Source organism: Bacillus sp. G1(2015b), from assembly GCF_001482475.1.
Taxonomy (GTDB): Bacteria; Bacillota; Bacilli; order Bacillales; family Bacillaceae; genus Bacillus; species Bacillus safensis.
The window spans coordinates 115,343-173,013 of sequence record NZ_LKIC01000004.1 but is presented as its reverse complement, the minus strand read 5'-3'; the positions used below and the strand labels follow the sequence as shown (position 1 = coordinate 173,013).

Below are 57,671 nucleotides of genomic sequence, written 5' to 3'. Positions count from 1 at the left end.
GAGATGTCATTGATTCAAACATTTTCGTATTAAGCAGAAGGGGAAAGCTTCTTGGTTACTCCATTAATCAACAGATCGAAAATGCACGTATGAAAAAAATGCTTGAAGATCGCCAGTTCCCTGAAGAATATACAAAGAGTCTATTCAATGTCCCAGAAACGTCTTCAAACCTTGATATTAACAGTGAATATACAGCTTTCCCGATTGAGAACCGTGACTTATTCCAATCAGGTTTAACAACAATTGTTCCAATTATCGGCGGAGGAGATCGTTTAGGTACGTTAATCCTGTCCCGCTTACAAGATACATTCACAGATGATGATTTAATTCTTGCTGAATACGGGGCAACAGTTGTTGGAATGGAGATTCTTCGCGAGAAAGCAGAGGAAATCGAAGAAGAAGCAAGAAGTAAAGCAGTTGTCCAAATGGCGATTAGCTCTCTATCATACAGTGAGCTTGAAGCGATTGAGCACATTTTTGAAGAGCTTGATGGAAACGAAGGTCTACTTGTCGCAAGTAAAATTGCAGACCGTGTAGGGATCACTCGTTCAGTGATCGTAAACGCCTTACGTAAGTTAGAAAGTGCAGGCGTAATCGAATCTCGTTCTCTTGGAATGAAGGGAACGTACATCAAAGTGTTAAACAACAAATTTTTAATTGAACTCGAAAATTTAAAATCTCATTAATCAAAAACCCTTTTTGGCCGAAATAAATGCTGAAAAGGGTTTTTTTATGTGAAAAAATGAGGATTTGTCCGAAAAATGTCACTCTTTTTTCCAAGAAACCCCTTACAAATCTGTAGTGCTTTGAATCTAGGTCTTTATACCTATTCGTAAAATAGATATATATTACGAGTTTTTTTTACATATACATCATAGACTTTAATCCTATTATTTCTTACAATGAACATATGGTTTTACAAATCTCGACATGATTAAATGGAATGAAATACATATGATTGGAGGTATATGGTTTTGGATATATTTTCTGGAACGATAAGCAACCTTGAGAATGCCTTGGGCAGAGCGAATGTTAAGCAAAAAGTCATAAGCAATAATATCGCGAATATAGACACACCGAACTACAAGTCGAAAAACGTCGCATTCCATGACATGCTAAATGATGCATCGAACAAATTAGATGCTAAAAAAACATACCAAGGTCACATTGATTTTTCAAAAACAGGGTCTAATTATTCAGTTGTTTCTAGCAACCGTACTTCATATCAAGAAAACGGAAATAATGTCGATATTGATCAAGAGATGAGTGAACTCGCTAAAAACCAAATTCAGTATAATGCTTTGGTGGAAAGAATGAGCGGGAAATTTAATTCTCTTAAAACAGTTTTGACAGGAGGTAAGTGATGTCGATTTTTTCAGGAGTGAACGCTTCGGCCTCAGCATTAACGGCACAGAGGCTCAGAATGGACGTTGTATCCTCAAACCTTGCAAATATGGATACAACAAGAGCTAAACAGGTTGATGGCAACTGGGAGCCTTATAGACGTAAACTTGTCACATTACAGCCGTCAGGTGAATCATTTTCATCTATATTGAACTCAAGTATGAATTCGAGCGGCAAATTAGGAAACGGCGTCAAAGTAACAAAGATTACAGAAGACGAAACTCCATTCAACCTTCAATATGATCCTACAAATCCCGATGCCAATGAAAATGGATATGTTCAAACACCAAATGTCGATCCATTAAAAGAAATGGTCGACCTCATCAGCAGCTCAAGATCATATGAAGCAAACGTGACTGCTCTAAATGCGAACAAAAGCATGCTGATGAAAGCTTTAGAAATAGGAAAGTAAGGTGAAAAGAATTGGTTAATGCAATATCTCCTTTCCAGCTTCAAACCGCTCAGCAAGCAAGTGAATTGACGAATGCATCGTCCTTGCAGGCGGCTGCACCTAAAAGTCAAACGAATTTCTCTGATGTGCTGAAAAATTCCATTGAGGCTTTAAATCAATCACAGCTGAAATCAGACCAGTATACAAATGCGCTTGCACAAGGAAAAGATGTCAATCTCGATGAAGTCATGATTGCCTCGCAGAAAGCGAGTGTCACACTCACAGCTGCGACAGAGTTTCGAAATAAAGCAGTCGAAGCGTACCAAGAGATTATGAGAATGCAGATGTAGGAGGTGCTGGTGGACAAAAAAAGACTGAATGGAATGACCGGGGGTTAAGATGAATCGTACTTTAATGCAATTAAGAACAAAAACAGTTGAGTTTTGGCGAAATCGATCAAAATTACAAAAAATACTCATGATTGGCGGCGTTGCTGCCCTAGCAATCATTATTACGGTTGTTAGCATCTTTGCTTCTTCTGAAAAAATGGTTCCGCTCTTTAGAGACTTGTCTGAGGCAGAAGCTGGACAAATCAAACAGGAACTAGATGGCAAAAACGTTAAATCGGAACTTGCAAACAATGGAACAACGATTCTCGTTCCAGAAAAGCAAGCAGACTCTTTAAAAGTAACACTCGCATCTGAAGGGCTTCCTAAGACAGGCAACATTGATTATTCCTTCTTTGCAAACAATTCAGGCTTCGGTTTAACAGATAATGAATTTGATGTTCTGAAAGTAGACGCAACTCAGACAGAACTATCCAATCTGATCAACACAATTGATGGGATTAAAGATTCAAAAGTGATGATTAACCTGCCAAAAGATTCCGTTTTTGTTGGAGAAGAGCAAAGTAATGCATCAGCATCCATTGTGCTGCAAGTTGAGCCTGGCTACACGCTTACGCCGCAGCAAGTAAAAGGCCTTTATCATCTTATTTCAAAAAGTGTGCCGAATTTAAAAACAGAAAACATTGTCATTATGGACCAAGATTCCAACTACTACGACTTAAACACCAGTTCCGATTCTTATGCAAGTGGAATGGATGCACAGCAGCAGAAAAAAGAAGAAATCGAAAAGAATCTTCAAAGAAAAATTCAGCAGCTGCTCGGAACAATGATGGGTCAAGATAAAGTGGCTGTATCGGTCACAACAGACATTGATTTTACTGAAGAAAAAAGAAAAGAAGACCTTGTAGAACCTGTTGATAAAGAAAACATGCAGGGGATTGCTGTCAGCGCTGAAAAGATTGCTGAAACATATTCAGGCAATGGAGCAGCAGCTGGAGGCACCGCTGGAACAGGTGACGATGATGTCACAAATTATCAAGGTGCCGATGGAGCGAATGGAAGCGGAGATTACGAAAAGAGTGAAGATCGTATCAATTATGAAGTCAACCGCATTCATAAAGATATCAAAGAAAGCCCTTATAAAATTAGAGATGTTGGCATTCAAGCGTTGGTCGAACCACCAACTGCAAACGATGCAAACTCTTTAACAGCTGAAAGACAAGATGATATCAAAAAGATTCTTTCAACGATCATTAGCACATCGATTGATAAAGAATACACAAATGGTCAAGCGCTCACTCAAGCAGACTTAGATAACAAAATCGTTTTATCAGTATCAAAATTAGACGGTAAACAGCAAACTGCGGCAGATAACCCTTCAAACAATATTCCAATCTGGGTTTATATTGTAGGCGGTGTGCTCCTACTTGCAATTATCGCTCTTATCATTCTTCTTGTACGTAAGCGTAGAAGAGATGAGGAAGAAGAGTTTGAGTTTGATGAACGTACACCAATCGATGTTCCTGATATCGACACTGAACCAGAAACAGAAGAAATGGTGAGAAAAAATCAGCTTGAAAAAATGGCAAAAGAAAAACCAGAAGACTTTGCTAAATTGCTACGCAGCTGGCTGTCCGAGGATTAGGAGGAATACACATGTCGAGAAAAGATCCAAATCGACTAACAGGCAGACAAAAAGCAGCAATCCTAATGATTTCCTTAGGGCTAGACGTGTCAGCATCTGTATACAAACATCTGTCTGAAGACGAAATAGAAAAATTAACATTAGAAATTTCCAATGTACGAAGTGTAGATACTGCTAAAAAAGATGAAATCATCGAAGAGTTTCACAGCATTGCCATCGCGCAGGACTACATATCGCAGGGCGGTCTTTTGTACGCAAGACAAGTGCTTGAAAAAGCGCTTGGTGAGGACAAAGCGGACAGTATCTTAAACCGGTTAACCTCCTCTCTTCAAGTAAAACCATTTGATTTTGCTCGAAAGGCTGAACCAGAACAAATTTTAAACTTTATCCAGCATGAGCATCCACAAACGATTGCGCTCATCCTTTCCTACCTGGATCCAGTGCAGGCTGGGCAAATTTTATCTGAGTTAGGCGAGGAAGTACAAACTGAGGTTGCAAGACGTATTGCCTTAATGGACCGCACATCTCCAGAGATCATCAATGAGGTGGAACGCATTCTTGAACAAAAGCTGTCTTCAACCTTTACGCAAGACTACACGCAAACAGGCGGAGTCGAAGCGGTTGTGGAAGTGCTAAATGGTGTAGACCGTGCTACGGAGAAGACCATATTAGACACACTTGAAATTCAAGATCCTGAACTTGCTGATGAAATTAAGAAACGTATGTTTGTCTTTGAAGATATTGTCACTCTTGACAGCAGAGCGATTCAGCGTGTCATCAGAGATGTTGAAAATGATGACTTATTGCTCGCACTCAAAGTGGCAAGCGAAGAGGTCAAAGAAATTGTCTTCCGCAACATGTCACAGCGGATGGTCGAAACATTCAAGGAAGAAATGGAGTTTATGGGGCCTGTCCGGCTTAGAGATGTCGAGGAAGCACAAACCCGTATTGTCAGCATCGTAAGACGACTTGAGGAAGCTGGAGAAATCGTCATAGCTCGAGGCGGAGGAGACGATATCATTGTCTAGGATTATCAAACATGAAACATCTGTTATTCCTGAACAAGGACGGCAAACGATTCCTTTACAGCAAGTGGAGTTTAAAAGAGAACATCACGAAGAAGAGCTTGTCAATGAAACCGAAGCATCACAGCTTGTACTTAGTGATGCAGAAGATCAGGCGAGCCGCATATTAGAACAAGCAAACAGTGAGCTGGAAAAAACAATGGCTGAAATCAATCAGCGCAGAACTGATTTTGAAGAAGAAAGAATACAGCTCATTGAAGAAGCGAAACAAGCAGGTTATCAAGACGGCTTTCAAAAGGGCGAAGCAGATGCGAATTTGCAGTACCAAGCTATTCTTGATCAAGCAAATGACATCGCCGGTCTTGCAAGGCAGGACTACGAAGAAAAAATTGAAAGCTCTGCTGAGCAAATTGTGGAACTTGCTTTTGAACTCGCTAAACGCGTTTGGAATGCAGCTGAGGAGACGAAAGATCAATTTTTGGCTCTTGTGAAGCAGGTCATTTCAGAAGTGAAAGAATATAACGATATTTCCATCTATGTTGACCCTGAACATTACGAGCATGTGATGGAATATAAAGACGAATTGATTAGAATCCTTCAAAAGGATACACATCTTGCCATTTACTCGGATGAAAAAGCGCCAAAAGGAACTTGTTACGTAGAAACAAGTTTTGGAAAAGTGGAAGCGAGTGTTGATACCCAATTGAATCAGCTGAAAGAAAAATTATTAGAAGTCATTGATTCAGGTGATCACAAATGAAAATGGATGTGTTAAAAGAAACGATTGAAACCGCTGATCCTTATAAACGATTTGGAAAAGTCAACCGAGTGGTTGGGCTGATGATTGAATCTAAGGGGCCGGAGAGTTCGATCGGTGACGTGTGCCTCATTCATAAAAAAGGGAGCAAGCACCATCCGATAAAAGCAGAGGTCGTAGGGTTTAGAGATGAAAACATTCTGCTCATGCCTTATGTAGAAGCATCCAATATTTCACCAGGAAGTCTTGTGGAAGCGACGGGTGAGTCGCTGAAGGTCAAAGTAGGGACTGGATTAATTGGTGAAGTCGTTGATGCCTTCGGTGATCCGCTTGATGGCAGTATGCTTCCGAAAGGACTTGCACCTGTTTCGACAGATCAATCACCCCCAAATCCGATGGACAGACCGCCTATTCGAGAAAAGATGGGTGTCGGCGTTAGAGTCATTGATAGTCTGCTCACAGTTGGCACTGGTCAAAGGATCGGGATTTTTGCCGGAAGTGGTGTTGGAAAAAGTACCTTAATGGGGATGATTGCAAAGCAGACAGAAGCAGACCTCAATGTGATTGCCCTTGTTGGAGAGCGTGGCCGTGAAGTTCGTGAGTTTATTGAAAAGGATTTAGGTGCTGAAGGACTGAAGCGATCAATTGTTGTCGTCGCAACTTCTGACCAGCCTGCTCTGACGAGACTGAAAGCTGCCTATACTGCAACAGCCATTGCGGAATATTTCAGAGACAGAGGCAAAAATGTCATGTTCATGATGGATTCTGTTACGAGGGTTGCCATGGCGCAAAGGGAAATAGGTCTTGCAACTGGCGAGCCGCCAACAACAAAAGGATATACACCATCAGTGTTCGCTATACTGCCAAAATTGCTCGAACGAACTGGGACAAATCAGCTTGGTTCGATCACAGCGTTTTACACAGTTCTTGTTGATGGGGACGATATGAATGAACCGATCGCTGATACAGTGAGGGGGATCCTGGATGGCCACATTGTACTTGATCGTGCTTTAGCCAACAAAGGACAATTTCCCGCTGTTAATATTTTGAAAAGTATCAGCCGTGTCATGAGCAATATCGCAAGTCATGATCACAAGGAAGCGGCTAACCGGTTCCGCCAGCTTTTATCCACTTATCAAAACGCTGAAGACCTCATTAATATTGGAGCGTATAAAAAAGGCTCCTCCAAAGATATTGATGAGGCCATGCAGGCTTACCCTCATCTGATTTCATTTTTGAAGCAGGATGTAGATGAGGCTGTATCTATTGAAGACAGTGTGAGTTTATTGCTCAGTTTGATGAATAGAGAGGATTGACAAAAACAGTGAGATATCAATACAAATTTCAAAAGCTCTTAGAACTGAAAGAAAGTGAAAAAGACAAGTCACTTGCAGCGTACCAACAATCCGTTTCGGCATTTGAGCAAGTCGCTGAAAAACTCTATGAAAATATGAGTAAAAAAGAGCTAATGGAAAAAAGCAAAGAAGAAAAGCTGAAAAGTGGAATGAGTGTTCAAGAAATGCGTCATTACCAGCAATTTGTGACCAACTTAGATAACACCATTCAGCATTATCAGCAGCTTGTGATCATGAAACGTCATCAAATGAATGAAAAACAATCTGATTTAACTGAAAAAAACATTGAGTTTAAAAAGTTTGAAAAAATGAAAGAAAAGCAATTTGAAAAGTTTTCCCTTGAACATAAGGCAATTGAAATGAAAGAAATGGATGATATCTCTATCAGCCAATTCATGTTTCAAGGACATTAGGAGTCGAGATGAATGCCTAAGAAGGAAAAAACAAAGGAATCAGGCGGCGGGAAATTTCAATGGATCTTGTTTATTGTCATCATCCCATTGATTGTGCTTGTGATTGTCACTGGCACGATCCTTTATATGGCAGGTTTTGATCTAAAAAAACCGCTCCAAAACATTCCGGTGATCAGCAGCTTAGTTGGTTCAGATGACACCTCAAAAACGTCATCTTCACCTAATGATCAAAGTGATGCAGAGTTGAAAGAACTGAAAAAGACCATTAAAGAGCAAAAAAATGAGCTCGAAATTGCACAAAAAGATTTAAAAACAAGTGATGAAGAGATTAAAAGACTGAATCAAAAAATCAACTCACTTGAAAAAACATCTGAAAATGATGCAAAGAATACGCCAGCCAATGACAGTTCATCGAATAATAGCTCATCAAATAATACGTCAGGTAATAACTCGGCAGCGGAGTCCTCTGATGCAGCGGCATCCTCTAATCAGCAGACAAAAGGAAAGATCGCCAGCATTTATGAAAGCATGGACCCAGGGAAATCCGCCAAAATTTTATCAGAACTAAGTGATAAAGAGGCGTTAAAAATCCTTGAAGAGCTGAGCAAAAATAAACTGACAGACATTTTAGCAAAATTGACACCTCAGAAGGCAGCAACTTTTACAAAAGAGCTTGCCAAAAAAGAAGAACGTGAAAATGGGGGTGGACAATAAGTGAAGCTATTGGATATTGCAGCCTTACAGCAATCTTCTCAAGGTCTCTCGGGAACAAAGGGAGGCGGCGCGGCAACTGCCAGCGGTTTGTTTAAACAATTACTTAGCGGAGCAGGCGCCCAAAGCGGTCCTGTTCATGCTGAGACAGCCGCTGCTGCCTCTCTTTCTATCAATGATGCGATGCAGATCATTGAAAAATGGATGCAATCACCTGAAGAAGGAATGAGCGCAGACCTACTAAGTGCGCTTCAAACACTACAAGGTCAAACACTTGAAGCAACTGATCTCAAGTCACTTGAAGAATTATTTCAAAAAATGGAGTCTTCCATATACGGTGATCAAGCTGAAAAGCCAGGTTCTGAACATAGTGAACAACTCATACAAGTCCACTTTTTCATCTATCAATTGCTTAATCAACAGCCGCTCAGCTTTGATGCGAAACTTGTGCAGGATATTGAAGGAAAAGGTCAAGACTTCATCGACTTTCTTTCGAAAAACGGGGTAGATGAGAAACTCATTCAGCAAGTAAAAGAGCAGTTCTTCTCGCAGGGTTCAGCACCAAAGCTGAATTCGATGACTCAAAGTGAGCTAAAGCACTTTAATCAGTTAATCGATCATATGATGGCGAGTGCGAAAGGATCTGACAAAGAGTGGAAAATTTCATTAGGAGAGTTGAAGGAACTGGTCTCTCCAAAACAAGAATCTACTCTCGCTTCTCCGGCAAAAGGGAATGCATCTCTTGAGTGGCTCATCAAAAAAGAAGTCGTGAAAGGACAAAGCACTGCTGCGCCAGCTTCTGAAAAAATAATGACCCACTCGCTTCTGCCAGGTCATAAGCAGTTTTTCCATCTGCAGTCAGCGGCTCCTGTTCAGCAGACACAAACGACTGATGAAAAGCCAGGAACAGTTGATCAGCAAATTCTAAACACGTGGAAGCAAATGAAATTCACGCCGTTTGGCAATTCAAGCGGACGGTTTACCGTTCGATTAAATCCTGAAAATCTTGGATTTATTACCATTCAGCTAACGAAACAAAACGGTATGTATGCGAGTAAAATTACTGCCTCGACGCAAGCAGCAAAAGAGCTGTTAGAGCATCACCTTCCGCAGCTCAAGCAGGCGCTTCCGAATATGTCGGTTCAAGTGGACCGTTTCCATATACCGCTTCAATCAAATGAGCAGCCGTTATTTGGACAGTTTAGTGAAGAAAACAAGCAGCAGCAGCCAAAAGGACAAAATTTCCAGCAGACTGATGAACAGGAAGCAGAATTCCAAGATGTTCTGGATGCTCTTGTTGGGTCAGATGAAGAAGAGGAGGAGATTTAATGGCAACAGTTGATGCTACGAATAGAACAGCCGCACAAACAGACACTTCTTCAAAAGCAGAAAAGAAAACAGATACGCTCGGCAAAGATCAATTCTTGAAAATTTTGCTCACACAGCTTCAAAACCAAGATCCGACAAATCCGCTTGATGACCGTGAGTTTGTCACGCAGCTTGCCACTTTTTCATCTTTAGAACAGCAAACCAATATGAACGATTCGATCACTAAGCTGAATCAGCTCATGTCTACATTTGTTGCACACCAAGATCCGTTTACGACGTATGTAGGCTGGATTGGTAAAGAAGTATCGGGCAAGCTGGGTGATAAAGAGATATCGGGCACTGTGAAGTCTGTTAAAAACATAGACAATGAATACTTGCTTATTTTGGAAGATGGAACGAAAATCAGCCCTTGGGACGTTACAGCAGTTGGAGAAAAAACGAAGTAATTCGAGGAGGAAAATAAATGTTACGCTCACTTTACTCAGGAATTAGCGGAATGAAAAACTTCCAAACAAAATTAGATGTGGTAGCCAATAACGTAGCCAACGTCAATACACACGGATACAAAAAAAGCCGTATCACGTTTAAAGATATGGTCAGTCAGACAATTGCAAGCTCTGGTGGACCAACAAACAACTCTGGTTCAATCAACTCAAAACAAGTTGGTTTAGGCTCAGCTTTATCTTCTATTGATAAAGTTATGTCAGCGGGATCTTCTCAAAATACAGATGAACCTTACGACTTCTATATCAATGGAGATGGATTTTTCCGTATTGAAAGTCAAGGAGAAGTTCTTTATACAAGAACAGGGAACTTTAGACGTGATTCAGAGGGGAATTTAACCACTACTGATGGAAATTACCTTCTTGGAATGGATGGACAAAAGATAACGATTCCAGATGGCATTTCAAGTGTCAGTGTTGGTCCAGATGGAACCATTTCGGTTGTTGAAAACAACGTATCTAGAAATGTTGGACAGATTTCACTCGTATCTTTTAGTAACGCAGCAGGATTAGACAAAGTTGGCGACAACCTTTACCGCCAAACGTTAAGCTCAGGTGCACCAAGTAACCCTATCGTACCTGGTGAACAAGGAACTGGCGTGATCCAAACAGGGAAACTTGAAATGTCAAACGTTGATTTAACAGACGAGTTTACCGAAATGATTATCGCGCAGCGCGGATTCCAATCGAATGCAAAGACTATCACAACTTCTGATGAAATTCTGCAAGAGCTTGTGAATCTGAAACGATAGGAGGTAGGGGGAGCGGATGATCGCTTCTCTGCTTAATATGATTGAAGTGACAAGATTAAATGGCAAAGGATTTATGCTGAACGCTCTCCATATCGAGCAAATCGAAAGTTTTCCAGACACGACCATTACTTTGGCCAATGGAAAGAAATTCGTTGTGAAAGAAGATGAAGAGCAGCTTCAAGAGAAAATCATTTCTTTCTACAGAAAAATCCAAGTCATTTCATTGAATCAAGGAATAGAGGAATTTGAATGAAGAAGAAATTAGTCGTAGTAATGCTAATCATGATTATTGCCATCGTCGGAATTGGAGCAGGCATCTTTTTTCTGCTGAATGGGTCAGACGAAGCAAAAGCTGAAAAAGAGCCAACAGCAGATGAAGTCGTAAAAGCTTCTGTTGAAATTCCTGAGATTATCACCAATTTAAAATCTGAAGGAAATGCTGTCAAACTTGTCCTGAATATTGAAACGGACTCTGAAAAAGCAAAATCAGAGCTTGAGAAAAGAAGTTTCCAAGTAAAAGATGCTGTAATCGACATTTTATCAGACACGAATGCAGATGAACTTGATGGCAAAAAAGGCAGAGAACATTTTAAAACACAAGTCAAAAACAAAGTGAATAACTATTTGCAAGATGGCAAGGTGAAAGAAGTATATATAACCTCCTTTAATCTGCAATAGAGGCGATTAATTAACGCGACGGAGGTGAAGAAATGTCAGGAGAAGTGCTTTCCCAGAATGAGATCGACGCATTATTATCCGCCATCTCAACAGGCGAAATGGATGCAGAAGAGCTGAAAAAAGAAGAAACGACGAAAAAAGTGAAAGTGTATGACTTTAAACGTGCACTGCGCTTTTCAAAAGACCAGATTCGAAGTTTAACAAGGATTCATGATAACTTCGCTAGACTGCTCACCACTCACTTTTCAGCGCAGCTAAGATCATATATTCAAATTACTGTCAGCTCGGTTGACCAAGTACCATACGAAGAATTTATTCGTTCGATTCCTAATATGACATTATTAAACTTATTTTATGTCAGCCCGCTTGAAGGAAGAATCATGCTTGAAGTGAACCCAACAATCGGCTATGCGATGATGGACAGGCTGATGGGCGGGATTGGCATTAGTCATAATAAGACAGAATCACTTACAGAAATCGAAACAAAGATTATCTCAAACATGTTTGAGGGAGCTTTGGAAAATTACAGAGAAGCGTGGCAGTCCATAACCGACATCGAGCCTGAAATGGCAGATTTCGAGGTAAATCCCCAGTTTGTTCAAATGGTGTCACCAAACGAAACAGTTGTCGTCATTTCTCTTAATACACAGATTGGCGAGGTAAGCGGGGTTATTAACCTTTGTATTCCTCACGTTGTATTAGAGCCTATTATTCCGAAGCTGTCTGTACACTACTGGATGCAGTCTGAACGAAATGAACCAAAACAGCAAGAGACAAAGGCCATTGAAAAACGGATTATGAAGGCAAAAATACCGGTAGTCGCAGAGCTGGGACAATCGGAAATGACGGTGGAAGAGTTTTTGAATTTGGAAATTGGTGATTGTATTGCCTTGGACAAACCAGTAAATGCGCCTCTTACTGTTATGGTCGGAAATAAACCGAAATTCTTGGGACAGGCCGGCCGCGTGAATCGGAAACAGGCGATTCAAATTCTAGATCACGACATAAGAGGTGAAGAAGATGGAGAATAACGGAAGTAAATTATCACAAGACGAAATCGATGCGCTCCTTAAAGGAGGCAGCAATGACGATATAGAGCCTGATACAATCCTTTCTGCAATGGAGCAAGATGCCATTGGAGAAATCGGTAATATTTCATTTGGCAGCTCTGCAACAGCACTTTCAACCCTATTAAATCAAAAAGTGGAGATTACAACTCCAACGGTTACAGTGATTCAAAAAAGTAAGCTGAATGAGGAATTTCCTCATCCGTATGTCGCTATTGAAGTGAATTATACAGAGGGCTTCAGCGCAAGTAACCTGCTTGTTATCCAGCAAACAGATGCAGCAGTCATTGCGGACTTAATGATGGGCGGAGACGGGACAAATGCTGACCCTTCTTTAAGCGAAATTCATTTAAGTGCAGTGCAAGAAGCGATGAACCAAATGATGGGTTCTGCTGCGACGTCTATGTCGACAGTCTTTAATAAAAAGATTGATATTTCTCCGCCGCGCGTCGAATTACTTGATGTGAAAGAAGGAGAAGGGACAGACCGTATTCCAGCTGAAGAAATGCTTGTCAAAGTATCCTTCAGATTAACAATAGGTGAACTGATCGATTCAAATATTATGCAGCTTTATCCTATTACATTTGCGAAGGATTTAATCGCAGAATTAACAGTCCCTGCGAATGAAGAAGAGCCTGTTCAAGAAGCTCAAGTGAGCACACCTGAACCTCAGCTGGCAGCATCGCAAACGCAGTCTGCCCCAGCGCAGCAAGCAGCACCGCCGAAAAGACAGGCGAAGCCGGCAGCACCTGTAAATGTGGCGCCAGTCGAATTTGAAGCGTTCAGTGAGCCTCAGCATACAACAAGCCAGCTTGGAAATCTTGATATGCTGATGGACATTCCGCTTTCCATTACGGTGGAACTTGGAAGAACTCAGCGCAGTGTGAAAGAAGTTCTTGAGCTTTCAGCTGGAAGTATCATTGAACTGGACAAACTTGCTGGTGAGCCAGTAGACATTCTAGTTAACAAACGAATCGTCGCCAAAGGGGAAGTCGTTGTCATTGATGAGAACTTTGGTGTTCGTGTGACTGACATTTTAAGCCAGTCAGAAAGACTTTCTAATTTAAAATAAACAAACATACAGGGAGAGAATAAGTAAATGGCTACTAAGGTATTAATCGTAGATGATGCAGCATTCATGAGAATGATGATCAAGGATATTCTTGTAAAAAACGGATTTGATGTAGTAGGAGAAGCAGAAAACGGCGCACAAGCAGTTGAAAAATACAAAGAAACATCTCCTGATCTTGTCACAATGGATATCACAATGCCAGAAATGGACGGAATCACTGCACTAAAAGAAATTAAACAAATCGATGCTTCTGCAAAAATCATCATGTGTTCTGCAATGGGACAGCAGTCAATGGTTATTGACGCGATCCAAGCAGGCGCAAAAGACTTTATCGTGAAGCCATTCCAGGCAGACCGTGTACTTGAAGCAATTAATAAAACGTTAGGCTAAAAAAGGGTGTAAGATTTGTTGAAAAAACGTTTGATATGTATAGCAATGATCAGTTTTATGCTTTTCTTGACGATGCAGCCTGCCTCACTGTTTGCTGAAACGAAAGATCCTGAGAATGGCACAGTGAATGACTGGCTCAAAGATGAGAAAGAAAGCAAAAAGGATACAGAGAAGAAAACCACTGACAATCAAACGAATCCGGCAGAAGAAGTTCCCTCTTCTTCTGTCTCCATTATGGATTTTGTCAAAATGATTGGTGCCTTACTATTTGTCATCCTGCTTATTTATGGATTGGTGAGATTTGTTGGTAAGCAAAACCGCTTACTCAAACCATTTCGCTATGTTGAAAATATTGGCGGAACGACAGTCGGACAAAACCGTTCAGTCCAGCTGATTAAGGTGGGCAAACGAGTATTAGTTGTCGGCGTAGCAGATTCAATCCAGCTGCTAAAAGAAATTGATGATGAACAAGAATGTGAAGCAATCGTAAAACAATATGAAGAAGCGATGGAGAGTAAGACCGATTTACCAAAAATGGTTCAAAAATTCACATCGCAGGTAAAGAAACATGATCAGCCGACCACTTCTTCTTTTTCAGTCAATTTAAAGGCGCAGCTAGCCGAATTGAAAAAGACCCAATCAGAAGTCAGAAAGAAAGGCCCGAAACAAAATGAATGAGTTTATCGATTTATTTAATTCCAGCGGTGCAGGAAATATTAGCACATCTGTCCGTCTTCTATTACTTTTAACTGTATTTTCGGTTGCACCGGGCATTCTCATTTTAATGACGTGTTTTACACGGATTGTGATTGTTCTTTCATTTGTCAGAACATCACTTGCAACCAACTCAATGCCGCCAAACCAAGTGCTTGTTGGACTTGCTTTGTTTCTCACATTTTTTATCATGGCACCCACGTTCTCACAGATTAATAAAGAGGCGCTCACGCCGCTTTTAAATGATGACATCACGTTAAATCAGGCGTATGAAAAAGCCGAAGTGCCGATTAAAGAGTTTATGAGTAAACATACAAGACAGAAAGATTTGGCTTTATTTCTTAGCTACGCAAAAATGGATACACCTGAATCGATTAAAGATATTCCATTAACGGCGATGGTTCCCGCTTTTGCCATCTCAGAATTAAAGACGGCATTTCAAATTGGTTTTATGATCTTTATTCCATTTTTAATTATTGACATGGTGGTCGCAAGTGTTCTGATGTCAATGGGGATGATGATGCTTCCGCCGGTTATGATATCACTCCCTTTCAAAATATTGTTATTTGTTTTAGTCGATGGATGGTATTTGATAGTTAAATCTTTGCTGCAAAGCTTTTAGAGTAGGTGCTTAAAACATGAGTTCAGAATTTGTCATTACGATGGCTGAAAGATCAGTGTATGTAGTATTGCTTGTGAGTGGGCCGCTTCTAGCGCTCGCACTCATTGTGGGACTGATTGTCAGTGTGTTTCAGGCGACAACCCAAATTCAAGAACAGACGCTTGCGTTTATTCCTAAGATTGTTGCAGTACTCATTGGACTCGTTGTGTTTGGTCCATGGATGCTTTCAACAATCGTGTCCTTTACGACAGAGCTGTTCTCAAATTTAGATCGATTTGCAGGTTAACCAGCGATGTCAATCATAGAATTATTCCCTGCTTTTCTTTTAGTTTTTATTCGGATCACCGCTTTTTTTGTGACAGTACCGCTTTTAGCGCATAGAACGATCCCAGCTGTTCACAGAGTTGGATTCTCGCTATTTTTAGCTGTCATTAGTTTTAGCACCATAAAAGAACCACCATCACTTGACATCGACGGTCTTTATATGATGCTTGCGGTGAAAGAAGCAATGGTCGGTCTGCTGCTTGGGCTGATTGCATACATCATGGTGTCCGCTGTTCAAATTGCCGGCTCATTCATTGATTTTCAAATGGGTTTTGCGATTGCCAATATTATCGATCCGCAAACAGGGGCGCAGACGCCGCTGATGGGACAGTTTTTTTATACGGTCACATTGCTGTTGATGCTGGCAACAAACGCACATCACCTGCTGCTTGATGGAATCTATTACAGCTTTCAATATATTGCGGTTGATCAATACGCGCTGAATTTCGGCAGTGAATCCTTTGCTTACTTTATCGCAAAGAGCTTCAACCAAATGTTTATCATTGCCTTTCAAATCTCGGCACCTGTAGTGGCAAGTCTGTTTTTAGTCGATTTGGCACTGGGGATTGTGGCACGTACAGTTCCACAAATGAACGTATTTGTGGTTGGACTTCCTATTAAAATGGGTGTGAGTTTTATTATGATCATCATCTGTATGGGCGTCATCTTCGGTGTTGTCCAAAATACATTTGAAACGATTGTACTCACCATGAGGAATTTCTTAGCATTGGTCGGTGGTTCGTCATGATGACAAGGCTTAGACTAGACTTGCAATTTTTCGCAGGTGAAAAAACAGAAAAAGCAACGCCGAAAAAAAGACGGGATTCACGTAAAAAAGGACAGGTTGCCAAAAGTACCGACGTCAATACAGCCATCTCATTTCTATTAATCTTTTTATCATTCTTTTTTATTGGGCCTTTTATGAAAGAGCGGATTATCGCGCTCATTGAACGTTTTTATTCAACAACCATGCTAATGAAGGTTAGCACATCTAATATTCATCAATTATTCTTGGAATTGCTTCAGGAAACAGGGATCCTCCTTATGCCAATCCTTGGTGTTGGTATGCTGGCAGGCGTTCTCAGTAACTATTTACAAGTCGGCTTTCTCTTTTCGACAGAAGTGATTCAACCGAAATTAGAAAAGCTTGACCCAATCAAAGGGTTTAAACGGATATACAGTATTCGAGCCCTCGTAGAGCTATTAAAATCTATTTTGAAAATTGGCTTTGTTGGCTTTGCGACATTTATTGCTCTTTGGATGCACTTTGATGAAATTCTGCGGCTTCCTTTATTAACAGCAGAGGAAACCCTTCATTTCGTCGCAAATATGACCTTGATTATGGGGTTGTATGCTGCTGGTGCTCTTCTGATCTTGGCAGGGCTTGATTATATGTATCAGAAATTTGATTATGAAAAAAACTTGCGGATGTCTAAACAAGACATCAAAGATGAGTATAAAAAATCTGAGGGTGACCCGCTCATCAAATCGAAGATTAAACAGCGTCAGCGGGAAATGGCCATGAGACGGATGATGCAGGAAGTCCCAAAAGCGGACGTCATCATTACAAACCCAACCCACTATGCCATTGCTTTAAAGTATGACGAAGAAAAAATGGACGCGCCCTATGTTGTAGCAAAGGGAACGGATATTTTGGCTTTGAAAATTAGAACGATTGCGAAAGAACATGATGTCATGACTGTAGAGAACAGGCCGCTTGCCCGCGCGCTCTATGATCAGGTCGACATCGACCAAGCGGTGCCAGAAGAATACTTTAAGGCCATCGCAGAAATTTTAGCTTACGTCTATAAAACGAAACAAAAGATTTTATGAATTTTTGGTTTTAAAAGGAGAGAACAGGCATGTCAGCAAGAGATTTATCTGTTTTATTCAGTGTTATTTTAATTGTGGCGATGCTGGTCATACCGTTTCCGCCCGTTTTATTAAGTATTTTAATCATTATTAATATTTCTCTTGCGCTTATCGTGCTTCTCACCACAATGAACATGCAAGAACCACTGCAATTTTCAATTTTTCCATCATTGCTTTTGCTCTTAACGCTGTTTCGTTTAGGGCTTAACATCTCTACAACACGTTCTATTCTTTCAACAGGAGATGCTGGGAAAGTTGTTGAAACGTTCGGTTCATTTGTTGTTGGAGGAAATATCCTCGTTGGTCTTGTTGTTTTCCTTATCCTGATCATCATTCAGTTTATTGTTATCACAAAAGGGGCAGAGCGTGTATCAGAGGTTGCGGCAAGATTTACACTCGATGCGATGCCAGGTAAACAAATGAGTATTGACGCAGATTTAAATGCAGGAATGCTGACAGAAAGTGAAGCAAGAAATCGCCGTGAAAAAGTAGCGAGAGAAGCAGACTTTTATGGAGCGATGGATGGTGCCAGTAAGTTCGTAAAAGGGGACGCCATCGCAGGTATTATCATCGTCATCATCAATATTATATTTGGAATCATTATCGGGATGCTTCAGCAAGGCATGTCGATTCAAGAATCAGCTTCCCACTTTACCCTATTAACGGTAGGAGACGGAATCGTTTCGCAAATTCCGGCACTCCTCATTTCAACGGCGACAGGGATTGTTGTTACTAGAGCAGCTTCTAATGGAAACCTTGGGTCAGACATTACAGGTCAGCTCTTCGCATTCCCAGCCATGCTTTATGTGACAGCGGGCACGATCTTCCTTCTTGGGCTGTTTACACCTATCGGCATACTTTTAACAGGGCCTATCGCAGGTTTACTTGCACTTGGCGCATACATGATGTCGAAAAACAAACAAGACCAAGAAGAAATTGAAGAGGTACTGGAGGAACAGGCAGAGGTAGAAGAGATGAAAAGTCCAGAAAGCGTTATTCATCTTCTGCAAATGGATGCCATTGAATTTGAATTTGGCTACGGCCTCATCCCGCTCGCTGATGCAAACCAGGGCGGTGACCTGTTAGACCGAATTGTGATGATCCGAAGGCAGCTTGCCCTCGAACTGGGTCTTGTCATTCCAGTCGTCCGGATCCGGGACAATATTGCACTGAACCCAAATGAATACCGATTGAAAATTAAAGGGAACGAAGTAGCAAAAGGGGAGCTGCTGCTTGATCACTACTTAGCGATGTCCCCAACGCCTGATGATGATCCAATTGAAGGGATTGAAACAATCGAACCATCCTTTGGACTGCCGGCTAAATGGATATCCGAAGCAGAAAAAGATCAGGCTGAGATGCTAGGCTATACGGTTGTGGACCCAGCATCTGTCGTGTCTACTCACATCACAGAGAAGATTAGACAAAACACACACGAACTGCTCGGACGCCAAGAAACGAAGCAATTAATCGATCATCTGAAAGAAAGTTATCCTGTCTTAGTGGATGAGGTAACGCCAAATCCGCTGGCAGTCGGTGATATTCAAAAAGTACTGGCGAAGCTGCTGAAAGAAAAGGTCTCTATCCGAAACCTTGTCACCATTTTTGAGACGCTTGCAGACTACGGAAAATTAACGACTGATACAGATTTATTAACAGAGTATGTCAGACAGGCGCTGGCAAGACAGATTACCGCACAGTATGCAAGAGAAGATGAATCACTCAAAGTCGTGACATGTTCAGGCCGAGTAGAAAAGGTGATTGCAGACAGCGTTCAGCAGACAGAGCATGGCAACTACTTATCGTTAGATCCAGAATCCTCTGAAAGTGTGATTCAATCAGTGGCGAGAGAAATTGAACAGCTTTCGCTTCGTCAGGAAACGCCGGTTCTATTATGCTCACCTCCTATAAGAATGTACGTGAAGCAGTTGTTAGAAAGATATTTCCCAGATTTACCGGTACTATCTTATAACGAACTAGAAGCGAATGTGGAAGTACAGAGCATCGGAGTGGTGGATATCTAATGAAAATGAAAAAAATCACAGCAAATTCTATGCAGGAGGCAACGATTCAAATCAGGCAGCAGCTTGGGAAAGATGCCGTTATTTTAAATTCCAAAACCGTTGTCAAACGCAAACTGTTCGGTTTGAAGAAACAGCAAATGGTCGAAGTGATTGCAGTGCTGGATCAAGATTTCGAGGAAAGGGCTGGTAAAGGGTTAAACCCTGCGCCTCCTCTTCCAGTGTTACCAAAAAAGGAACAAGTTCAAAAGCAGCCCGAAGAGCCATCCTTTGCTCCCAAAGCGGCGAAACCAGCGCCTACTCATACTCAGCCTTTAGAATATGTGAGGAATGAACGGCATGCTGGTATTCTGCCTGAACCTCTCATAGCAATCGATCAAAAGCTAAAGGATCAAGGTCTTGATGATGCCATTCGAGACGAATGCCTGAAGGGTCTTTTAACAAAGGGCGCGGTTAAAGAAGATCACATAGAAAAAGAACTTGAACAACTGCTGACAGATATGCTGCCAGCTAAAACCTCTGATGAGCCGATGATTTCTTCAAAATACATTGTACTGTTCGGTTCAACTGGAGCTGGTAAAACGACAACGATTGCAAAGCTGGCTGCTAAAACGGCCATTCAGCAGCAAAAAAAGATCGCTTTTATTACAACCGATACGTACCGGATTGCAGCGATTGAACAGCTGAAAACATATGCTGAACTGCTGAATGCACCGCTTGAGGTTTGTTATTCGAGAGAGGATTTTGTAAAAGCTCAAGAGACCTTTAAAGAGTATGATCATATTTTCATCGATACAGCAGGCCGTAACTTTAAAGAAGAAGCGTATATCAAAGAGCTGACCGACATTATTCCATTTGATGAGAGCATTCAAAGTTTTCTCGTGATGAGTGCTACATCGAAGTATCAAGACATGAAAGCCATGGTCAAGCGCTTTGAACACGTTCCAATCAATCAATTCATTTTTACAAAAGTAGATGAAACGGACACGATGGGAACCATTTTTCAAATCATTGCTGACTCTCAAATCAAACTTGGTTTTTTAACAAATGGCCAAAATGTCCCTGAAGATATTCTTGAAGGTTCTCCTCGTGAACTTACAAGGATGGTTTTACAATCATGAAGCCCGACCAAGCAGAAGGGCTAAGAAAACTAGTTCAGCAGAGTCAAATGATCACACCGGCTCCTCTTAACGTCAGCGGACAGGCAAAAACCATTGCTGTTATGAGCGGCAAAGGCGGGGTAGGTAAATCGAATTTGACACTGAATATGGCACTGTCTATCGCAAGCACAGGCAAAAGAGTGTTAGTAATCGATCTTGATTTTGGGATGGGGAATATTGATATTTTACTAGGGAAAACATCGACTAGCTCTATATTAGATGTTCTCGTTAGAAAAAAATCCTTCCAAGCAGCTATGACAAAAGGAACGGATAACCTATATTACATTTCTGGCGGAAGCGGCCTTGAACAGCTGTTTTCTTTAGATAAAGATCAATGGTCGTTCTTTTTGGAAGAGATGGAAAAAATGATGCAGGGCTTCGATTGTATATTCTTTGATATGGGTGCCGGGCTGTCAAAAGATCAGCTGCCATTTGTCTTATCAGCAGGAGAAGTAGTCGTTGTGACTACGCCAGAGCCAACATCCATCATGGATGCCTACAGCGCAATTAAACACTTAGCCATTCATCAGTTTGAACGGTCTGTGCAAATCATTGTCAACCGGTGTAAAACCCCGTCAGAAGGGGCTGAAACCTACCGGAAATTAGCAGGAGTGGTCACAAGTTTTCTTCACAGAAAACTTGTATTCGCTGGCGCTGTGCCTGATGATCCTGCGGTTCCTAAAGCAGTATCAGAACAAATTCCATTTTATATGAAGCAGCCTCATTCAAGGCTGAGTAAAACCATTAAGATGCTGGCAGAAACACTATATCATCAGCAGATAAGAGAGGCACGGAGAGAACAGCATACGTTTATAGATAAGTTGTCCTCTTTTTTTAAAAGGAGGAAGGTGGACTCATGATTAGAGTGCTAGTAGTAGATGACTCGGCCTTTATGAGAAAACTCATTAGTGATTTTCTAAGTGCTGAGCAAGAAATTGAAGTCGTCGGAACGGCGCGAAATGGGGAAGATGCCTTAAAACGGATCAAGGAACTGAATCCAGATGTTGTCACATTAGATGTGGAAATGCCTGTTTTAAATGGAACAGAAGCATTAAAACAAATTCTGGCTGAACACGACCTTGCCGTAATTATGGTGTCAAGCCAGACAAAGCAAGGAAAAGATTTAACCATCCATTGCTTAGAACTCGGTGCTTTCGACTTTGTGACAAAACCTTCGGGAAGTATTTCGCTCGATTTGCACAAAGTGAGAGGGCAAATTGTAGAGCGGGTACTTGCGGCAGGACTGTCAAGGAAACGCACTGAAGAGAAGGTGTCTCCTAAGCCGGTGATAAAGCCGCCAAGTCCAGTGGCTGCACCCCGTCTGCAAACAGTAAAAGGCGCCTCACTCCGAAAGATTATTTCTATTGGAACATCTACAGGAGGGCCAAGGGCACTTCAACGAGTCGTAACGAAGCTGCCTAAGGACATAGAGGCACCTATATTGATTGTGCAGCATATGCCGGCAGGATTTACGGCATCACTTGCTGCTAGGTTAGACCATTTATCACAAATTACGATTAAAGAAGCGCAAGATGGAGACATCGCGAAAAATGGAGTGGCTTACATAGCTCCTGGTGGAATGAATATGTCACTTCATGACCAAGGGGGATCACTTGTTATCAGGCTGTCCCCTGAAGACACGGAAAGCCGGCACAAACCATCTGTTAACTATTTATTTGAATCCATCAGCAATATAAAGGGTTACGAGAAAATCGCTGTCATTATGACAGGCATGGGCAGTGACGGTACGGAAGGTGTCAAAAAAATGGTCGCAAGCGGTCATACGAAAGTCATTGCAGAAAAAGAAGAATCATGTGTTGTTTTCGGAATGCCTAAATCAGTCATTAAAGCAGGCCTTGCACATGAAACAAGGCATGTGGATGACATCGCACATGCAATTATAAGCTCCATGAAAAAAGAGAGGGCGTGAACACGTTGGATGTAAACCAATACTTAGATATCTTTTTAGATGAAAGCAGAGAACACTTACAAACTTGTAATGAAAAACTTCTTGATTTAGAAAAGAACCCAACCGACTTGCAGCTAGTGAATGATATATTCAGAGCAGCTCATACATTGAAAGGCATGAGTGCAACGATGGGCTTTGATGATATGGCTCACTTAACGCATCATTTAGAAAACATGTTTGATGCTATCCGTAATGAACAAATGATTGTCACTCCTGAGTCAATGGATACGATGTTCGAAGCACTCGATCATCTTGAAGCAATGGTTCAATCGATTGCAGAAGGAGGAGACGGGAAACGTGATGTCACTGAGATTAGTAAAAAGCTAGATGTGACAGGAAGCCATGCTGAGGCAGCTTCTAGCGTTGAAACAGCAGATGCATCAGCAGCTGCTAATGACTTAGATTATAACGAATTTGAACGAACGGTTCTTGATGAAGCGAGAGAGCAAGGCTTTAAATGCTATGAACTCAACGTGACATTAAGCGAAGCGTGCTTACTAAAAGCCGTTCGTGTCTATATGATTTTTGAAAGACTAAATGAAGCAGGCGAGGTTGTCAAAACCGTTCCGAATGCAGAGCTGTTAGAATCAGAAGATTTCGAATCAGAATTCAGCATTTCTTATCTTTCTAAACTGCCGATGGACGAAGTGCAGAAAATCGTCACGGCGATCTCAGAGGTTGAGAAGGTTGAGATCTCTGAAGTCTCCGCATTTGATGAAGCAGCTCCGGCTGAAAAACAAGAGGCGCAGCCTGAACAGAAAAAAGAAGAAGTCTCCGTTCCTGCTGCGAAAGCGCCAGCAAATGATGCACCAAAAGCAAATGGCAATAACGGTGCAGCTGCCGGCGGAACAAAAACAATTCGTGTCAACATCGACCGTCTAGATTCTCTAATGAATCTATTTGAAGAACTTGTGATTGATAGAGGCCGATTAGAACAGATTGCTAAAGAACTAGAAAATAACGAACTCACAGACACAGTCGAAAGAATGACACGTATTTCTGGAGACCTGCAATCAATCATCCTGAACATGAGAATGGTACCTGTGGAAACTGTCTTTAACAGATTCCCGCGTATGATTCGTCAATTGACGAAAGAGCTTAATAAGAAAATTGAACTTATTATTGAGGGTGCTGAGACAGAGCTTGATCGAACAGTGATCGACGAGATTGGAGATCCGCTCTTGCACTTACTTAGAAACAGTCTAGATCACGGGATTGAATCACCAGAAGAACGTGTGAAAAAAGGCAAGCCGGAAAAAGGTACGGTTCTATTAAAAGCGTATCATAGCGGAAACCATGTCTTCATTGAAGTAGAAGATGATGGAGGCGGGATTAACCGTAAAAAGGTGCTTGAAAAAGCATTAGAGCGCGGAGTTATTACAGAAAGAGAAGCAGAAACGCTTGAAGATCATCAAATTGATTCATTGATCTTTGCAGCAGGATTCTCTACAGCTGACACGATTTCTGACATCTCAGGCCGCGGTGTAGGTCTTGACGTTGTGAAAAACAAGCTGGAATCACTTGGCGGATCTGTGAGTATTAACTCAACAGAGGGACAGGGCTCCCTATTCTCGATCCAGCTTCCGCTGACACTATCGATTATTTCCGTTCTTCTTGTAAAACTGGAAGAGGAAACATTTGCGATTCCGATTTCTTCTATTATTGAAACGGCTGTCATTAAGAAAAGTGACATCCTGCAAACGCATGATCGTGAAGTGATTGATTTCCGCGGATTTATCGTACCGGTCGTGTACTTGAAGAAACAATTCCACGTACCAAATGCGAATGAATTAGAGGAAGAACTGCACATCATTGTTGTTCGTAAAGGAGACAAGCTGACAGCATTTGTGGTCGATTCATTTATTGGTCAGCAAGAGGTTGTATTGAAATCACTAGGAGATTATCTGCCAAACGTATTTGCGATATCCGGCGCAACGATCCTAGGTGACGGTCAAGTTGCACTCATCGTTGACTGTAATGCACTGATCAAGTAAAAAACAATAGAGGAGCGGTCTGAAATGAGTACAGATATCAAAACTGGCGAAAAGATGATTGTGTTTATCGTAAACAAAAAAGAATACGCCATTTCAGTATCAGAAGTAAAGTCCATTGAAAAATGGCAGCAGCCGACAAGAGTTCCTGGCGTTGCCCCTTATATATGCGGTGTTATTAATTTACGCGGTGTCGTGACACCTGTCATTGACCTGAGAGTCAGACTTGGTTCTACTGACAACGAGATTACAGATGAAACAAGAATGATCATTGTACAAGTTGGTGACATTGAAGTCGGCTGGATTGTTGATGAAGCAAATGATGTCATAACCGTTCATCAGGAAGAAGTAGAATCTTCTCCTGAATCAGCTGAAAAAGAAGGACAGTCATGGGTGACAGGTATTATTAAGCATGATCAGCGTCTTTTCAATATCATTCATGCCGGTGCTGTCCTCGACAAGAGCGTTCAAGGTGCACCTGTTCATTAAGGGGGATGTGAAATGAGCATTTTCAACGAAATTAAAGATGAACAGCTAGATATTTTAGGAGAGGTTGGTAATATCGGGGCAGGCCACGCAGCGTCTGCTCTTGCCAACCTATTGGATCGCAAAATTGATATGGCTGTTCCTTTTGTCAAGGTTCTCTCGTTTGAAGATTTAATGGATTTCTTTGGCGGTGCAGACCTTCCCGTTGCAAGCATTTTCCTGCGAATGGAAGGGGATTTAACCGGGTCAATCTTTTTCATTATGCCGTTTGAGCAAGCGGAGCAATTTGTAAGAGAGCTTGTCCAGGATCCGGCATTTGATATTGATACGATTCATGAACATGAGATGGGGACGTCAGCACTTCATGAACTGGGAAATATTTTAGCGGGCTCTTATTTATCAGCCCTTGCCGATTTAACAAAATTGCAGCTTTACCCAAGTGTTCCAGATGTCACGCTCGATATGTTCGGAGCTGTCATTAGTGAAGGGTTAATGCAATTCAGTCCTCTTGGTGATCAGGCGATTGTGATTGATACATCTATTTTTGATGATCAAAATAAGCAAGAGCTGAAAGGAAATATGTTTCTATTACCAGACTTTGAATCGTTTGAAAAACTATTCAAAGCATTAGGTAACCTATAATGAACGTGCAAATTCCGGCAGTTGTAAAGGTTGGTATTGCGGATGTTCAGCTTGTCAAAACACCGGACCGCATTCGGACATCAGGTCTTGGTTCTTGCGTAGGGCTTGTCTTGTTTGATCAAGAGAAAAAGCTGGCAGGCCTTGTCCATGTTATGCTGCCAGACTCCTCTCTTTCAAAAGGGACGGTGGAGAACTTGGCTAAATATGCAGATACAGGTGTCAAGCATACAATTGATCTGCTCCTAAAAGCAGGCGCACGCAAACATGCGCTAAAGGCAAAACTTGCTGGCGGGGCGGAAATGTTTAAGTTTAAGTCAACCAATGATCTTATGAGAATTGGACCTAGAAACGTTTCAGCTGTGAAAGAACATCTGTCTCTTCATCATATCCCGATTATTAGTGAGGATACAGGCGGAAACAGTGGCCGTACGATTGAATTCGATCCGCTTACGGCAGAGCTTGAGATCCGTACTGTGAAGCAAGGCATTATGAAGATATAACTAAGGAAGTATAGGGGGATAAAGATGCAATCCTTAAATTACGAAGATCAGGCGCTATGGGCTAGATGGAAAGAGTGGAAAGACCCTGCTGCTGGAGATGATCTTATGCGCCGCTATATGCCGCTCGTCACATATCATGTTGGAAGAATTTCCATCGGTCTCCCGAAGTCAGTGCATAAAGAAGACTTGATCAGTCTAGGAATGCTCGGTTTATATGATGCCCTTGAAAAATTTGATCCCGGAAGAGATCTGAAGTTTGATACATATGCATCCTTCAGAATCCGCGGGGCCATCATCGACGGTCTTCGTAAAGAGGACTGGCTGCCTCGTACATCAAGAGAAAAAACAAAAAAAGTAGAAGCGGCTATTGAAAAGCTTGAACAGCGTTATTTGCGTAATGTGACGCCGACAGAGGTGGCTGAGGAACTCGGCATGAGTGAACAAGATGTTGTCACAACGATGAATGAAGGATTCTTTGCAAATCTGCTCTCAATCGATGAGAAGCTGCATGATCAAGAAGACGGAGAAAATGTCCAAGTCATGATTCGCGACGAGAAGTCTGTGACTCCAGAAGAGAAAATGCTGAAAGATGAATTAATTGAACAGCTTTCTGAAAAAATCACTGAGCTTTCAGAAAAAGAAAAGCTCGTGATCAGTCTTTTCTATAAAGAAGAACTGACATTAACGGAAATCGGTCAAGTGCTCAATTTATCTACCTCGCGCATTTCGCAAATTCATTCAAAGGCCTTGTTCAAGCTTAAGCATCTGCTTGATAAAGCCATTCAATCTTAAAGAGTTAGTGAGTGAAAAAATATGTTATGGCTGATTAGCTTCATGCTTCATGCTGCACTTATTTATTTTGTGATTATTTTATATACAAGAATGAATTCGCTGAAGGCAACAGAACAAAAACAGCGAGAACTTCTAGAAGAAACGGAAAATACCCTGGCTGCATTTTTGATGGAAGTCAAAGAAGAGAATGACAAATTAACAAAAGTGGCAGCCGCTTCCCCTGATTTTTCTGCTGAAGAGCTGAAATCGGATCTTCAGACACCAAAGCAGCCACAACCACCAATTGAATCCCAGCAATCGGTCGAAAGTGAAGATCCCGTACCAGAGCACCTGTCGGCTCTCCTTAGCGAAGTTGAGGTGCAGGAAGAGAAGGTAAACGAACCCGTTCCACAACTTGAAACAGAGGCTTCTCTGCCTTCTGAAAGTGAAATAGAAGAAACATTCGAGAACCAAGTGAAGACCTTATATGATGAAGGGCGATCACTAGAAGAAATAGCGAAAGAAATGAAAACTGGTAAGACAGAAATTGAGCTTTTATTAAAATTTAGCGGAAAGCTGTAAAGGATTCTTGATTGTCAGTCCATCATGTGTTATATTATTTCTTGGTGTTAAATACACACGCTTAATGATTCGTATGAAGGTGCTGCCGTGGCGCAGTTTTATGTGAACATGACTTAAGCGGAGGAAAAAAAACCATTATATTAGGAGGCAACAAAATGTCAGTTATTTCTATGAAACAATTGCTAGAAGCTGGTGTTCACTTCGGTCACCAAACTCGCCGTTGGAACCCAAAAATGAAGCGTTACATCTTTACAGAGCGTAACGGTATCTACATCATCGACCTTCAAAAAACGGTGAAAAAAGTAGAGGAAGCTTACAACTTCACGAAAAACCTTGCTGCTGACGGAGGAAAAATCCTTTTCGTTGGTACGAAAAAGCAAGCACAAGATTCAGTGAAAGAAGAAGCAATCCGTTCTGGTATGTTCTATGTGAACCAACGCTGGCTTGGTGGAACTTTAACAAACTTTGAAACAATCCAAAAACGTATTAAACGTTTGAAAGATATTGAAAAAATGCAAGAAAACGGTACATTCGAAGTTCTTCCTAAGAAAGAAGTCGTTCAACTGAAAAAAGAATTAGAGCGTCTTGAAAAATTCCTAGGCGGAATCAAAGACATGAAGAGTCTTCCGGATGCACTTTTCATTATCGACCCTCGTAAAGAGCGTATTGCAGTTGCAGAAGCTCGTAAATTGAATATCCCAATCATCGGTATCGTTGACACAAACTGTGATCCAGACGAAATTGATGTTGTGATCCCTGCAAACGATGATGCAATCCGTGCTGTAAAACTTCTAACTGCTAAAATGGCAGATGCGATTCTTGAGTCTAAACAAGGCGAAGAAGAAGCTGTTGTAGAAGAAACGACAGAAACTGAAACAACAACTGCGTAACCTATTCAAAAGGTGATAAGAGGGAAATGCCTTTTATCACCTTTTTTTCACCTAGTAATCCGTGTTTTAACATAGAAGGAGGAAATGTAAAATGGCAATTACTGCTCAATTAGTTAAAGAACTGCGTCAAAAAACTGGTGCAGGTATGATGGACTGTAAAAAAGCGTTAACAGAAACTGATGGTGACATCGAGAAAGCAATCGACCTTCTAAGAGAAAAAGGAATCGCAAAAGCTGCGAAAAAAGCAGACCGTATTGCGGCAGAAGGATTAACTCTTATCAAAACTGATGGCAACACAGGCGTCATCCTAGAAGTGAACTCTGAGACTGATTTCGTTGCGAAAAACGAAGGATTCCAAGCACTTCTTAATGAACTTGCTGATCATTTGCTTGCTGCTAAACCTGCAACAATTGAAGAAGCTCATGCTTCTAAAATGGAAAACGGTTCAACAGTTGAAGAGCATATCACTTCTGCAATTGCGAAAATCGGAGAGAAAATCACTCTACGTCGTTTCTCTGTCATCACAAAAGAAGATAATGCTGCATTCGGTTCTTACCTGCACATGGGCGGACGTATCGGTGTGTTAGCTGTTCTTAACGGAACAACTGACGAAGAACTTGCAAGAGACATCGCAATGCACGTTGCAGCTGTAAACCCTAAATACATTTCTCGTGACCAAGTGTCAGAAGAAGAAGCAAACCGTGAGCGTGAAGTATTAACTCAGCAAGCGCTTCAAGAAGGAAAGCCTGAAAACATCGTAGCTAAAATGGTAGAAGGCCGTCTAAACAAATTCTTCGAAGAAATTTGCTTACTTGACCAAGCGTTCGTTAAAAACCCAGATGAAAAAGTGAAACAAGTTGTAGCTGCGAAAAATGCAACTGTTCAAACTTATGTTCGCTATGAAGTGGGCGAAGGTATCGAAAAACGTCAAGACAACTTTGCTGAAGAAGTTATGAGCCAAGTGAAAAAATAATGTTTGAAAAGCTCTCTGGGGCTTTTTTAGGGAGCACAAGCACTGTGTTCCCTATTTTTTAGAGGATATTGATTTACAAAAGGCAGTTTCTTACGCATAATAAGAGACGGTATAGTATACACTTGGAGGTTATCATGAGCAAACCGAAATATAATCGCATTGTACTGAAGCTAAGTGGCGAAGCACTAGCGGGTGATGCTGGAAATGGAATTAACCCAACTGTCATTCAATCCATTGCAAAGCAAGTAAAAGAAATTGCAGAGCTTGATGTTGAAGTTGCAGTCGTTGTAGGCGGAGGAAACCTTTGGCGTGGAAAGACAGGCAGTGATCTAGGAATGGATCGTGCAACAGCAGACTACATGGGTATGCTGGCAACAGTGATGAACTCACTGGCGTTACAGGACAGCCTAGAAACGCTTGGCATTCAGTCTAGAGTGCAAACCTCTATCGAAATGAGACAGGTTGCAGAACCATACATAAGAAGAAAAGCGATCCGTCATCTTGAGAAGAAACGTGTCGTCATTTTTGCTGCTGGAACAGGTAACCCTTATTTCTCTACAGATACTACGGCAGCACTTCGAGCAGCAGAAATTGAAGCAGATGTCATTTTAATGGCGAAAAATAATGTAGATGGTGTCTACAGTGCTGATCCTCGTACAGATGCGGATGCAGTAAAATATGATAAGCTTTCATATCTTGATGTACTTAAAGAAGGGCTTGCTGTAATGGATTCTACTGCGTCCTCATTATGTATGGACAATGACATTCCATTAATTGTCTTCTCCATTATGGAAGAAGGAAATATTAAACGTGCCGTAAATGGCGAATCAATCGGAACGATCGTGAGGGGGAAATAACGTGTCAAAAGAAGTGTTGAACCAAACGAAAGAAAAAATGGAAAAAGCTGTACAAGCATACGGACGTGAGCTTGCAACTGTTCGTGCAGGCCGTGCAAATGCTTCACTGCTTGATAAAGTGACAGTTGATTATTACGGTGCACAAACACCTCTTAACCAAATTGCGTCAATCACAGTGCCAGAAGCACGTATGCTGATTATCACACCTTACGATAAAACAGCAATCGGTGATATCGAAAAAGCGATCCAAAAGTCTGATCTTGGCATCACGCCAACAAGTGACGGAAATGTGATCCGCATTGCGATTCCTGCGCTGACAGAAGAAAGACGTAAAGAGCTTGTGAAAGTAGTAAAAAAATACTCAGAAGAAGCAAAAGTAGCTGTTCGTAACGTTCGTCGTGATGCAAACGATGATTTGAAAAAGCTTGAGAAAAATGGGGAGATCACTGAAGATGAATTAAGATCATCAACAGAGGATGTCCAAAAATTGACAGATGAATATGTCGCTAAAATTGATGACGTGACGAAAGATAAAGAAAAAGAAATCATGGAAGTTTAAGAAAAAACTATGTACAATAGATAATAGTGAAAAGACCCTCTTCATGTTTACAGGGGGTTTTTTTGTTAATACTGTTGATGACTATATTATTAGCGGGAACGCAACCTTTTTGGGTGATGGAGGAATCTCATGCTCAATATACTCAAAAATTGGAAGAATCAGCAAACAGCAGCTTCCAACTTAGAAAGCCTGACAAAAGAAGACATATTAAATGGAGAAATTCCTGAACATATCGCCATTATCATGGATGGGAACGGAAGATGGGCGAAAAAACGTGCTCTTCCACGGGTAGCAGGTCATCATGAAGGAATGAAAGTCGTCAAGCGCATGACAAAGCTTGCAAATGAGCTGAATGTCAAAGTGCTGACTTTGTATGCTTTCTCTACGGAAAATTGGAAACGTCCAAAACTAGAAGTAGACTTTTTAATGAAACTTCCTGAAGAATTTTTAAACATCTACCTGCCTGAACTCATCGAGGAAAATGTCCGTGTGCGTTTAACAGGTGATCCAGACGGCCTCCCGCAGCATACGAAAAAAGCGGTAGAGAATGCAGTAAAGAGTACGGCAAATAACGACGGACTCGTTTTGAACTTTGCGCTCAACTACGGGGGGCGCACAGAAATCGTCTCCGCATGCAGACAAATTTCTGAAATGGTCAAAGAAGGTAAGCTTCAAGCAGAAGACATCACAGAAGAGATGTTTTCAGCTTATTTAATGACAGAATCTCTTCAAGATCCGGATTTGCTCATTCGCACGAGTGGAGAAATTAGATTAAGCAACTTTATGCTTTGGCAAATTGCTTACAGCGAGTTTGTCTTTACGGATGTGCTTTGGCCTGACTTTTCTGATGAGCACCTTATAGGCGCTATTGGAGAGTACCAGCGCCGCGGCCGGAGGTTCGGTGGAATTTAGAGGGTGGTGCAGATGAAACAAAGAATTTTGACGGGTGTTTTGGCAGCTGCAGTCTTTTTACTTGCTGTGATATATGGACAGATGCCATTTACCCTGCTGATTTATTTAATGGGAAGTGTCGCTCTCTTTGAGCTTTTAAGAATGAAAAAAATCTCGATTTTCAGCTTTCCTGGTATTGTCAGCTTAATATTGCTTTGGCTTTTAATGGGCGGAGACAACAGTTTCTTCCCAAACGTGGACGCATCAAAAATGCAGATTGCTTTATTCGCAGTCTTAATACTTTTAACTTATACAGTTTTGAGCAAAAACTCTTTCACATTCGATGAGGTTGCTTTTGTTGTATTAGCCACATTATATATTGGCGTTAGTTTCTATTATTTTATCCAAATTAGAGGCTTATATGGCATGAGTGCGATCTTCTTCGCAGCAGTGATTATTTGGTCTACTGACTCAGGAGCCTACTTTATTGGGAAATCTATGGGGAAACGAAAGCTTTGGCCAGAAATCAGCCCAAACAAAACAGTAGAAGGATTTATCGGCGGAATCGTCACAGCGGTCGTGTTGTCACTTGTGTTTCAGGCGGTTACAGGATTTTTGCCATCATATCTGCTTGTGATGTTTATTACTCTTTTACTCAGTATCTTTGGACAGCTTGGCGACCTAGTGGAATCTGCTTTAAAGCGTCATTATCACGTGAAGGATTCAGGGACAATTCTCCCTGGCCATGGCGGAATTTTGGACAGGTTTGACAGCTTTTTATTCGTTCTGCCGTTTTTATACTTACTGCTCGCAACGTTTGCCAGCTAACCTCATAGAAACTTATTGAACGAGAGAAGGAGTGGCAATTTGAAATATATTTCGCTATTAGGCGCAACAGGATCAATTGGAGAACAAACGTTAGATGTGATCAGGCAGCACCCGGACAAATTTAAGCTGAAAGCCATGACCTTTGGCAGAAATATAGCAAAAGCGATTCCGATCATTGAGCGCTTTCAGCCTGAATTCGTTGGCTGTGTAGACGAAGAAACCTATCACATGCTAAAAAATCATTCATTTGCATACGGTGTGAAGCTGGCTGCTGGTGATGAAGCCAACATCGAGGCAGCGACCTATGATGCAGTGGACGTAGTGGTTAATGCACTTGTAGGAAGTGTTGGACTTGTTCCAACATTAAAGGCCATTGAACAAAAAAAGACGATTGCACTCGCAAATAAGGAAACACTTGTAACAGCTGGTCATATAGTAAAAGAGTATGCTAAAACATATGATGTACCTTTACTTCCTGTCGATAGTGAGCATTCCGCTATTTTTCAATGCCTGCAAGGTGAACATGCTAAAAATATTGAACGCTTAATCGTGACAGCTTCAGGTGGTAGTTTCCGAGATAAAAAACGAACTGAACTTGAAGGTGTTACGGTTGAAGAAGCGCTGAACCACCCGAACTGGTCGATGGGAGCGAAAATTACCATTGATTCAGCGACGATGATGAATAAGGGGCTCGAGGTGATTGAGGCACATTGGTTGTTTGATATCCCTTATGAACAAATTGATGTGCTGCTACATAAAGAGAGCATTATCCATTCGATGGTGGAATTTCACGACAAAAGCGTCATGGCTCAGTTAGGGACACCTGACATGAGAGTGCCTATTCAATATGCACTCACATACCCTGACAGGGCGCCGTTACAAGAAGCGAAATCATTGAACCTTTGGGAGATTGGACAATTGAATTTCCAAAAAGCGGATTTTGACAGGTATCGCTGCTTACATTTTGCTTATGAATCAGGTAAAATAGGAGGGACAATGCCTGCTGTACTTAATGCAGCAAATGAAATAGCAGTCGATGCATTTCTGAAAGGCAAAGTAACGTTCCTGCAAATTGAAGAATTGATTGAAAAGGCACTAATTAGACATCATGTGATTTCAACGCCTAGTTTGCAAGATATCCATGAAGTGGACAAAGATACACGAGACTTTGTTCAATCAATCCTCACATAAGGTGGTATGTTCGTGAATACAGTGATTGCGTTTATTATTATTTTTGGAACGCTCGTTTTTTTCCACGAGCTTGGCCATTTAATTATGGCGCAGCGCGCGGGGATTTTATGCCGCGAGTTCGCAATTGGTTTTGGGCCGAAGATTTTCTCCTTTAAACGAAAGGAAACCGTTTATACCATTAGACTCCTCCCTATTGGCGGATTTGTGAAAATGGCTGGAGAAGACCCTGAAGTCATCGAAATTAAACCAGGTCATACAGTGGGGCTCTTATTCAATGAGCAAAATGAAGTAGAAAAGATCATTTTAAATGATAAAGAAAAATATCCTGATGCACTTGTCATCGAAGTGGAGCAGATCGATTTAGATCATGCCATGAGAATCTCGGGATATGAAGCTGGAAATGAAGATATTCTGACTGGCTACAATGTCAGTCAAACAAGCTTCTATATTGCAGATGGTGAAGAAATTCAAATTGCACCATACAATCGTCAATTTGGTTCAAAAACAGTTTGGCAGCGAATTAAAGCCATCGCAGCTGGACCAATTATGAACTTTATCCTGGCGTATGTGATTTTGGTTGCTTTAGGCTTTATCCAAGGGGTAACCGTTGATGATCCTGTACTCGGTAAGCTGACAAAAGACGGACGAGCGGCGGAAGCTGGACTGATGCAGGGAGATCACATCGTGTCCATTAACGGCGAGAAAATGAATTCTTGGACAGACGTCGTTCAAACAGTTCAAAAGAACCCTGAGAAAAAAATGAATGTCGTCATTGACCGAGACGGCAAAGAAAGCACTGTGCAGGTTGTACCAGAAGCTGTGAAAGCTGACGGAAAAAGTATTGGCCGTTTCGGATCATATCCGCCAACGGAAAATGGATTTTTGAAAGTCATTTCATCTTCAGGCACAACCGTCATTTCAACGGCAGGTCTGATCTTAACGAACTTGCAAAAAATTGTCACAGGACAATTTTCACTAGATATGTTAGCAGGTCCTGTTGGAATTTATGACATGACAGGAGAAGTAGCCAAACAAGGTGTGTTAACATTAATGCAGTTTGCGGCGTTCCTCAGTATCAACCTAGGCATCGTGAATTTGTTACCGATTCCTGCATTAGACGGAGGACGTTTACTATTCTTATTTGTTGAAGCCATTCGCGGTAAACCAATTAATCGTGAGAAAGAAGCACTTGTTGTCTTTATTGGTGTTGCTTTCCTCATGCTGTTAATGTTAGTGGTAACGTGGAATGACATCCAGCGGTTATTTTTATAAAAACCATTCTCTCTTGTTTCTCATTCCGGGAAACAAGAGTTTTTGTGAGAAGTCCTATTTCATAAATGAGGTGTAACGACATGAGACAATCCCTGACTTTCATTCCAACTCTTCGAGAGGTGCCGGCAGATGCTGAGGCAAAAAGCCATCAACTCTTAGTAAGAGCTGGATTTATTAGACAAAATACAAGTGGAATCTATCATTATCTGCCGCTTGCGCATAAAGTCATTCAGCATATTCAATCCATCGTCCGCAAGGAAATGGAAAAGGCAGGCGCAGCTGAGCTGTTAATGCCAGTGCTCCAGCAGGCAGAAATGTGGCAAGAGTCAGGAAGATGGTATACATACGGTCCAGAACTGATGCGTATGAAGGATCGCCATGGCCGCGAATTTGCGCTTGGTCCAACCCACGAAGAAGTGATTACATCACTAGTACGCAGTGAAGTGAAATCGTATAAGAAGCTACCTTTAACTCTATATCAAATTCAATCAAAATTCCGTGATGAACAGAGACCACGCTTTGGACTGCTGCGCGGACGTGAATTTATTATGAAGGATGCATACTCATTCCATTCTTCACCAGAAAGCCTCGACGAGACATACAACAAAATGTTTACAGCTTATTCTAATGTGTTCTCAAAAGTAGGTCTCAATTTTAGACCAGTCATTGCAGATTCTGGGGCAATGGGCGGAAAAGATACACATGAGTTCATGGCACTCTCAGAGGTCGGAGAGGATACCATCGCTTATTCTGATACTTCCTCATATGCTGCAAACATTGAAATGGCTGAGGCTGTATATCACGGAGAAGAAGCAAATCCTGCGGACTTCAAAGAGCTTGAAAAAGTCCACACGCCGCAAGCGAAAACAATCCAAGATGTGGCTGGATTTTTAGAAGTTGATCCTTCTGCATGCATGAAATCTGTTTTGTTTAAAGCAGACGATGCGTATGTTCTCATCCTTACTAGAGGCGATCATGAAGTAAATGATGTGAAAGTGAAAAACTTAGTAGGAGCACAGCTTGTCGAACTAGCATCACGCGAAGAAGTGCTAGAAGTCATTGGAACTGAGCCTGGATTTGTTGGACCTGTTAAACTGGAAGCAGAAGTCGATATTTATGCGGACCTTGCTGTGAAGGGAATGACAAATGCAGTCGCTGGTGCAAACGAAACGGATTATCACTATGTCAATGTCAACCCTGCACGTGATGTGTCAGTGAAAGAATTCACAGATCTTCGCTTGATTCAAGAAGGAGATGTTTCTCCAGACGGGGAAGGCACCATCCAGTTTGCAAAAGGGATTGAAGTAGGACAAGTCTTTAAACTCGGCACTCGTTATTCTGAATCAATGGATGCAACGTACCTTGATGAGAATGGACGGGCGCAGCCAATGATTATGGGCTGCTATGGCATCGGCATCTCTAGAACTCTTTCAGCGATTGTTGAACAGCATCATGATGAGAAAGGAATCATTTGGCCGGAAACAGTGGCACCATATGACCTTCACCTCCTTGCATTAAATATGAAAAACGATGCGCAAAAAGAATTGGCTGAAACGTTGTACGAGCGCTTAGAAGATGAAGGCTTTGACGTACTTTTCGATGACCGCCAGGAGCGTGCAGGAGTGAAATTTGCAGACAGTGATTTAATTGGACTGCCAATTCGCATTAGCTGCGGTAAACGTTCAGAAGAAGGTATTGTTGAAGTGAAGTTTAGAAAATCAGGTGAATCACATGAAGTATCTGTTGATGATCTGATTTCATTTATACGCCAAGCATAAAACGAACAAAAAAATGAAGGTACCTCCTGTAGAAAAGAGGTACCTTTCTGATTGAAAAAAGGAGGGTCCTGTCTTGGATGAACAATTACCGATCACACGGCGGCAATTTCATATATTACTCAATCAGATTCAAATGACAGATGATGACCTCAGTCGTTACTTTGAAGAAGGGGAAATCGTCAAATTGACGGTGCACAAAGCGACGAAAACATGGCATTTCCTTTTTAAATTTAAGGCTCTTTTGCCTTACAAAGTATACGCCATGTTTCTCAGCAGACTGACAAATGCATTTTCTCATATTGCACAAATTACTTGTACGATTGAAGTGAGTGATCCGCACATCTCTGAAGATCTCGTACAATCGTACTGGTCACATTGTGTGGAAGAACTTCAAGGAATTTCTCCCCCAATCATCAGTTTGCTTCAGCAGCAAAAACCGTCGCTGTCTGGCCATAAAATCATCATTAAAACGAAAAGCGAAACAGAGGCACTCGCTATTAAGAAGAAGTACAGCCCGATGCTCCAGGCCGCATTTAAACAAGTAGGTTTTCCAGAGCTGCAATTCGATACAGAAATTTTTGTATCAGATCAAGAGATTCAGAAGTTCAGAGAACAAAAGCTTGCTGAAGATCAAGAAAGAGCCATGCAAGCCCTCACTGAGATGGAGAAGAAAGAAAGTGAGGAGCAGGATGAAGCTCCATCAGGCCCTCTGATGATTGGCTATCAAATCAAAGACAATGAAGAAATTCGTACGCTTGACAGTATCATGGACGAGGAAAGAAGAATCACCGTTCAAGGCTACGTATTCGATGCAGAAACGCGTGAGCTGAAAAGCGGGAGAACGCTTTGTATCTTTAAGATCACTGATTATACAAATAGTATATTGATCAAAATGTTTGCAAGAGAAAAAGAAGATGCTCAGCTGATGAAATCATTGAAAAAAGGCATGTGGGTGAAAGCAAGAGGAAGCATTCAAAATGATACGTTTGTCAGAGATCTTGTCATGATCGCTAATGATGTCAATGAAATGAAACCGCAGCTGAAAGAAGATACAGCACCTGAGGGTGAAAAGCGTGTGGAGCTTCATTTACATTCACCTATGAGCCAAATGGATGCTGTCACTGGCATCGGCAGGCTTGTTGAACAAGCAAAAAAATGGGGACATGAAGCCATTGCTCTGACAGATCATGCCGTTGTACAATCCTTCCCGGATGCGTATGCAGCAAGTAAAAAGCATGACATCAAAATGATGTACGGTGTGGAAATCAATTTAGTGGACGACGGGGTACCGATTGCGTATAACCCAGAGCACCGCTTGTTAGAGGATGCGACATATGTCGTATTTGACGTAGAGACAACTGGACTTTCAGCCGTTTATGACACGATCATTGAGCTGGCAGCAGTGAAAATCAAAGGCGGGGAAATCATTGACCGCTTTGAGGCGTTTGCAAATCCCCATCACCCGTTATCAGCGACAACCATCGAATTAACAGGTATCACCGATGATATGGTGAGAGATGCACCAGATGTCGTCGACGTCGTACGGGATTTCAAAGAATGGATTGGACAAGATATTCTTGTTGCGCACAATGCGAGCTTTGATATGGGCTTTTTAAATGCAGCGTATAAACGCCTCTTAAAAACAGATAAAGCGTCAAACCCTGTCATTGATACACTTGAACTTGGCCGTTTCCTATACCCAGAATTTAAAAATCACCGGCTGAACACCCTCTGTAAAAAGTTTGATATTGAACTAACGCAGCATCACCGGGCGATTTATGATGCAGAGGCGACAGGCTATCTCATGCTGAAGATGCTAAAAGATGCGGCTGAAAAAGAGATTGCCTATCACGATCAATTGAATGAAAACATGGGGCAGTCGAATGCATACCAGCGCTCACGTCCTTACCATGCAACTTTGATTGCTCAAAATGAGACAGGTCTTAAGAATTTATTTAAGCTTGTTTCACTTTCTCATATTCATTATTTCTACCGTGTCCCGCGTATTCCACGCTCCCAGCTTGAGAAATATCGAGAAGGTTTAATTGTTGGGTCTGCTTGTGATAAGGGTGAGGTATTTGAAGGAATGATGCAAAAGTCACCTGATGAGGTGGAAGACATTGCAGCATTTTATGACTATTTAGAGGTACATCCGCCAGAAGTGTATCAGCACCTGCTACAGCTTGAGCTAGTTCGAGATGAACGTGCGTTAAAAGAAATCATCACAAACATTGTCAAACTTGGCGAAAAGCTGAATAAACCAGTTGTGGCGACTGGGAATGTACATTACCTGCATCCAGAAGACAAAATTTATCGTAAAATCTTAATTTCATCACAAGGTGGAGCGAATCCGCTGAACCGACATGAACTGCCAAAAGTTCATTTTAGAACGACAGATGAAATGCTTGAAGCGTTCTCCTTCCTAGGAGACGAAAAAGCGAAAGAGATCGTCGTAACAAATACGCAAAAAGTATCTGAGATGGTCGAAAGCATTAAACCTATCAAAGATGATCTTTACACACCAAAAATTGAAGGTGCAGATGAAGAAATACGGGAAATGAGCTATCAAATGGCGCGCAGTATCTACGGAGATGACCTGCCGAAAATCGTAGAAGACCGCATTGAGAAAGAATTAAAAAGTATTATCGGTCATGGTTTCGCCGTTATTTACTTAATCTCTCATAAGCTCGTAAAAAAATCACTTGATGATGGATATCTTGTTGGTTCAAGGGGATCTGTCGGATCATCTCTTGTTGCGACATTAACAGAGATTACTGAAGTAAATCCACTTGCACCTCATTATGTATGCCCAAGCTGTAAGCACTCTGAGTTCTTTAATGACGGATCTGTTGGTTCAGGCTTTGACCTTCCAGATAAAGACTGTCCTGAATGTGGAACGCCGTATAAAAAAGACGGACATGATATTCCGTTTGAAACGTTCCTAGGTTTTAAAGGAGACAAAGTTCCTGATATTGATTTGAACTTCTCAGGCGAATATCAGCCGATAGCACATAACTATACGAAAGAGTTGTTCGGAGAAGAGTATGTATACCGAGCAGGGACGATTGGTACCGTTGCAGAAAAAACAGCATACGGTTACGTGAAAGGCTATGCAGGGGATCATAACCTTCATATGAGAGGTGCTGAAATCGACCGGCTTGTACAAGGCTGTACAGGGGTAAAACGGACAACGGGCCAGCATCCAGGCGGGATTATCGTTGTGCCGGATTATATGGACATTTACGATTTCTCACCTATTCAATACCCAGCAGATGCGACAGGTTCTGATTGGAAGACGACACATTTTGATTTCCATTCGATTCACGATAACTTGCTCAAGCTGGATATTCTTGGGCACGATGATCCAACGGTCATTCGTATGCTTCAAGATTTAAGCGGAATCGATCCAAAAACGATTCCAACAGATGACCCTGAAGTCATGAAGATTTTCCAAGGGACAGAGCCGCTAGGTGTAACAGAAGAGCAAATAGGCTGTAAAACAGGTACACTCGGTATCCCGGAATTTGGAACAAGATTTGTTCGGCAAATGCTAGAGGATACAAAACCAACGACCTTCTCAGAGCTTGTTCAGATTTCTGGGCTCTCACACGGTACGGATGTATGGCTCGGAAACGCACAAGAGCTCATTCACAATAAAACGTGTGAACTAAGTGAAGTCATTGGGTGTCGTGATGATATTATGGTCTATCTCATCTACCAAGGCTTAGAGCCGTCACTTGCCTTTAAAATCATGGAATCTGTTCGTAAAGGAAAGGGACTTCCTCCTGAATGGGAAGAAGAAATGAAGAATAATAATGTACCAAACTGGTATATTGATTCTTGTAAAAAGATCAAATACATGTTCCCTAAAGCCCACGCGGCTGCATATGTATTGATGGCTGTTCGTATTGCTTATTTCAAGGTGCATCATGCACTCCTGTACTATGCGGCTTACTTTACCGTTCGTGCGGATGACTTTGATATTGAAACGATGACAAAAGGATCGAATGCAATCCGAGCCGTTATGGATGATATTAATTCAAAAGGTTTAGATGCATCACCGAAAGAAAAGAACCTATTAACTGTGCTAGAGCTTGCGCTTGAAATGTGTGAAAGAGGCTACCACTTCAAAAAAGTTGACCTCTACCGCTCAAGTGCAACAGAGTTTATCATAGATGGAGACGGATTAATTCCTCCATTCAACTCGATCCCTGGACTCGGCACAAACGTTGCGTTAAATATTGTCCGCGCGCGGCAAGATGGGGAATTCCTTTCAAAAGAAGATTTACAAAAGCGTGGAAAAGTCTCAAAGACTATTCTTGAGTATTTAGATCGTCAAGGCTGTTTAGAAGCACTTCCTGATCAAAATCAGCTTTCTTTATTCTAATGTGATGAATAAGAGCGCCCTTAAAAGGGCGTTCTTTTCTATATATACAATAATATTATTATGTTAACTAATAAAGATTTTTCACCAACTGGAATTATTTTCATATCCATTCATATATCTTGATTTAGCGTGATGTTTTAAGAGAAGAGATTGTATGTCATTCTTTCTACCCAAATAGAGCTCAAAAGAGAATTTCGCCGTCTGAAATGTTCTCAAACGACATATGATCATTCTGGGTACAGTCAGAAGGAGAATCAAGAGAAAACTTCGATGAGCGTAAGGCTGATTGCTGTTTACTATGCTTATTTTTGAAACATATTTGATTCTTTTCAAAACTGTACAGATCACGAAACGAAGTATCAAAAGGAGGCGGTGCGTCTATTGATCAATGTTTCACTAAAAAGAAGGGGTGAGCAATAGAGAAATGGCATCTTACAACTATGTAGAGGTTTTACAAAAATCCATGCTTTTTTATGAAGCGCAGCGGTCAGGCCGGCTTCCGGAAAACAATCGTCTTAACTGGCGGGGAGATTCTGGACTAGAGGACGGGAAGGAGGTTGGGCATGACTTAACTGGCGGCTGGTATGATGCAGGAGATCATGTGAAATTTGGACTTCCGATGGCTTATTCAGCAGCCGTGCTTGCATGGACAGTATATGAATACCGGGAAGCTTATGAAGAGGCGGAGCTGCTTGATGAGATACTAGATCAAATCAAGTGGGCAACTGATTATTTCTTGAAAGCACATACAGGACCGAATGAATTTTGGGCGCAAGTAGGTGATGGAAACGCCGATCATGCTTGGTGGGGGCCAGCAGAAGTGATGCCGATGAACCGGCCAGCTTTTAAAATTGATGAACATTGTCCTGGAACAGAAGTAGCTGCACAAACTGCGGCGGCTTTAGCAGCAGGTTCTATCATTTTTAAAGAAACAGATGCGTCTTATGCGGCAAAGCTTTTAACGCACGCCAAACAGCTATATGCATTTGCTGACAAGTATCGCGGCAAATATTCAGATTGTGTCACCAATGCGCAGCCATTTTACAACTCCTGGAGCGGCTATGTTGACGAACTGATTTGGGGCGGAATCTGGCTGTACTTGGCGACAAATGAAGAAACTTATTTAAACCAAGCATTAAAAGCGGTAGAGGAATGGCCGAAGGATTGGGATTATACGTTTACCATGTCATGGGACAATACTTTTTTTGCTTCACAAATTTTACTTGCAAGAATCACGAAAGAGAACAGATTTATAGAATCCACTGAGCGCAATCTTGATTACTGGACCACAGGTCTTGTTCAAAATGGAAAAGTAGAAAGAATCACCTATACGCCTGGTGGTTTGGCATGGCTAGATCAATGGGGTTCACTTCGTTATGCCGCAAATGCAGCATTTTTAGCCTTTGTTTATGCTGATTGGGTATCTGATCAAGAAAAGAAGAATCGATATCAATCGTTTGCAATCAAGCAAACTCACTATATGTTAGGTGATAATCCGCTGAATAGAAGCTACGTCGTTGGGTTTGGCCAGAATCCGCCGAAGCACCCGCACCATCGTACTGCACATGGCTCATGGTCTAACCAGCTGACAAACCCTCCAAATCACCGGCACACACTTTATGGAGCGCTTGTTGGAGGTCCTAATGCACAGGATCAATATGACGATGACATCTCTGATTATATATCTAACGAAGTGGCGACTGATTATAATGCCGCCTTTACTGGAAATATCGCCAAAATGGTGCAGCTCTTTGGTCAAGGCCAATCAAAGCTGCCAAATTTCCCGCCTAAAGAACAGGTGGAGGATGAGTTCTTTGTAGAGGCAGCTGTGATGCATAACGATACAACATCTACTCAAGTGAAAGCAGTGCTGTACAACAGGTCCGGCTGGCCGGCAAGAACCAGTCAAACACTCTCCTTCAGATATTACGTTAATCTGAGCGAGGTCTTTGCAAAGGGATTGACTGAAAAGGATATTCAGGTGACAGCAGCCTACAATGAAGGCGCTTCCTTATCGCCTTTAAAGGTATATGACGCATCAGCTCGCGTCTATTTTGCAGAAATTGATTTTACCGGCGTAGCTATTTCTCCTAGAGGAGAATCTGAGCATAAGAAGGAAATACAATTTCGAATATCTGCTCCAAATGGATCGAATATATGGGATGCCTCAAATGATTATTCCTATCAAGGATTAACATCCACTATGCAAAAAACAACGAAGATTCCTGTCTTTGACGATGGTGCTTTAGTATTTGGCACACTTCCAGACAAATAAAAATCAACGATTTTATTGAAAGGGTGAAGGACTTGTCAAATAAAGAACGGTTTTTAACGCTTTATCATCAAATCAAAAGCGATGCGAATGGATATTTTTCACCAGAAGGAATTCCGTACCATTCAATCGAGACGCTCATTTGTGAAGCGCCTGATTACGGACATATGACAACTTCGGAAGCGTATAGCTATTGGCTATGGCTTGAGGTGCTGTACGGACATTACACAGGGGATTGGAGCAAATTAGAGGCAGCTTGGGACAATATGGAGAAGTACATCATCCCAGTCAATGAAGATGGGCATGATGAGCAGCCGCATATGAATGCTTATAATCCGTCCAGTCCAGCCACATATGCAGCAGAGAAACCATTTCCGGATCAATACCCAAGCCAATTAACCGGTGCCCGTCCTGCTGGTCAAGATCCAATTGATGGTGAATTAAAATCAACCTATGGATCGAATGAAACGTATTTAATGCACTGGCTCCTTGACGTAGATAACTGGTATGGCTATGGGAACTTGCTCAACCCATCACATACAGCCGCATATGTGAACACATTCCAGCGTGGTCCACAGGAATCTGTATGGGAGTCCATCCCTCATCCATCACAAGACGATAAATCTTTTGGTAAGCCGAATGAAGGCTTTATGAGCTTGTTCACAAAAGAAAATCAAGCTCCAGCTGCTCAGTGGCGTTATACGAATGCAACAGATGCTGATGCACGTGCGATACAAGCGATGTATTGGGCGAAGGAGCTCGGCTATAATCAGACAGCTTATCTTGATAAAGCGAAAAAAATGGGGGATTTCCTCCGTTACGGTATGTACGATAAATATTTTCAAACGATTGGAAGCGGGAAGCAGGGGAATCCGTATCCTGGAAACGGAAAGGGTGCCTGTCATTACTTAATGGCTTGGTATACCTCTTGGGGTGGAGGACTCGGGGAGTATGCAAACTGGTCATGGCGTATCGGAGCGAGCCATTGTCATCAGGGATATCAAAATCCTGTCGCTGCTTATGCTTTATCCTCAGATAAAGGAGGCCTAAAGCCATCTTCTGCTACTGGGGCAAGCGATTGGGAAAAAACATTAAAGAGGCAGCTTGAATTTTACGTATGGCTTCAATCGAAAGAGGGAGCCATAGCAGGAGGCGCAACCAATAGCTGGAATGGAGACTATAGTGCTTATCCGGCGGGAAGAAGTACTTTTTACGATATGGCATATGAAGATGCGCCTGTTTACCTTGATCCGCCATCAAATAACTGGTTTGGAATGCAGGCGTGGCCAATGGAGCGCGTAGCAGAGCTTTATTATATTTTTGTCAAAGATGGCGACAAAACATCTGAAAATGTCCAAATGGCCAAATCTGCCATAACAAAATGGGTCAACTATGCATTAGATTATATTTTTATCGGCAGCCGTCCTGTGTCGGATGAAGAGGGTTATTTCTTAGATGAGCAAGGACAGAGAATTCTAGGAGGAACAAATGTTTCGGTTGCTACAACAAGTGCGCCTGGAGAGTTTTGGCTACCTGGAAATATTGCTTGGAGCGGACAGCCTGATACTTGGAATGGATTCCAGTCTGCAACAGGAAATCCAAATTTAACAGCTGTCACAAAAGATCCAACTCAGGATACAGGCGTATTAGGGAGTCTTGCCAAAGCTTTGATTTTCTTTGCTGCAGCCACAAAGCTGGAAACAGGTGATTATACAGCGCTTGGTGCAAGAGCGAAAGATGCAGCCGCGCAGCTTCTAGAGGTTGCATGGAATTACAATGATGGCGTCGGCATAGTGACCGAGGAAGATAGAGAAGACTATGACCGTTTCTTTAGAAAAGAAGTGTATTTTCCAAATGGATGGAACGGGACATTTGGTCAAGGAAATCAGATTCCTGGAGCCAGCACCGTTCCTTCTGACCCGCAGCGAGGAGGGAATGGGGTCTATACGAGTTTTGCTGACCTTCGTCCGAAGATTAAACAAGATCCAGCGTGGTCTTCACTCGAAAGTAAATATCAGTCTTCATTTAATGAAGCTACAGGCAAATGGGAGAATGGCGCACCAGTTTTCACTTATCACCGCTTCTGGTCTCAAGTGGATATGGCCACTGCCTATGCTGAATATCATCGTCTGATCAACTAAGAGATCAAAGGTCAAATTCAAGCTGTCGGCTTCTAGCCGGCAGTTTGAATAGAAAATATCAAGAATCCAATGAAGATAAGGGTGAGTTTATATGGTCAAAGAAAGAAGTTTTCTTCATCATTCATTCAATAGGGGCGAAAATGGACAGGACAGTCTGATGTGGAAAAAAGAGGCGGATGATCGAATCTCAGAGCATAGACAAAGAGATCTTGTGATCAACGTAACAAACGGTGAAAAAAAGCCAATAGCAGGTATAGAGGTTGAAATAAAGCAAATCAGACATGAATTCGCCTTTGGTTCAGCGATGAATGATCAAGTGTTATTTAATCAACAATATGCTGATTTTTTCGTGAAACATTTTAATTGGGCTGTTTTTGAAAATGAGGCAAAATGGTATGCGAATGAGCCACAAAGAGGGAGAATCACCTACGAAAAAGCAGATGCGATGCTGAATTTTGCAGATCGACATCAGCTTCCAGTGAGAGGGCACGCTTTGTTTTGGGAGGTAGAGGATGCGAATCCAAGCTGGCTAAGGTCACTGCCAAATCACGAAGTATATGAAGCCATGAAAAACCGGCTTGAGCATGCGGGCAATCACTTTAAGGGAAGGTTCCGTCATTGGGATGTAAACAATGAAATGATGCATGGTTCATTTTTTAAAGATCGCTTTGGGAAAAATATTTGGAAGTGGATGTATGAAGAAACGAAAAAAATTGATCCTCAAGCACTATTGTTTGTGAATGATTATAATGTGATCTCATATGGTGAACACCATGCCTATAAAGCGCATATCAATGAACTGCGTCAGTTAGGCGCACCTATTGAGGCGATTGGGGTTCAAGGCCATTTTGAAGAACGGGTCGATCCAGTCATTGTCAAAGAGAGACTCGATGTGCTTGCTGAGCTAGGTCTTCCAATATGGGTCACAGAGTACGATTCGGTTCACCCTGACCCTAATCGAAGAGCGGATAACCTGGAAGCTTTATATCGCGTCGCATTTAGTCATCCAGCCGTAAAAGGAGTGCTAATGTGGGGATTTTGGGCAGGTGCCCATTGGAGAGGGGAAAATGCAGCCATCGTGAATTATGATTGGTCTTTAAATGAAGCAGGAAGACGTTATGAAAAGCTTCTAAATGAGTGGACGACCCAAAGAGTTGAAAAAACAGATGCTAATGGCCATGTGAGATGTCCAGCATTTCACGGAACATATGAGGTTAGAATCGGTAAAGAAAGTAAAATGTTGAAACAGCAGACGATTGAACTTGATTCAAATGAACAAACACCGTTTCAACTAGACGTGATCCTGCCTCAAGAAGGATAGAGATAGATTGTGAGGAGAATGTAAATGAAAAAGTGGGCTCAAAGAGTATCTTGCTTCATACTTGTGGCCGCTATATGGTCCGGCTGGTTTTCGCTTACGATTAAAGCGGCCGCTTATGTGCAGACGTCTGGTACACAATTTACGCTGAACAATCAACCATTTTACTTCGCCGGCACAAATAATTACTATTTCCATTACAAATCTAAAAAAATGGTAGATGCTGTGTTCGATGATATGAAAGCAATGAATTTAAAGGTCATACGGATTTGGGGCTTTCACGACGGGGCCCCTCAAGAAAACTCAGTCTTACAATCTAGTCCAGGGGTCTATGAAGAATCGGGATTTCAAAAACTAGATTATGCCATTTATAAAGCAGGAAAGGAAGGAATAAAGCTTGTCATCCCACTAGTGAACAATTGGGATGACTTCGGCGGTATGAATCAATATGTGAAGTGGTTCGGGGCAGGATCGCATGATGCCTTTTATACAGATCCTCGTATTCAAAAGGCTTACAAAAATTATGTCCGCTATGTATTAGAAAGAACCAATACGTATACAGGTGTTCAATATAAAGACGATCCAGCTATTATGACTTGGGAGTTAGCCAACGAGCCGCGGATGCAGTCAGATCCAACGGGAAATGTACTAGTCAAATGGGCAGATGAAATGAGTACATGGATCAAATCGATTGATCGTCACCATCTTGTTGCAGTAGGAGATGAAGGATTCTTTCGTATACCAGGACATGAAGATTGGTTTTACGGAGGAGGGGAAGGCGTCGATTGGGACCGTCTAACATCTCTTCCTCATATCGATTATGGAACCTATCATTTGTACCCAGATCACTGGAACAAGTCTGCTGTCTGGGGAGTGAAATGGATCGAAGACCATATCACCCGCGGAAATTCAATCGGAAAACCAGTTGTGCTAGAAGAGTTTGGCTACCAAAATCAATCAGCTCGTCCAGGCGTATATCAAAGCTGGCTGTCAGCGGTAGAGCGGCTTGGAGGTGCTGGCAGTCAATTTTGGATTTTAACAAGCATTCAGGACGATGACTCGCTCTATCCGGATTATGACGGATTCCGCATCATAAAAGGGAGCAGGGAGGCAGCACTTATCAGTGAACATGCGAAAAGAATGAATGAAAAAAACCGATGATGAATGCCTGCTGAATAAGGAACTTCATTTGCATAAAAAAATTGGATATGGTATAGTTTTTATGGAAATGCTAACGATTACCGAGACAAGAGTGGGGAAACCCGCTCTTTTGTATTGAACAGGCAATTTTTGTCTCGACATTATTCATCCGTTTTCTGCTCCCCCTGCTCACATAAAGCAGGGTTTTTATGCAGAATGATTGATAAGAGCGTTTATCGAAAGCACAAGGAGGAAGAGAATGAGCAAAAAAGTAGTGGATGTCGTAAGCGAAATGGTGCAGCCAATTTTAGATGGCTTACAGCTTGAACTCGTTGATGTTGAATTTGTCAAAGAGGGTCAAAACTGGTTCCTTCGCGTGTTTATTGACTCTGATAAAGGTGTCGATATCGAAGAGTGTGCCAAAGTGAGCGAAGCCTTGAGCGAAAAGCTTGATGAGGCAGATCCGATTAGCCAAAACTACTTTCTTGAAGTGTCCTCTCCTGGAGCGGAGCGCCCATTAAAGAAAAAAGCTGATTTTGAAAAAGCACTTGGAAAAAATGTTTTCATGAAAACATATGAACCAATTGATGGTGAAAAAGCATTTGAAGGTGAGCTTACAAGCTTTGATGGTGAGATTGCAACAGTGACAGTGAAGATCAAGACAAGAAAGAAAGAGATCAATATTCCATACGAAAAAATAGCTAACGCAAGATTAGCAGTTTCGTTCAATTAACCTTTTCATTGATATAAGGGGGAACCATAAAAATGAGTAGTGAGTTGTTAGATGCCCTGACTGTTCTTGAGAAAGAGAAGGGTATTAGTAAAGAAATTATAATTGAAGCGATAGAAGCTGCACTCATTTCTGCATATAAGCGTAATTTTAATCAAGCACAAAATGTTCGTGTTGATTTAAACCGCGAAACGGGAACGATTCGTGTGTTCGCAAGAAAAGATGTTGTAGATGAAGTGTATGATTCTCGCCTTGAAATCTCTGTAGATGATGCAGCCAATATTAACCCGAATTACATGGTGGGTGACGTCGTTGAGATTGAAGTCACACCAAAAGACTTCGGACGCATTGCAGCTCAGACAGCGAAACAAGTTGTGACGCAGCGAGTGAGAGAAGCAGAGCGTGGTGTGATCTACACTGAGTTTATCGACCGCGAGGAAGACATTATGACGGGAATCGTTCAGCGAATTGACAGTAAATTCATTTACGTGTCACTTGGCAAAATCGAAGCCCTTCTTCCTGTCAATGAACAAATGCCAAATGAAGAATACAAACCTCATGACCGCATTAAAGTGTTCATTACAAAAGTAGAAAAAACAACAAAAGGGCCACAAATTTATGTGTCTAGAACACATCCAGGTCTTTTAAAGCGTTTATTTGAAATTGAAGTACCAGAAATTTATGATGGTACTGTAGAGCTTAAATCGGTTGCTAGAGAAGCTGGAGACCGTTCTAAAATATCTGTTCGTACAGATGATCCTGATGTTGATCCAGTTGGCTCCTGTGTTGGACCAAAAGGTCAGCGTGTACAAGCAATTGTCAATGAGCTAAAAGGCGAAAAAATTGACATTGTCCATTGGTCTAATGACCCGGTTGAATTTGTTGCCAATGCGCTGAGTCCATCAAAAGTACTTGATGTCATTGTGAATGAAGAAGACAAGGCGACAACAGTCATTGTCCCTGATTATCAGCTGTCATTAGCGATTGGTAAAAGAGGTCAAAATGCTCGTCTTGCAGCGAAGCTGACCAGCTGGAAAATTGACATTAAAAGCGAAACAGATGCAAGGGAACTCGGTATTTTCCCAAGAACTGAAGACTCTGAATCTCTTTTCTTAGAGGCTGAACCAGTTGCTGAGGAATCTGACGAATAAGAGGTGATATAAAAGGTGAAAAGCCGAAAAAAAATCCCGCTTAGAAAATGCGTCGTGACGGGAGAAATGAAACCAAAGAAAGAACTGATCCGTGTTGTTCGTTCGAAAGAAGGAGAAGTGTCTGTTGACGCTACCGGAAAAATGAACGGACGCGGGGCTTACCTTTCTCTCGATAAAGAAACCATTCTTGCGGCAAAGAACAAACGCAGTTTACAGCAGCAATTTCAGACACAGATTGACGAACACATATTTGAAGAATTACTAGAACTAGCTGAAAAGGTGAAAAAACCTAATGAATGAATCTGAATGGTATCCTTTGCTTGGTCTAGCAAATCGAGCTCGTAAAGTCGTGTCAGGAGAAGATCTGGTGATCAAAGAAATTAGACATGCGCGTGCTAAGCTGGTTCTTCTTGCAGCAGATGCCTCACCTAACACAGAAAAAAAGGTATCTGACAAATGCAAATTTTATAATGTTCCGGTTAGAAAAGTTGAAGACCGTTCCGTTCTCGGACGTTCTATTGGGAAAGAAGCTCGCGTAGTTGTCGCTGTCACTGACCAAGGCTTCGCTAAGAAGCTCATAAGCTTGCTCGATTAATTTATTTGGGGGTGAACGAATGGCTAAAGTGAGAGTATATGAATACGCAAAAGCCATAGATGTTTCAAGTAAAGATATTATAGCAGCGCTTAAGGATATGAACGTGGAAGTGAACAACCACATGGCGACGCTTGAAGACGACACTGTGAAAAAGCTAGACGCTATCTATAAAAAAGCCAAAGCAAAAGAGACAACTAACGAGAAACCCGCAGAACAAAAAAAACAATCATCTAACAAAAACAATGATAGAAAGAAGAATGACGTGCAGAATAATCAATTTAATAAAAACAAAAAAAACAACAACCAAAATAAAAACAAAAATAAACGTGGTGGAAATAACAAACCGCAGCATCAGCAAGCTAGACCTGTGAAGCCTAAAAAAGAGCTTCCTGAAAAAATTGAATTTACAAATTCAATGACTGTCGGCCAGCTGGCTGATGAGCTTGGAAAAGAAACAGCTGAAATCATCAAAAAGCTGATGATGCTTGGTGTTATGGCAACGATCAACCAAGAACTTGACAAAGATACAGTTGAATTAATCGCTTCTGAATATGGTGTTCCAGTAGAGGAAGTCATTATTTTAGAAGAAACTGAACTTGAAAAGTATGAAGTTGAAGATAAAGAAGAAGATATGCAAGTACGCCCTCCAGTTGTAACGATCATGGGACACGTTGACCACGGGAAAACAACTCTTCTTGACAGCATTCGTAAGACAAAAGTCGTCGAAGGCGAAGCAGGTGGAATCACGCAGCATATCGGTGCATACCAAATCGAAGAAAATGGCAAAAAAATTACGTTCCTTGATACACCTGGACACGCAGCATTCACAACGATGCGTGCACGTGGTGCCGAAGTAACGGATACGACAATTCTGGTTGTTGCAGCAGATGATGGTGTTATGCCTCAGACAATTGAAGCGATTAACCATGCGAAAGCGGCAGAAGTGCCAATCATTGTCGCTGTCAATAAAATTGACAAACCAACAGCAAACCCTGACCGCGTGATGCAGGAATTAACTGAGCATGGTCTTGTACCAGAAGCTTGGGGCGGGGAAACGATCTTCGTGCCACTATCTGCAAAAACAGGTGAAGGCATTGACGAATTGATCGAAATGATCCTTCTTGTCAGCGAAGTAGCAGAATTGAAAGCCAACCCAAATCGTGCGGCAAAAGGGACTGTTATCGAGGCTGAGCTTGATAAAGGAAGAGGTTCTGTTGCAACCCTTCTGGTTCAAACAGGTACACTTCATGTAGGTGACCCAATCGTCGTCGGAAATACATTTGGCCGTGTACGTGCAATGGTCAATGATATCGGCCGCCGCGTGAAAACAGCAGGACCATCTACACCTGTTGAAATCACTGGTTTAAACGATGTACCAAATGCAGGGGATCAGTTCCTCGTATTCAAAGATGAAAAAACAGCTCGTCAAGTTGGTGAGGCGCGTGCTTCTAAGCAGCTGGACGAACAGCGTTCAGACAAAGCAAAATTATCTCTAGACGACCTATTTGAGCAAATCAAACAAGGTGACGTAAAAGATATCAACTTGATCGTGAAAGCAGACGTACAAGGCTCTGCTGAAGCATTAACGGCAGCTCTTCAAAAAATTGAAGTCGAAGGCGTAAAAGTGAAAATCATCCATACGGGTGTTGGAGCGATTACGGAATCAGATATCATTTTAGCAAGTGCTTCTAATGCCATCGTGATTGGCTTTAACGTACGTCCTGATGGAAATGCGAAGAGCACAGCTGAGACTGAAAACGTTGATATCCGCTTGCACCGCATTATCTATAAAGTCATCGATGAAATTGAAGCTGCGATGAAAGGAATGCTTGACCCTGAATATGAAGAAAAAGTCATCGGTCAAGTTGAAGTTCGTCAAACGTTCAAAGTATCTAAAATCGGTACAATTGCTGGCGGCTATGTAACTGAAGGAACGATTACAAGAGATAGCGGAATCCGCTTAATCCGTGACGGCGTCGTTATTTTCGAAGGCGAAGTTGACGTGTTAAAACGATTTAAAGATGATGTGAAAGAAGTTTCACAAGGCTATGAATGTGGTATTACCATTAAGAAATACAATGATATCCGTGAAGGTGATGTTATGGAATCATTCGTTATGCAAGAAATCGAAAGAAAATGATCGGTTATACCGAATGTGAGTGTATGATCTATGATGCATCCTCACTGAAGGAAAAACGTGCGGTTCTTCAGCGTATATTGACTAGAACGCGTCATAAATTCAATGTAACCATTGCTGAAATGGATTACCAGGATACATGGCAGCGTACATCAATTGGAATCGCCGTGATTTCCTCATCTCGGGTTCAAGTGGAAAAGGAGCTTCAGCGTGTATTAAGCTTTATCGATTCTTTTCCTGAAATTGAACGAACGATCACGAAAACTGAGTGGTTTTAATTAGAGGTGATAAGATCATGAGTATGAGAGCAACCCGTGTGGGTGAGCAAATGAAAAAAGAATTGGGCGACATCCTAGGCAGAAAGCTAAAAGATCCAAGAATCGGCTTTTTGACTGTAACTGATGTCGAAGTATCCGGTGATTTGCAAATTGCCAAAGTCTACATTTCTGTTCTTGGCGACGAGAAGAAAAGAGAGGAAACCTTAAAAGGCCTTGCAAAGGCTAAAGGGTACATCCGCTCTGAAATTGGCAATCGAATCAGACTTCGCAAAACACCAGAACTTCATTTTGAATTCGACGAATCCGTAGATTACGGAAACCGAATTGAAAGCCTGATTGCTGAATTAAACACAAAAGATCACGAATAAGACGTTGAAATAAGGATAGGCGATGATCGTCTGTCCTTTTTCATCGTTTATGAAAGGAGAGAACGCAGATGATAAATGGTGTTCTTTTATTACATAAAGAAAGAGGCATGACCTCCCACGACTGTGTGTTTAAGGTAAGAAAAATTTTGCTCACAAAAAAAGTCGGACATACAGGCACCCTCGACCCAGAGGTTTCAGGTGTTCTGCCTATTTGTATCGGAAGAGCAACGAAGATTGTAGAATACTTAACAGATAAATCGAAAACGTATGATGCAGAAATCACGATTGGCTTTTCTACGACAACAGAAGACCAAACAGGTGAGATCGTAGAAGAAAAAAAAGTGGAAAAACCGATCTCAGAAAGAGACATTGATGCGGCGCTGAAGCAGTTTGAAGGAACCATTGAACAAATTCCTCCCATGTTTTCTGCTGTGAAAATTGGCGGGAAAAAGCTCTATGAATATGCTAGAGAAGGCATTGAAATTGAGCGGCCGGCCCGTAAAATTACTATTCATCGTATCGAGCGGACTACACCTGTCACATATGAGGATGGCAGCGTGTCATTTAGATTCACCGTACTATGCTCAAAGGGAACATATGTGAGAACATTAGCGGTTGATATCGGGAAGAAACTAGGGTTTCCAGCCCACATGTCACACCTCATTCGCACAGGGTCTGGTGATTTTACACTTGATGAATGTATCACGCTGGACGAGCTGCGAGAGATAAGCGAGGAAGGAACTGTAGATGAGCACCTTGTCCCGATCGAGCGTGCGCTCAATCATTTGCCGAAATGGGAGATAAATGATACATTAGCAAGTAAAGTGGAAAACGGTGCAGTCCTGCCAATGCCTAATGAATTTGCTCATTTCGCAGAGGAGGATCGTGTCGCTGTTTTTGCTCCTTCAGGTCGTTGTCTGGCGATATATATGAAGCACCCGACCAAACCGAACCTGATGAAGCCGGCGAAGATCTTATCTCAGGACAAGCAATCTTAAAGAAAAGGTGACATCTCGTGAAGACTATACATATTTCACACCCACAAACATTGAATCAAAAGGATCAAGTCCCGTCTGTCATGGCTTTAGGGTACTTTGACGGTGTTCACCTCGGGCATCAAAAAGTCATTGACGAAGCAAGAAGCATTGCGAAAAAAGAAGGATTGGCCTTAGCGGTCATGACCTTTCATCCGCATCCTTCACATGTTTTGCAAAAGGCACGGGAACCAAAAGACTTAATTACACCGCTTGAGGATAAAATTGATTTCATCGAACAGCTGGGCGCTGACTATTTATACATCGTACAATTCAGCGAGAGCTTTGCAGCTCTATCTCCTCAAGAGTTTGTGGATCAATATTTGGATGAATTGAATGTGAAGCACGCAGTAGCGGGATTTGATTTTACGTTTGGGCGTTTTGGTGCAGGCACAATGGAAACGTTTGATGAATATGGAAAAGGCCGTATCACGGCAACCATCGTCCCTAAGCTGTCCAATCAAGACCGAAAAGTCAGCTCCACTCTCATCCGTTCCGCATTAAAAAATGGGGATGTTGAATATGTGAGCGAGCTTCTAGGAAAACCTTATCAGCTTCGCGGCATTGTCATCCATGGAGACAAACGCGGACGGACGATCGGGTTTCCGACAGCTAATGTCGGCTTATCTGCTGAATACATTATTCCGCCAACAGGGGTATATGCTGTAAGAGCAGAAGTGAAAGGCAAAGTATATGACGGCGTTTGTAATGTTGGGTATAAACCAACATTTTATGAAAAACGTCCTGATCAGCCTGCCATTGAAGTAAACCTCTTTGATTTCAACGAAGAAATATATGGCCAGCCGATTAAATTACAATGGTTCAAGCGCATTCGCAGTGAACGTAAATTTAACGGAATTCAGGAGCTGACGGCTCAAATTAGTCAAGATAAAGAAGAAGCGATTCAGTTTTTTCAACATCAACACAAGCAAACAAAAAAAATATAGAAAAACTGCTCTACCATTTGCAAATTTAGCATATTTTTAGTATGATAATTCCTGTAGCTTTAAAACCACTTACTTGGCAGGCCGACTTCACCGACGGTTGCGAGGTAGATGGGGCTAACATGATTTGGAGGTGAAACAGGATGGCAATTACTCAAGAGCGTAAAACGCAATTAATTAATGAGTTCAAAACACACGAATCTGATACTGGATCTCCAGAAGTTCAGATCGCTGTCCTAACAGAATCAATTAACAACTTGAACGAGCATTTACGTACTCATAAGAAAGATCACCACTCACGTCGCGGTCTTTTGAAAATGGTAGGTAGACGTCGTAATCTTCTTACGTATCTACGTAATAAAGACGTAACTCGTTACCGTGAGTTAATTAACAAACTAGGCTTACGTCGATAATCGTAAAAAGCGGGAGGATTCCCGCTTTTTTATCGTATAATCACTAATATTTTATGGTTAAAATGTTGAAAGAATGGCAAAAACCCTTCTACATACAGCTTTCACATTGATATGTGAAAATCATTTTGTTCATAATAAGAACTAACTAAAACTTTACGATAAGAGAGGAGTTTATCTCAGAATGGGACAAGAGAAACATGTCTTCACCATAGACTGGGCTGGACGTCAACTGACAGTTGAAACTGGCCAGCTTGCAAAGCAAGCAAACGGAGCGGTCCTCGTACGCTACGGAGATACGGCTGTGCTTAGCTCAGCAACAGCTTCTAAAGAACCAAAACCACTTGATTTCTTCCCGCTCACTGTGAACTACGAAGAAAGACTATACGCAGTAGGTAAAATTCCTGGCGGCTTCATTAAAAGAGAAGGCCGTCCAAGTGAAAAGGCGATCCTTGCAAGCCGTTTAATTGACAGACCAATTCGTCCGCTGTTTGCAGATGGATTTAGAAACGAAGTACAAGTTATTAGTATCGTCATGAGTGTGGATCAAGATTGCTCATCTGAAATGGCTGCAATGTTTGGCTCATCTTTAGCTTTATGTGTGTCTGACATTCCATTTGAGGGACCAATCGCCGGCGTTACAGTAGGACGAGTGGATGGAAAGCTCATCATTAACCCAAATGTGGAGCAGCTTGAACAAAGCGACATCAATCTTGTGGTTGCTGGAACAAAAGATGCGATCAACATGGTAGAAGCTGGTGCTGATGAAGTACCGGAAGAAACAATGCTTGAAGCGATCATGTACGGTCACCAAGAAATCAAACGCTTAATCGAATTCCAAGAAGAAATTGTGAAGGCAGTCGGTAAAGAAAAAATCGATATTCCTTTATATGAAGTAGATCAAACGTTAGCAGACGAAGTAAAAGCCCTTGCTGAAGCAGACCTGCTGAAAGCGATTCAAGTACATGAGAAGCATGCGCGTGAGGATGCAATTAGTGCTGTGAAAAAAGCTGTAGTTGAGAAGTTTGAAGCAGAAGAAAGAGACGAAGCAACGATTAAACAAGCGAAAGATGTATTAAACAAGCTTGTCAAAAACGAAGTTCGCCGTCTGATCACTGAAGAGAAAGTACGTCCAGATGGACGCGGTGTAGATCAAATCCGTCCACTTTCTTCAGAAGTAGGACTCCTGCCAAGAACGCACGGTTCAGGCTTATTTACAAGAGGACAAACACAGGCGCTCAGTATTTGTACATTAGGTGCACTTGGCGATGTGCAAATTCTTGATGGTCTAGGTGTTGAAGAATCAAAACGCTTCATGCACCATTACAACTTCCCGCAGTTCAGTGTTGGTGAGACAGGCCCAATGCGTGGTCCAGGCCGCCGTGAGATCGGACATGGCGCACTAGGTGAACGTGCACTAGAACCAGTGATTCCATCCGAAAAAGATTTCCCTTATACGGTTCGCCTTGTTTCAGAGGTATTAGAATCAAACGGGTCTACATCACAAGCAAGTATTTGCGCAAGCACACTTGCGATGATGGATGCGGGTGTTCCAATTAAAGCACCAGTTGCAGGGATTGCAATGGGACTTGTGAAATCAGGGGAATACTACACAGTGCTGACAGACATTCAAGGAATGGAAGATGCACTTGGAGATATGGACTTTAAAGTTGCAGGTACTTCAAAAGGTGTCACAGCACTTCAAATGGACATCAAAATTGATGGTCTATCAAAAGACATCTTAGAAGAGGCTCTTCAACAAGCGAAAAAAGGAAGAATGGAAATCCTAGACAGCATGTTGTCAACGATTCCTGCTTCTAGAGGAGAATTGTCTCGTTATGCACCAAAAATCTTAACGATGACAATCAATCCGGATAAAATTCGCGATGTCATTGGACCAAGTGGTAAACAAATCAATAAAATCATTGAAGATACCGGTGTGAAAATCGATATTGAACAAGATGGTACAATCTTTATTTCTTCTACAGAAGAAGATATGAACCAAAAAGCGAAGAAAATCATTGAAGATCTTGT

At 41.8% G+C, this 57,671-nt stretch carries 58 protein-coding genes (2 of these 58 running past the window's edge); all 58 read left to right on the top strand.

Annotation, left to right across the window (positions count from 1 at the left end):
• Positions 1-686: the 3' portion of a GTP-sensing pleiotropic transcriptional regulator CodY gene (gene codY / locus AMR95_RS04455; protein ID WP_007499612.1), read on the top strand. It extends 94 nt beyond the left edge of the window; 686 of the gene's 780 nt are visible here — the last part of the coding sequence; its start codon lies beyond the left edge, outside the window; its stop codon occupies positions 684-686.
• A gap of 288 nt (positions 687-974) precedes the next feature.
• Entirely contained in the window at positions 975-1,364 is a 390-nt protein-coding gene (gene flgB / locus AMR95_RS04450; RefSeq protein WP_039178512.1) for a flagellar basal body rod protein FlgB, read from the top strand.
• A complete protein-coding gene (gene flgC, locus AMR95_RS04445) occupies positions 1,364-1,816 on the top strand; it encodes a flagellar basal body rod protein FlgC (protein ID WP_024424179.1) in 453 nt (150 codons plus the stop codon). The genes flgB and flgC overlap by 1 nt, the downstream gene beginning before the upstream one ends.
• An 11-nt stretch (positions 1,817-1,827) precedes the next feature.
• The gene (fliE, locus tag AMR95_RS04440) at positions 1,828-2,145 is read left to right on the top strand and encodes a flagellar hook-basal body complex protein FliE (protein ID WP_039178515.1); all 318 of its coding nucleotides are present in this window, start codon (positions 1,828-1,830) and stop codon (positions 2,143-2,145) included.
• A 49-nt stretch (positions 2,146-2,194) separates the two neighbouring features.
• On the top strand, positions 2,195-3,787 hold the full coding sequence (gene fliF, locus AMR95_RS04435; protein WP_039178517.1) for a flagellar basal-body MS-ring/collar protein FliF: 1,593 nt from the start codon (positions 2,195-2,197) through the stop codon (positions 3,785-3,787).
• A gap of 11 nt (positions 3,788-3,798) precedes the next feature.
• Positions 3,799-4,815, top strand: coding sequence for a flagellar motor switch protein FliG (gene fliG, locus AMR95_RS04430; protein WP_058837706.1), 1,017 nt, complete (start codon positions 3,799-3,801; stop codon positions 4,813-4,815).
• Positions 4,808-5,572: a flagellar assembly protein FliH gene (fliH, locus tag AMR95_RS04425; RefSeq protein WP_058837705.1), complete on the top strand. Its 765-nt coding sequence runs from the start codon at positions 4,808-4,810 to the stop codon at positions 5,570-5,572. Before fliG ends, fliH begins: the two co-directional genes overlap by 8 nt.
• Positions 5,569-6,885: a flagellar protein export ATPase FliI gene (gene fliI / locus AMR95_RS04420; protein WP_047202160.1), complete on the top strand. Its 1,317-nt coding sequence runs from the start codon at positions 5,569-5,571 to the stop codon at positions 6,883-6,885. The genes fliH and fliI overlap by 4 nt, the downstream gene beginning before the upstream one ends.
• Before the next feature lie 8 nt (positions 6,886-6,893).
• Complete coding sequence (gene fliJ / locus AMR95_RS04415; protein ID WP_058837796.1) at positions 6,894-7,337, top strand: flagellar export protein FliJ; 444 nt, start codon at positions 6,894-6,896, stop codon at positions 7,335-7,337.
• A gap of 12 nt (positions 7,338-7,349) precedes the next feature.
• Positions 7,350-8,051, top strand: coding sequence for a MotE family protein (locus AMR95_RS04410; protein ID WP_058837704.1), 702 nt, complete (start codon positions 7,350-7,352; stop codon positions 8,049-8,051).
• Entirely contained in the window at positions 8,052-9,377 is a 1,326-nt protein-coding gene (gene fliK, locus AMR95_RS04405; protein ID WP_058837703.1) for a flagellar hook-length control protein FliK, read from the top strand. It begins immediately after the preceding gene.
• On the top strand, positions 9,377-9,823 hold the full coding sequence (gene flgD, locus AMR95_RS04400; protein ID WP_058837702.1) for a flagellar hook assembly protein FlgD: 447 nt from the start codon (positions 9,377-9,379) through the stop codon (positions 9,821-9,823). Before fliK ends, flgD begins: the two co-directional genes overlap by 1 nt.
• 17 nt (positions 9,824-9,840) lie before the next feature.
• Positions 9,841-10,632, top strand: coding sequence for a flagellar basal body rod protein FlgG (gene flgG, locus AMR95_RS04395; protein ID WP_041084857.1), 792 nt, complete (start codon positions 9,841-9,843; stop codon positions 10,630-10,632).
• Positions 10,633-10,669: 37 nt separating this feature from the next.
• On the top strand, positions 10,670-10,885 hold the full coding sequence (locus tag AMR95_RS04390) for a flagellar FlbD family protein (RefSeq protein WP_008344794.1): 216 nt from the start codon (positions 10,670-10,672) through the stop codon (positions 10,883-10,885).
• Positions 10,882-11,310 carry a flagellar basal body-associated protein FliL gene (gene fliL / locus AMR95_RS04385; RefSeq protein ID WP_024424168.1) on the top strand — a complete coding sequence of 143 codons (429 nt, stop codon included), beginning with the start codon at positions 10,882-10,884 and terminating at the stop codon, positions 11,308-11,310. Before AMR95_RS04390 ends, fliL begins: the two co-directional genes overlap by 4 nt.
• Before the next feature lie 32 nt (positions 11,311-11,342).
• Entirely contained in the window at positions 11,343-12,341 is a 999-nt protein-coding gene (gene fliM / locus AMR95_RS04380; protein ID WP_024424167.1) for a flagellar motor switch protein FliM, read from the top strand.
• Positions 12,331-13,449 (top strand): flagellar motor switch phosphatase FliY, encoded by a 1,119-nt coding sequence (gene fliY / locus AMR95_RS04375; protein WP_058837701.1) that lies wholly within the window; start codon positions 12,331-12,333, stop codon positions 13,447-13,449. Before fliM ends, fliY begins: the two co-directional genes overlap by 11 nt.
• 27 nt (positions 13,450-13,476) lie before the next feature.
• Positions 13,477-13,839, top strand: a complete 363-nt coding sequence (locus AMR95_RS04370; RefSeq protein ID WP_007499584.1) for a response regulator — start codon at positions 13,477-13,479, stop codon at positions 13,837-13,839.
• Between the two features lie 18 nt (positions 13,840-13,857).
• Positions 13,858-14,517, top strand: coding sequence for a flagella biosynthesis regulatory protein FliZ (gene fliZ, locus AMR95_RS04365; RefSeq protein ID WP_058837700.1), 660 nt, complete (start codon positions 13,858-13,860; stop codon positions 14,515-14,517).
• Positions 14,510-15,175, top strand: coding sequence for a flagellar type III secretion system pore protein FliP (gene fliP / locus AMR95_RS04360; RefSeq protein WP_008354479.1), 666 nt, complete (start codon positions 14,510-14,512; stop codon positions 15,173-15,175). Before fliZ ends, fliP begins: the two co-directional genes overlap by 8 nt.
• Positions 15,176-15,191: 16 nt before the next feature.
• Complete coding sequence (gene fliQ, locus AMR95_RS04355) at positions 15,192-15,461, top strand: flagellar biosynthesis protein FliQ (RefSeq protein ID WP_003211206.1); 270 nt, start codon at positions 15,192-15,194, stop codon at positions 15,459-15,461.
• A 6-nt stretch (positions 15,462-15,467) separates the two neighbouring features.
• Positions 15,468-16,247 carry a flagellar biosynthetic protein FliR gene (fliR, locus tag AMR95_RS04350; protein ID WP_039178551.1) on the top strand — a complete coding sequence of 260 codons (780 nt, stop codon included), beginning with the start codon at positions 15,468-15,470 and terminating at the stop codon, positions 16,245-16,247.
• The gene (flhB, locus tag AMR95_RS04345) at positions 16,244-17,332 is read left to right on the top strand and encodes a flagellar biosynthesis protein FlhB (RefSeq protein ID WP_039178554.1); all 1,089 of its coding nucleotides are present in this window, start codon (positions 16,244-16,246) and stop codon (positions 17,330-17,332) included. Before fliR ends, flhB begins: the two co-directional genes overlap by 4 nt.
• Before the next feature lie 29 nt (positions 17,333-17,361).
• On the top strand, positions 17,362-19,395 hold the full coding sequence (gene flhA / locus AMR95_RS04340) for a flagellar biosynthesis protein FlhA (RefSeq protein ID WP_039178556.1): 2,034 nt from the start codon (positions 17,362-17,364) through the stop codon (positions 19,393-19,395).
• Positions 19,395-20,513, top strand: coding sequence for a flagellar biosynthesis protein FlhF (flhF, locus tag AMR95_RS04335; protein ID WP_058837699.1), 1,119 nt, complete (start codon positions 19,395-19,397; stop codon positions 20,511-20,513). Before flhA ends, flhF begins: the two co-directional genes overlap by 1 nt.
• Entirely contained in the window at positions 20,507-21,412 is a 906-nt protein-coding gene (locus AMR95_RS04330; RefSeq protein ID WP_058837698.1) for a MinD/ParA family protein, read from the top strand. Before flhF ends, AMR95_RS04330 begins: the two co-directional genes overlap by 7 nt.
• Complete coding sequence (locus tag AMR95_RS04325; protein ID WP_039178562.1) at positions 21,409-22,482, top strand: protein-glutamate methylesterase/protein-glutamine glutaminase; 1,074 nt, start codon at positions 21,409-21,411, stop codon at positions 22,480-22,482. The genes AMR95_RS04330 and AMR95_RS04325 overlap by 4 nt, the downstream gene beginning before the upstream one ends.
• Before the next feature lie 5 nt (positions 22,483-22,487).
• A complete protein-coding gene (locus tag AMR95_RS04320) occupies positions 22,488-24,515 on the top strand; it encodes a chemotaxis protein CheA (RefSeq protein ID WP_039178565.1) in 2,028 nt (675 codons plus the stop codon).
• A gap of 24 nt (positions 24,516-24,539) precedes the next feature.
• The gene (locus AMR95_RS04315; RefSeq protein ID WP_024424157.1) at positions 24,540-25,001 is read left to right on the top strand and encodes a chemotaxis protein CheW; all 462 of its coding nucleotides are present in this window, start codon (positions 24,540-24,542) and stop codon (positions 24,999-25,001) included.
• Between the two features lie 12 nt (positions 25,002-25,013).
• Entirely contained in the window at positions 25,014-25,640 is a 627-nt protein-coding gene (locus AMR95_RS04310; protein WP_024424156.1) for a chemotaxis protein CheC, read from the top strand.
• The gene (locus AMR95_RS04305) at positions 25,640-26,140 is read left to right on the top strand and encodes a chemotaxis protein CheD (RefSeq protein WP_039178568.1); all 501 of its coding nucleotides are present in this window, start codon (positions 25,640-25,642) and stop codon (positions 26,138-26,140) included. The genes AMR95_RS04310 and AMR95_RS04305 overlap by 1 nt, the downstream gene beginning before the upstream one ends.
• 24 nt (positions 26,141-26,164) lie before the next feature.
• A complete protein-coding gene (locus AMR95_RS04300; protein WP_024424154.1) occupies positions 26,165-26,932 on the top strand; it encodes a FliA/WhiG family RNA polymerase sigma factor in 768 nt (255 codons plus the stop codon).
• 21 nt (positions 26,933-26,953) lie between these two features.
• Positions 26,954-27,493, top strand: coding sequence for a hypothetical protein (locus tag AMR95_RS04295; protein WP_058837697.1), 540 nt, complete (start codon positions 26,954-26,956; stop codon positions 27,491-27,493).
• 155 nt (positions 27,494-27,648) lie between these two features.
• On the top strand, positions 27,649-28,383 hold the full coding sequence (rpsB, locus tag AMR95_RS04290) for a 30S ribosomal protein S2 (RefSeq protein ID WP_024426991.1): 735 nt from the start codon (positions 27,649-27,651) through the stop codon (positions 28,381-28,383).
• A gap of 91 nt (positions 28,384-28,474) precedes the next feature.
• A complete protein-coding gene (gene tsf / locus AMR95_RS04285; protein WP_034281801.1) occupies positions 28,475-29,356 on the top strand; it encodes a translation elongation factor Ts in 882 nt (293 codons plus the stop codon).
• Between the two features lie 134 nt (positions 29,357-29,490).
• Complete coding sequence (gene pyrH / locus AMR95_RS04280) at positions 29,491-30,213, top strand: UMP kinase (protein WP_008344767.1); 723 nt, start codon at positions 29,491-29,493, stop codon at positions 30,211-30,213.
• A gap of 1 nt (position 30,214) precedes the next feature.
• The gene (gene frr / locus AMR95_RS04275; RefSeq protein WP_024424150.1) at positions 30,215-30,772 is read left to right on the top strand and encodes a ribosome recycling factor; all 558 of its coding nucleotides are present in this window, start codon (positions 30,215-30,217) and stop codon (positions 30,770-30,772) included.
• Between the two features lie 129 nt (positions 30,773-30,901).
• Entirely contained in the window at positions 30,902-31,684 is a 783-nt protein-coding gene (locus AMR95_RS04270; protein WP_039178577.1) for an isoprenyl transferase, read from the top strand.
• A 12-nt stretch (positions 31,685-31,696) separates the two neighbouring features.
• On the top strand, positions 31,697-32,491 hold the full coding sequence (locus AMR95_RS04265) for a phosphatidate cytidylyltransferase (RefSeq protein ID WP_024424148.1): 795 nt from the start codon (positions 31,697-31,699) through the stop codon (positions 32,489-32,491).
• Positions 32,492-32,530: 39 nt separating this feature from the next.
• Positions 32,531-33,682: a 1-deoxy-D-xylulose-5-phosphate reductoisomerase gene (gene dxr, locus AMR95_RS04260; RefSeq protein WP_058837696.1), complete on the top strand. Its 1,152-nt coding sequence runs from the start codon at positions 32,531-32,533 to the stop codon at positions 33,680-33,682.
• Between the two features lie 6 nt (positions 33,683-33,688).
• Positions 33,689-34,954, top strand: a complete 1,266-nt coding sequence (gene rseP, locus AMR95_RS04255) for an RIP metalloprotease RseP (RefSeq protein ID WP_087975441.1) — start codon at positions 33,689-33,691, stop codon at positions 34,952-34,954.
• Positions 34,955-35,034: 80 nt separating this feature from the next.
• Complete coding sequence (locus tag AMR95_RS04250) at positions 35,035-36,732, top strand: proline--tRNA ligase (RefSeq protein ID WP_058837695.1); 1,698 nt, start codon at positions 35,035-35,037, stop codon at positions 36,730-36,732.
• A gap of 73 nt (positions 36,733-36,805) precedes the next feature.
• The gene (locus tag AMR95_RS04245; protein ID WP_058837694.1) at positions 36,806-41,119 is read left to right on the top strand and encodes a PolC-type DNA polymerase III; all 4,314 of its coding nucleotides are present in this window, start codon (positions 36,806-36,808) and stop codon (positions 41,117-41,119) included.
• A gap of 424 nt (positions 41,120-41,543) precedes the next feature.
• The gene (locus AMR95_RS04240; protein WP_058837693.1) at positions 41,544-43,394 is read left to right on the top strand and encodes a glycoside hydrolase family 9 protein; all 1,851 of its coding nucleotides are present in this window, start codon (positions 41,544-41,546) and stop codon (positions 43,392-43,394) included.
• Positions 43,395-43,426: 32 nt separating this feature from the next.
• Positions 43,427-45,532 (top strand): glycoside hydrolase family 48 protein, encoded by a 2,106-nt coding sequence (locus AMR95_RS04235; protein WP_041084839.1) that lies wholly within the window; start codon positions 43,427-43,429, stop codon positions 45,530-45,532.
• A 91-nt stretch (positions 45,533-45,623) separates the two neighbouring features.
• Positions 45,624-46,853, top strand: a complete 1,230-nt coding sequence (locus AMR95_RS04230; protein WP_058837692.1) for an endo-1,4-beta-xylanase — start codon at positions 45,624-45,626, stop codon at positions 46,851-46,853.
• Between the two features lie 24 nt (positions 46,854-46,877).
• Positions 46,878-48,011, top strand: coding sequence for a glycoside hydrolase 5 family protein (locus AMR95_RS04225; protein WP_058837691.1), 1,134 nt, complete (start codon positions 46,878-46,880; stop codon positions 48,009-48,011).
• Positions 48,012-48,249: 238 nt separating this feature from the next.
• A complete protein-coding gene (gene rimP / locus AMR95_RS04215; RefSeq protein WP_003211398.1) occupies positions 48,250-48,723 on the top strand; it encodes a ribosome maturation factor RimP in 474 nt (157 codons plus the stop codon).
• A 32-nt stretch (positions 48,724-48,755) separates the two neighbouring features.
• Positions 48,756-49,871: a transcription termination factor NusA gene (gene nusA, locus AMR95_RS04210; protein ID WP_024424140.1), complete on the top strand. Its 1,116-nt coding sequence runs from the start codon at positions 48,756-48,758 to the stop codon at positions 49,869-49,871.
• Positions 49,872-49,886: 15 nt separating this feature from the next.
• Positions 49,887-50,171 carry an RNase P modulator RnpM gene (gene rnpM / locus AMR95_RS04205; protein WP_024424139.1) on the top strand — a complete coding sequence of 95 codons (285 nt, stop codon included), beginning with the start codon at positions 49,887-49,889 and terminating at the stop codon, positions 50,169-50,171.
• Positions 50,164-50,466, top strand: a complete 303-nt coding sequence (locus AMR95_RS04200; RefSeq protein ID WP_039178647.1) for a YlxQ family RNA-binding protein — start codon at positions 50,164-50,166, stop codon at positions 50,464-50,466. The genes rnpM and AMR95_RS04200 overlap by 8 nt, the downstream gene beginning before the upstream one ends.
• A gap of 19 nt (positions 50,467-50,485) precedes the next feature.
• A complete protein-coding gene (gene infB, locus AMR95_RS04195) occupies positions 50,486-52,606 on the top strand; it encodes a translation initiation factor IF-2 (protein WP_041084836.1) in 2,121 nt (706 codons plus the stop codon).
• Entirely contained in the window at positions 52,603-52,881 is a 279-nt protein-coding gene (locus AMR95_RS04190; RefSeq protein ID WP_024424137.1) for a DUF503 domain-containing protein, read from the top strand. Before infB ends, AMR95_RS04190 begins: the two co-directional genes overlap by 4 nt.
• A 17-nt stretch (positions 52,882-52,898) precedes the next feature.
• A complete protein-coding gene (gene rbfA, locus AMR95_RS04185; protein ID WP_007499525.1) occupies positions 52,899-53,249 on the top strand; it encodes a 30S ribosome-binding factor RbfA in 351 nt (116 codons plus the stop codon).
• Between the two features lie 68 nt (positions 53,250-53,317).
• A complete protein-coding gene (gene truB, locus AMR95_RS04180) occupies positions 53,318-54,247 on the top strand; it encodes a tRNA pseudouridine(55) synthase TruB (RefSeq protein WP_058837690.1) in 930 nt (309 codons plus the stop codon).
• A 17-nt stretch (positions 54,248-54,264) separates the two neighbouring features.
• The gene (gene ribF / locus AMR95_RS04175) at positions 54,265-55,230 is read left to right on the top strand and encodes a bifunctional riboflavin kinase/FAD synthetase (protein ID WP_058837689.1); all 966 of its coding nucleotides are present in this window, start codon (positions 54,265-54,267) and stop codon (positions 55,228-55,230) included.
• Positions 55,231-55,370: 140 nt separating this feature from the next.
• On the top strand, positions 55,371-55,640 hold the full coding sequence (gene rpsO / locus AMR95_RS04170) for a 30S ribosomal protein S15 (protein ID WP_008354438.1): 270 nt from the start codon (positions 55,371-55,373) through the stop codon (positions 55,638-55,640).
• A 181-nt stretch (positions 55,641-55,821) separates the two neighbouring features.
• Positions 55,822-57,671: the 5' portion of a polyribonucleotide nucleotidyltransferase gene (gene pnp / locus AMR95_RS04165; protein WP_024424134.1), read on the top strand. The gene runs 268 nt beyond the window's last position; only the first 1,850 of its 2,118 coding nucleotides appear in the window; the start codon lies at positions 55,822-55,824; its stop codon lies off the right edge, out of view.

Coding starts and splice junctions, on each gene's coding strand:
- AMR95_RS04390 (WP_008344794.1), top strand. CDS start 10,670: ATGATTGAAGTGACAAGATTAAATGGCAAAGGATTTATGCTGAACGCT.
- flhA (WP_039178556.1), top strand. CDS start 17,362: ATGTCAGCAAGAGATTTATCTGTTTTATTCAGTGTTATTTTAATTGTG.
- rimP (WP_003211398.1), top strand. CDS start 48,250: ATGAGCAAAAAAGTAGTGGATGTCGTAAGCGAAATGGTGCAGCCAATT.
- flgG (WP_041084857.1), top strand. CDS start 9,841: ATGTTACGCTCACTTTACTCAGGAATTAGCGGAATGAAAAACTTCCAA.
- fliG (WP_058837706.1), top strand. CDS start 3,799: ATGTCGAGAAAAGATCCAAATCGACTAACAGGCAGACAAAAAGCAGCA.
- fliI (WP_047202160.1), top strand. CDS start 5,569: ATGAAAATGGATGTGTTAAAAGAAACGATTGAAACCGCTGATCCTTAT.
- flhB (WP_039178554.1), top strand. CDS start 16,244: ATGATGACAAGGCTTAGACTAGACTTGCAATTTTTCGCAGGTGAAAAA.
- flgC (WP_024424179.1), top strand. CDS start 1,364: ATGTCGATTTTTTCAGGAGTGAACGCTTCGGCCTCAGCATTAACGGCA.
- AMR95_RS04225 (WP_058837691.1), top strand. CDS start 46,878: ATGAAAAAGTGGGCTCAAAGAGTATCTTGCTTCATACTTGTGGCCGCT.
- rbfA (WP_007499525.1), top strand. CDS start 52,899: ATGAGTATGAGAGCAACCCGTGTGGGTGAGCAAATGAAAAAAGAATTG.
- flgD (WP_058837702.1), top strand. CDS start 9,377: ATGGCAACAGTTGATGCTACGAATAGAACAGCCGCACAAACAGACACT.
- AMR95_RS04270 (WP_039178577.1), top strand. CDS start 30,902: ATGCTCAATATACTCAAAAATTGGAAGAATCAGCAAACAGCAGCTTCC.
- AMR95_RS04300 (WP_024424154.1), top strand. CDS start 26,165: ATGCAATCCTTAAATTACGAAGATCAGGCGCTATGGGCTAGATGGAAA.
- AMR95_RS04325 (WP_039178562.1), top strand. CDS start 21,409: ATGATTAGAGTGCTAGTAGTAGATGACTCGGCCTTTATGAGAAAACTC.
- AMR95_RS04250 (WP_058837695.1), top strand. CDS start 35,035: ATGAGACAATCCCTGACTTTCATTCCAACTCTTCGAGAGGTGCCGGCA.
- fliQ (WP_003211206.1), top strand. CDS start 15,192: ATGAGTTCAGAATTTGTCATTACGATGGCTGAAAGATCAGTGTATGTA.
- AMR95_RS04295 (WP_058837697.1), top strand. CDS start 26,954: ATGTTATGGCTGATTAGCTTCATGCTTCATGCTGCACTTATTTATTTT.
- AMR95_RS04315 (WP_024424157.1), top strand. CDS start 24,540: ATGAGTACAGATATCAAAACTGGCGAAAAGATGATTGTGTTTATCGTA.
- AMR95_RS04265 (WP_024424148.1), top strand. CDS start 31,697: ATGAAACAAAGAATTTTGACGGGTGTTTTGGCAGCTGCAGTCTTTTTA.
- rseP (WP_087975441.1), top strand. CDS start 33,689: ATGTTCGTGAATACAGTGATTGCGTTTATTATTATTTTTGGAACGCTC.
- nusA (WP_024424140.1), top strand. CDS start 48,756: ATGAGTAGTGAGTTGTTAGATGCCCTGACTGTTCTTGAGAAAGAGAAG.
- infB (WP_041084836.1), top strand. CDS start 50,486: ATGGCTAAAGTGAGAGTATATGAATACGCAAAAGCCATAGATGTTTCA.
- rpsO (WP_008354438.1), top strand. CDS start 55,371: ATGGCAATTACTCAAGAGCGTAAAACGCAATTAATTAATGAGTTCAAA.
- AMR95_RS04305 (WP_039178568.1), top strand. CDS start 25,640: ATGAACGTGCAAATTCCGGCAGTTGTAAAGGTTGGTATTGCGGATGTT.
- fliL (WP_024424168.1), top strand. CDS start 10,882: ATGAAGAAGAAATTAGTCGTAGTAATGCTAATCATGATTATTGCCATC.
- fliY (WP_058837701.1), top strand. CDS start 12,331: ATGGAGAATAACGGAAGTAAATTATCACAAGACGAAATCGATGCGCTC.
- fliP (WP_008354479.1), top strand. CDS start 14,510: ATGAATGAGTTTATCGATTTATTTAATTCCAGCGGTGCAGGAAATATT.
- flhF (WP_058837699.1), top strand. CDS start 19,395: ATGAAAATGAAAAAAATCACAGCAAATTCTATGCAGGAGGCAACGATT.
- fliR (WP_039178551.1), top strand. CDS start 15,468: ATGTCAATCATAGAATTATTCCCTGCTTTTCTTTTAGTTTTTATTCGG.
- AMR95_RS04240 (WP_058837693.1), top strand. CDS start 41,544: ATGGCATCTTACAACTATGTAGAGGTTTTACAAAAATCCATGCTTTTT.
- AMR95_RS04370 (WP_007499584.1), top strand. CDS start 13,477: ATGGCTACTAAGGTATTAATCGTAGATGATGCAGCATTCATGAGAATG.
- fliM (WP_024424167.1), top strand. CDS start 11,343: ATGTCAGGAGAAGTGCTTTCCCAGAATGAGATCGACGCATTATTATCC.
- rpsB (WP_024426991.1), top strand. CDS start 27,649: ATGTCAGTTATTTCTATGAAACAATTGCTAGAAGCTGGTGTTCACTTC.
- AMR95_RS04230 (WP_058837692.1), top strand. CDS start 45,624: ATGGTCAAAGAAAGAAGTTTTCTTCATCATTCATTCAATAGGGGCGAA.
- tsf (WP_034281801.1), top strand. CDS start 28,475: ATGGCAATTACTGCTCAATTAGTTAAAGAACTGCGTCAAAAAACTGGT.
- pyrH (WP_008344767.1), top strand. CDS start 29,491: ATGAGCAAACCGAAATATAATCGCATTGTACTGAAGCTAAGTGGCGAA.
- fliF (WP_039178517.1), top strand. CDS start 2,195: ATGAATCGTACTTTAATGCAATTAAGAACAAAAACAGTTGAGTTTTGG.
- AMR95_RS04190 (WP_024424137.1), top strand. CDS start 52,603: ATGATCGGTTATACCGAATGTGAGTGTATGATCTATGATGCATCCTCA.
- AMR95_RS04200 (WP_039178647.1), top strand. CDS start 50,164: ATGAATGAATCTGAATGGTATCCTTTGCTTGGTCTAGCAAATCGAGCT.
- AMR95_RS04310 (WP_024424156.1), top strand. CDS start 25,014: ATGAGCATTTTCAACGAAATTAAAGATGAACAGCTAGATATTTTAGGA.
- truB (WP_058837690.1), top strand. CDS start 53,318: ATGATAAATGGTGTTCTTTTATTACATAAAGAAAGAGGCATGACCTCC.
- AMR95_RS04410 (WP_058837704.1), top strand. CDS start 7,350: ATGCCTAAGAAGGAAAAAACAAAGGAATCAGGCGGCGGGAAATTTCAA.